At 58.9% G+C, this 56,053-nt stretch carries 59 protein-coding genes (2 of these 59 running past the window's edge); 40 read left to right on the plus strand and 19 right to left on the minus strand.

Features of this window, described 5'->3' with window-relative positions:
- The 3 genes in view from J7447_RS02330 to J7447_RS02340 are tightly spaced (at most 10 nt apart) and all read right to left on the minus strand, a layout consistent with a single transcriptional unit that may run on beyond the window.
- Positions 1-732 carry the 5' end (the start) of a glycosyltransferase family A protein gene (locus J7447_RS02330; protein WP_209168625.1) on the minus strand. The gene continues 1,800 nt to the left of window position 1, outside the view, so the window shows 732 of its 2,532 coding nt (coding positions 1-732); it begins with the start codon at positions 730-732; its stop codon lies off the left edge, out of view.
- 10 nt (positions 733-742) lie between these two features.
- Positions 743-1,795, minus strand: coding sequence for a glycosyltransferase family 2 protein (locus J7447_RS02335; RefSeq protein ID WP_209168626.1), 1,053 nt, complete (start codon positions 1,793-1,795; stop codon positions 743-745).
- Positions 1,795-2,676: a glycosyltransferase family 2 protein gene (locus J7447_RS02340; protein ID WP_286188883.1), complete on the minus strand. Its 882-nt coding sequence runs from the start codon at positions 2,674-2,676 to the stop codon at positions 1,795-1,797. Before J7447_RS02340 ends, J7447_RS02335 begins: the two co-directional genes overlap by 1 nt.
- 968 nt (positions 2,677-3,644) lie before the next feature.
- Between J7447_RS02340 and J7447_RS02345 the strand changes: the two genes are divergently transcribed.
- From J7447_RS02345 to J7447_RS02365, 5 genes are all read left to right on the plus strand, one after another.
- Entirely contained in the window at positions 3,645-5,240 is a 1,596-nt protein-coding gene (locus tag J7447_RS02345) for a hypothetical protein (protein ID WP_209168628.1), read from the plus strand.
- 32 nt (positions 5,241-5,272) lie between these two features.
- Entirely contained in the window at positions 5,273-7,240 is a 1,968-nt protein-coding gene (locus J7447_RS02350) for an ATP-binding cassette domain-containing protein (protein ID WP_209168629.1), read from the plus strand.
- The gene (locus J7447_RS02355; protein ID WP_023001593.1) at positions 7,237-8,610 is read left to right on the plus strand and encodes an HlyD family type I secretion periplasmic adaptor subunit; all 1,374 of its coding nucleotides are present in this window, start codon (positions 7,237-7,239) and stop codon (positions 8,608-8,610) included. The genes J7447_RS02350 and J7447_RS02355 overlap by 4 nt, the downstream gene beginning before the upstream one ends.
- 661 nt (positions 8,611-9,271) lie before the next feature.
- Complete coding sequence (locus J7447_RS02360; RefSeq protein ID WP_209168630.1) at positions 9,272-13,999, plus strand: VCBS domain-containing protein; 4,728 nt, start codon at positions 9,272-9,274, stop codon at positions 13,997-13,999.
- Between the two features lie 139 nt (positions 14,000-14,138).
- On the plus strand, positions 14,139-14,522 hold the full coding sequence (locus tag J7447_RS02365; RefSeq protein ID WP_168685764.1) for a hypothetical protein: 384 nt from the start codon (positions 14,139-14,141) through the stop codon (positions 14,520-14,522).
- A 145-nt stretch (positions 14,523-14,667) separates the two neighbouring features.
- Here the strand turns inward: J7447_RS02365 and J7447_RS02370 are convergent, their stop codons facing one another.
- From J7447_RS02370 to urtA, 7 genes are all read right to left on the minus strand, one after another.
- The gene (locus J7447_RS02370; RefSeq protein WP_209168631.1) at positions 14,668-15,042 is read right to left on the minus strand and encodes an FmdB family zinc ribbon protein; all 375 of its coding nucleotides are present in this window, start codon (positions 15,040-15,042) and stop codon (positions 14,668-14,670) included.
- 83 nt (positions 15,043-15,125) lie between these two features.
- The gene (gene fmdA, locus J7447_RS02375) at positions 15,126-16,355 is read right to left on the minus strand and encodes a formamidase (RefSeq protein WP_055658422.1); all 1,230 of its coding nucleotides are present in this window, start codon (positions 16,353-16,355) and stop codon (positions 15,126-15,128) included.
- A 58-nt stretch (positions 16,356-16,413) separates the two neighbouring features.
- A complete protein-coding gene (gene urtE / locus J7447_RS02380; RefSeq protein ID WP_209168632.1) occupies positions 16,414-17,103 on the minus strand; it encodes an urea ABC transporter ATP-binding subunit UrtE in 690 nt (229 codons plus the stop codon).
- 9 nt (positions 17,104-17,112) lie between these two features.
- Positions 17,113-17,868 carry an urea ABC transporter ATP-binding protein UrtD gene (gene urtD / locus J7447_RS02385; RefSeq protein ID WP_022999885.1) on the minus strand — a complete coding sequence of 252 codons (756 nt, stop codon included), beginning with the start codon at positions 17,866-17,868 and terminating at the stop codon, positions 17,113-17,115.
- A gap of 9 nt (positions 17,869-17,877) precedes the next feature.
- Entirely contained in the window at positions 17,878-19,041 is a 1,164-nt protein-coding gene (gene urtC, locus J7447_RS02390) for an urea ABC transporter permease subunit UrtC (protein WP_062489740.1), read from the minus strand.
- Positions 19,042-19,051: 10 nt separating this feature from the next.
- Positions 19,052-19,978 carry an urea ABC transporter permease subunit UrtB gene (gene urtB / locus J7447_RS02395; RefSeq protein ID WP_031268940.1) on the minus strand — a complete coding sequence of 309 codons (927 nt, stop codon included), beginning with the start codon at positions 19,976-19,978 and terminating at the stop codon, positions 19,052-19,054.
- 168 nt (positions 19,979-20,146) lie between these two features.
- Complete coding sequence (gene urtA, locus J7447_RS02400; RefSeq protein ID WP_208984573.1) at positions 20,147-21,325, minus strand: urea ABC transporter substrate-binding protein; 1,179 nt, start codon at positions 21,323-21,325, stop codon at positions 20,147-20,149.
- Positions 21,326-21,841: 516 nt separating this feature from the next.
- Between urtA and J7447_RS02405 the strand changes: the two genes are divergently transcribed.
- The 3 genes from J7447_RS02405 (at position 21,842) to J7447_RS02415 (ending at position 26,860) form a co-directional block, all read left to right on the plus strand.
- Entirely contained in the window at positions 21,842-25,255 is a 3,414-nt protein-coding gene (locus J7447_RS02405; protein WP_209168633.1) for an ATP-binding protein, read from the plus strand.
- Entirely contained in the window at positions 25,242-26,171 is a 930-nt protein-coding gene (locus J7447_RS02410) for a DNA-binding response regulator (protein WP_035908266.1), read from the plus strand. Before J7447_RS02405 ends, J7447_RS02410 begins: the two co-directional genes overlap by 14 nt.
- Positions 26,172-26,239: 68 nt before the next feature.
- Entirely contained in the window at positions 26,240-26,860 is a 621-nt protein-coding gene (locus J7447_RS02415) for a PhzF family phenazine biosynthesis isomerase (protein ID WP_286189026.1), read from the plus strand.
- 41 nt (positions 26,861-26,901) lie between these two features.
- Here J7447_RS02415 and J7447_RS02420 read toward each other — a convergent pair whose 3' ends face one another.
- The 7 genes from J7447_RS02420 to J7447_RS02450 form a co-directional block, all read right to left on the minus strand.
- Positions 26,902-27,693 (minus strand): hypothetical protein, encoded by a 792-nt coding sequence (locus tag J7447_RS02420; protein ID WP_209168635.1) that lies wholly within the window; start codon positions 27,691-27,693, stop codon positions 26,902-26,904.
- 6 nt (positions 27,694-27,699) lie between these two features.
- Complete coding sequence (locus J7447_RS02425; protein WP_055658446.1) at positions 27,700-29,004, minus strand: hypothetical protein; 1,305 nt, start codon at positions 29,002-29,004, stop codon at positions 27,700-27,702.
- A gap of 329 nt (positions 29,005-29,333) precedes the next feature.
- Entirely contained in the window at positions 29,334-30,380 is a 1,047-nt protein-coding gene (locus J7447_RS02430) for a tyrosine-type recombinase/integrase (RefSeq protein ID WP_209168636.1), read from the minus strand.
- Positions 30,323-30,796: a hypothetical protein gene (locus tag J7447_RS02435; protein ID WP_209168637.1), complete on the minus strand. Its 474-nt coding sequence runs from the start codon at positions 30,794-30,796 to the stop codon at positions 30,323-30,325. Before J7447_RS02435 ends, J7447_RS02430 begins: the two co-directional genes overlap by 58 nt.
- A 72-nt stretch (positions 30,797-30,868) precedes the next feature.
- Positions 30,869-31,312 (minus strand): hypothetical protein, encoded by a 444-nt coding sequence (locus tag J7447_RS02440; protein ID WP_209168638.1) that lies wholly within the window; start codon positions 31,310-31,312, stop codon positions 30,869-30,871.
- A 334-nt stretch (positions 31,313-31,646) separates the two neighbouring features.
- Positions 31,647-31,937: a hypothetical protein gene (locus J7447_RS02445; RefSeq protein ID WP_209168639.1), complete on the minus strand. Its 291-nt coding sequence runs from the start codon at positions 31,935-31,937 to the stop codon at positions 31,647-31,649.
- Complete coding sequence (locus J7447_RS02450) at positions 31,921-32,394, minus strand: hypothetical protein (RefSeq protein WP_209168640.1); 474 nt, start codon at positions 32,392-32,394, stop codon at positions 31,921-31,923. Before J7447_RS02450 ends, J7447_RS02445 begins: the two co-directional genes overlap by 17 nt.
- A 181-nt stretch (positions 32,395-32,575) precedes the next feature.
- Here J7447_RS02450 and J7447_RS02455 point away from each other — a divergent pair, with 181 nt between their 5' ends.
- Entirely contained in the window at positions 32,576-32,863 is a 288-nt protein-coding gene (locus J7447_RS02455) for a hypothetical protein (protein ID WP_209168641.1), read from the plus strand.
- A gap of 22 nt (positions 32,864-32,885) precedes the next feature.
- Here the strand turns inward: J7447_RS02455 and J7447_RS02460 are convergent, their stop codons facing one another.
- Complete coding sequence (locus J7447_RS02460; RefSeq protein ID WP_209168642.1) at positions 32,886-33,083, minus strand: hypothetical protein; 198 nt, start codon at positions 33,081-33,083, stop codon at positions 32,886-32,888.
- A 137-nt stretch (positions 33,084-33,220) separates the two neighbouring features.
- On the opposite strand from J7447_RS02460, the gene J7447_RS02465 reads away from it, so the two are divergent.
- A complete protein-coding gene (locus J7447_RS02465) occupies positions 33,221-33,913 on the plus strand; it encodes a GNAT family N-acetyltransferase (protein ID WP_209168643.1) in 693 nt (230 codons plus the stop codon).
- 733 nt (positions 33,914-34,646) lie between these two features.
- Here J7447_RS02465 and J7447_RS02470 read toward each other — a convergent pair.
- Positions 34,647-35,186, minus strand: a complete 540-nt coding sequence (locus J7447_RS02470) for a hypothetical protein (RefSeq protein ID WP_209168644.1) — start codon at positions 35,184-35,186, stop codon at positions 34,647-34,649.
- A gap of 15 nt (positions 35,187-35,201) precedes the next feature.
- On the opposite strand from J7447_RS02470, the gene J7447_RS02475 reads away from it, so the two are divergent.
- The 30 genes from J7447_RS02475 to J7447_RS02620 form a co-directional block, all read left to right on the plus strand.
- A complete protein-coding gene (locus tag J7447_RS02475) occupies positions 35,202-35,516 on the plus strand; it encodes a hypothetical protein (protein WP_209168645.1) in 315 nt (104 codons plus the stop codon).
- Positions 35,513-35,995: a phage regulatory CII family protein gene (locus J7447_RS02480; protein ID WP_209168646.1), complete on the plus strand. Its 483-nt coding sequence runs from the start codon at positions 35,513-35,515 to the stop codon at positions 35,993-35,995. The genes J7447_RS02475 and J7447_RS02480 overlap by 4 nt, the downstream gene beginning before the upstream one ends.
- A complete protein-coding gene (locus J7447_RS02485; protein WP_209168647.1) occupies positions 35,992-36,408 on the plus strand; it encodes a hypothetical protein in 417 nt (138 codons plus the stop codon). Before J7447_RS02480 ends, J7447_RS02485 begins: the two co-directional genes overlap by 4 nt.
- Positions 36,405-36,641 carry a hypothetical protein gene (locus tag J7447_RS02490; RefSeq protein ID WP_209168648.1) on the plus strand — a complete coding sequence of 79 codons (237 nt, stop codon included), beginning with the start codon at positions 36,405-36,407 and terminating at the stop codon, positions 36,639-36,641. The genes J7447_RS02485 and J7447_RS02490 overlap by 4 nt, the downstream gene beginning before the upstream one ends.
- Positions 36,638-37,252 carry a hypothetical protein gene (locus tag J7447_RS02495; RefSeq protein WP_209168649.1) on the plus strand — a complete coding sequence of 205 codons (615 nt, stop codon included), beginning with the start codon at positions 36,638-36,640 and terminating at the stop codon, positions 37,250-37,252. The genes J7447_RS02490 and J7447_RS02495 overlap by 4 nt, the downstream gene beginning before the upstream one ends.
- A complete protein-coding gene (locus J7447_RS02500; protein ID WP_209168650.1) occupies positions 37,243-37,629 on the plus strand; it encodes a hypothetical protein in 387 nt (128 codons plus the stop codon). Before J7447_RS02495 ends, J7447_RS02500 begins: the two co-directional genes overlap by 10 nt.
- Positions 37,629-38,231, plus strand: a complete 603-nt coding sequence (locus J7447_RS02505) for a hypothetical protein (RefSeq protein WP_209168651.1) — start codon at positions 37,629-37,631, stop codon at positions 38,229-38,231. Before J7447_RS02500 ends, J7447_RS02505 begins: the two co-directional genes overlap by 1 nt.
- Entirely contained in the window at positions 38,228-38,491 is a 264-nt protein-coding gene (locus tag J7447_RS02510; RefSeq protein ID WP_209168652.1) for a helix-turn-helix transcriptional regulator, read from the plus strand. Before J7447_RS02505 ends, J7447_RS02510 begins: the two co-directional genes overlap by 4 nt.
- A complete protein-coding gene (locus tag J7447_RS02515) occupies positions 38,491-39,123 on the plus strand; it encodes a hypothetical protein (protein WP_209168653.1) in 633 nt (210 codons plus the stop codon). The genes J7447_RS02510 and J7447_RS02515 overlap by 1 nt, the downstream gene beginning before the upstream one ends.
- A gap of 3 nt (positions 39,124-39,126) precedes the next feature.
- Entirely contained in the window at positions 39,127-39,360 is a 234-nt protein-coding gene (locus J7447_RS02520) for a hypothetical protein (RefSeq protein WP_209168654.1), read from the plus strand.
- Between the two features lie 36 nt (positions 39,361-39,396).
- On the plus strand, positions 39,397-39,768 hold the full coding sequence (locus J7447_RS02525; RefSeq protein ID WP_209168655.1) for a hypothetical protein: 372 nt from the start codon (positions 39,397-39,399) through the stop codon (positions 39,766-39,768).
- Positions 39,769-39,811: 43 nt separating this feature from the next.
- Positions 39,812-40,738, plus strand: coding sequence for a DUF2303 family protein (locus J7447_RS02530; protein WP_209168656.1), 927 nt, complete (start codon positions 39,812-39,814; stop codon positions 40,736-40,738).
- Between the two features lie 56 nt (positions 40,739-40,794).
- Positions 40,795-41,115 carry a DUF4326 domain-containing protein gene (locus tag J7447_RS02535; RefSeq protein WP_209168657.1) on the plus strand — a complete coding sequence of 107 codons (321 nt, stop codon included), beginning with the start codon at positions 40,795-40,797 and terminating at the stop codon, positions 41,113-41,115.
- Entirely contained in the window at positions 41,105-42,142 is a 1,038-nt protein-coding gene (locus tag J7447_RS02540) for a phage Gp37/Gp68 family protein (protein WP_209168658.1), read from the plus strand. Before J7447_RS02535 ends, J7447_RS02540 begins: the two co-directional genes overlap by 11 nt.
- Complete coding sequence (locus tag J7447_RS02545; RefSeq protein WP_209168659.1) at positions 42,139-42,588, plus strand: ASCH domain-containing protein; 450 nt, start codon at positions 42,139-42,141, stop codon at positions 42,586-42,588. Before J7447_RS02540 ends, J7447_RS02545 begins: the two co-directional genes overlap by 4 nt.
- Positions 42,588-42,947 (plus strand): DUF4031 domain-containing protein, encoded by a 360-nt coding sequence (locus J7447_RS02550; RefSeq protein ID WP_209168660.1) that lies wholly within the window; start codon positions 42,588-42,590, stop codon positions 42,945-42,947. Before J7447_RS02545 ends, J7447_RS02550 begins: the two co-directional genes overlap by 1 nt.
- Positions 42,947-44,818 carry a DNA cytosine methyltransferase gene (locus J7447_RS02555; RefSeq protein WP_209168661.1) on the plus strand — a complete coding sequence of 624 codons (1,872 nt, stop codon included), beginning with the start codon at positions 42,947-42,949 and terminating at the stop codon, positions 44,816-44,818. The genes J7447_RS02550 and J7447_RS02555 overlap by 1 nt, the downstream gene beginning before the upstream one ends.
- Entirely contained in the window at positions 44,815-45,144 is a 330-nt protein-coding gene (locus J7447_RS02560) for a hypothetical protein (RefSeq protein ID WP_209168662.1), read from the plus strand. Before J7447_RS02555 ends, J7447_RS02560 begins: the two co-directional genes overlap by 4 nt.
- A complete protein-coding gene (locus tag J7447_RS02565; protein WP_209168663.1) occupies positions 45,137-45,364 on the plus strand; it encodes a hypothetical protein in 228 nt (75 codons plus the stop codon). The genes J7447_RS02560 and J7447_RS02565 overlap by 8 nt, the downstream gene beginning before the upstream one ends.
- A gap of 65 nt (positions 45,365-45,429) precedes the next feature.
- Positions 45,430-45,885 (plus strand): phage tail tube protein, encoded by a 456-nt coding sequence (locus tag J7447_RS02570; RefSeq protein ID WP_152511175.1) that lies wholly within the window; start codon positions 45,430-45,432, stop codon positions 45,883-45,885.
- Positions 45,885-46,256, plus strand: coding sequence for a gene transfer agent family protein (locus J7447_RS02575; RefSeq protein WP_209168664.1), 372 nt, complete (start codon positions 45,885-45,887; stop codon positions 46,254-46,256). The genes J7447_RS02570 and J7447_RS02575 overlap by 1 nt, the downstream gene beginning before the upstream one ends.
- Positions 46,253-46,426 (plus strand): hypothetical protein, encoded by a 174-nt coding sequence (locus J7447_RS02580; protein ID WP_209168665.1) that lies wholly within the window; start codon positions 46,253-46,255, stop codon positions 46,424-46,426. The genes J7447_RS02575 and J7447_RS02580 overlap by 4 nt, the downstream gene beginning before the upstream one ends.
- Positions 46,427-48,616 (plus strand): tape measure protein, encoded by a 2,190-nt coding sequence (locus J7447_RS02585; RefSeq protein ID WP_209168666.1) that lies wholly within the window; start codon positions 46,427-46,429, stop codon positions 48,614-48,616.
- Complete coding sequence (locus J7447_RS02590) at positions 48,613-49,305, plus strand: hypothetical protein (protein WP_209168667.1); 693 nt, start codon at positions 48,613-48,615, stop codon at positions 49,303-49,305. The genes J7447_RS02585 and J7447_RS02590 overlap by 4 nt, the downstream gene beginning before the upstream one ends.
- Positions 49,289-49,945: a hypothetical protein gene (locus tag J7447_RS02595; protein ID WP_209168668.1), complete on the plus strand. Its 657-nt coding sequence runs from the start codon at positions 49,289-49,291 to the stop codon at positions 49,943-49,945. Before J7447_RS02590 ends, J7447_RS02595 begins: the two co-directional genes overlap by 17 nt.
- 22 nt (positions 49,946-49,967) lie before the next feature.
- Positions 49,968-50,375, plus strand: a complete 408-nt coding sequence (locus tag J7447_RS02600; RefSeq protein ID WP_209168669.1) for a hypothetical protein — start codon at positions 49,968-49,970, stop codon at positions 50,373-50,375.
- Positions 50,372-52,639: a hypothetical protein gene (locus tag J7447_RS02605; protein ID WP_209168670.1), complete on the plus strand. Its 2,268-nt coding sequence runs from the start codon at positions 50,372-50,374 to the stop codon at positions 52,637-52,639. Before J7447_RS02600 ends, J7447_RS02605 begins: the two co-directional genes overlap by 4 nt.
- Before the next feature lie 48 nt (positions 52,640-52,687).
- A complete protein-coding gene (locus J7447_RS02610; protein WP_209168671.1) occupies positions 52,688-54,820 on the plus strand; it encodes a hypothetical protein in 2,133 nt (710 codons plus the stop codon).
- Between the two features lie 69 nt (positions 54,821-54,889).
- Complete coding sequence (locus J7447_RS02615) at positions 54,890-55,642, plus strand: lysozyme (protein ID WP_209168672.1); 753 nt, start codon at positions 54,890-54,892, stop codon at positions 55,640-55,642.
- On the plus strand, positions 55,642-56,053 hold the 5' portion of the coding sequence (locus tag J7447_RS02620) for a hypothetical protein (RefSeq protein WP_209168673.1). 83 nt of this gene lie beyond the right edge of the window; the window shows 412 of its 495 coding nt (coding positions 1-412); it begins with the start codon at positions 55,642-55,644; its stop codon lies off the right edge, out of view. Before J7447_RS02615 ends, J7447_RS02620 begins: the two co-directional genes overlap by 1 nt.

The following is a 56,053-nucleotide window of genomic DNA, read 5'->3' on the forward strand; positions in this document are numbered from 1 at the left end:
ATCAAAGGAAGCCTGGGCCGGCAGGTCCATGTAAGATGCCTTGTTCAGCCGAATAGCAATATCCAGATGTTTCAAGGGCTGTTGGCGGATCATGCTTCTGCTTCTGCTTCGGTAGGTTACGGCGTGACGCTTAACGGCAACGAAGCGATAGCCGGCCCGTAAGGAGCGCATCCAGAATTCGTAATCCTCGGCTTGAACCATTTTCTCATTGAAGCCCCCCAACCGGCAGAGCTTGTCCGCGAAAAAGAGAGGCTGGTTCGCGTTGAACGGACAACTTGTTCCGGCGCGGAGAAAATCGACCGGCTTCAAAATACAGGAGCTGCTCCTTGGGGGCTTTTTTGTGTCTTCGCGTATTGTGATGCTGCCGCAATAGCTTCCGATCACGTGCTCGTCGTCACACCCAAGTAATGGTGCGAGGCGCAGTTCGAGACTGTCTCGCATCATCAGGTCATCTGCGTCCAGAAAGCACACGAATGGTGAGGTTGTTGCGCGCAGGCCCGTGTTGCGGGCCGCCGAAAGCCCCGAGTTGGCTCCATGATTTATAATTTGGATGCGTTTGTCGCGCCGCGCGAACTCTTCTGCGATCTCTCGGGTGTTGTCGGTTGATCCGTCATTCACGACGATACAGCGGAAGGATTTCGTCGTCTGTGCAACGATGCTATCGAGCGTCCAGCGCAAAAAACCACCAGCATTGTAAGCTGGCACAACAATTGTGCAAATCGCAGAATTCAAATCAAACTTCCTAAGGTCGATTGTGGCGAACAATGTCAACGACGGAGAAGGCAACCTGCACCAAAGCCTGCAATTTTCCGCTATATATGACTTCGTAGCATGGGCGAGAGAAGGGTGCTCTTTTTACTCCCGCTTTAAGAAACTGGACTGCAACAAATATCATTAGCTCAAAGCTTCTACGAACCAAAATCCATAACTTTAACAACAATAAATTGGATGAAGAGCTTGCGTATTGCGGGTGGGATCGCTGCAGGTTTGCGACATTTTTTGCGCGTTGAATGCAGCTTTGTAAGCTCGCCAGCAGCCTAGTTTTCTCCGGTCGAATATAGTGTATTAATTCAAGATCCGGGCTAAAGTAGATGCTGTTATTAGGGCACAGTGCAAGTATTCGCAGCTGCAATTCGGTTTCTTCGCCGTATCTTGTCTCTGATCCACTCATGCCGAAGTTGGGGTCGAATGTGCCTACTTTTTCAAGTAGATCGCGCCGAATTGCCATGTTGCCACCTGAGAGACCAGGCTTGGAAAGCCAGCGCTCTTGCCAATCGTCGCGGATGTGGTAGCTGTCTCCATACTTTTCGAGAAAACCCTTGGCGTAGTGTCGTTTGTCTATTTCGGGTAAATACTTTCCACGATAGGGCCCCCCCACCATGACGGGCGACTTGTGACCAATCACACAATAGAGACGATCTAACCAGTCGGCATCAACGTCACACTCGTCATCTAAAAAGACCAGCCAATTGCCTCTACTCTCAGAAACACCTCTGTTCCGAGCGTTGGACAAACCCTGAAGTCTCTCGAGATGGTAGCTCCACTTGTTTCGCTGAATAGAAGGGAGCGTTAAAAAAAAATCTTGCACTGCCTTCTGCGTTGCATCTTTAGAATTGTTGTCAACAATAAGTATTTCGTAGTCAAAATTCTTATTTTTATTTAGTTTTGCAATGCTATTTATGCAAATGCTCAGAATGTCGCTTCGGTTGTAAGTGCAAATGATAATAGAGAACATTGTCGTCATTTGGTCTTTGCCGTTATGGGTATTTGAACCTGATTTATCAGATATTTTCATTAGGATGAGCTTCGTCCAAACAGCAGCTTGTCCAACGTGGGGGTTCTAGCAAGTTCCAACATAATTGGACGCAAAACGGCGTGGATTAAGCGCTTAAGCGGTGCGCTGTTTAGCTGTCTTTTTACGTCAAAGTCCAAATTAAGATAAAAATTTACTAAAACCCGTTTTCTTTCAACTTTGCACATGAGTTTCGTTGCGCCATCGAAACCTGCTCGTTTCCGGTCGGTCGATGAAGAAATTCTATTGAGTCCTGTTCGATTGTAGACAAGCCAAATTCTTGGCTCATAAACTAACACACTATCTTTTTGCAAAGCCTCCCAATACATATGCCAATCTTGGCAAGATGCCAGCGAAGGAAAACTCATTTTTGCTACGGCGCGTCTCGAAAATGTAACCGCACCTAATGGGCCGACACAATTTTCGTAGGACAAATAGTTCTTTAACGAGAGCGGCAGTGACAACAGTGACTGAAGAGCTTTGGGTTCTTCGAGTTTGCCAATTGCATCGTTTGCCGTTCTAGCCACGCGTGGAGTGAACAGGAAGTCGAATTGTGTTGTTGAGATGCTGTTGAGTACGCCTTCTAACCAATTGTCGGAAATGTCGTCGTCGGAATCGTGAAAGTGAACGTAGTTTCCCGTAGAGTGCTGAAATCCAATTTCTCTAGATGCCGGGGCGCCTAAACAGGTCGCGTTCCGCAATAGAATTACCTCGTCGAAGGTTTCATTGAAGAAACGTTCGGTACTACCGTCATCGACTACGACCAGCTCTACCTTGTTGATCGCGTCCAGTTCCGACATCATTTTTCGAAAACGACCTACGAGAAAACGTAGTTGCTCGATCCTATTGTGGGTAGGGATTACGATGCTCAATGTCGGTTGCATATATTGAACTTTGAAATTTTGTATTGGCTTTCGAAAGTGCCACAGACCAATATCAAACTGTCACTCGAAGTAAAGGCGTTCCGTTCTGCGTTTTCGATTTAAGCTGACTTGCACATCACAGGCAGTATTGCCGCCTAAAAAATTATGACTTTCCGATTTTTCCAATTGGTCATGATATGCGGTCAGCGTCCATCTAGTAACCAAAGGGTGGATTTTAGCTAATGCCCATCCATTGGACATATTTGCGCGTAATTTAAGCTACTCCCTGCAACTGTTGCCCGGGTAGGTTTGTTGAATTCGATGTTACCAGACTACGCCATAGACGAAGTACGAAGGCTTGCGTTCAAAGAAGTCCATCCAATTTCGGATACCGACCCTTGCCGTCCATCGAGTTGCGTACGTCCCTCTGCCTCAGTCAGCCTTGCCATGCAAACGAGGTGGCCGGACGCGAACTTTGGGGACGGGCGACCGTTGGTGGTGGCTGCTAGGATATGCGAGCGTCGGTGCCTGAACTTCGTCTCAGTTCATATTGCTAATACCGCTGAAGACTGCCGAATAAAAATTGGTCCCTAATCTATGGCAAGCTTTCCGCTCGTATTGCGGATCTTTTGAATGTTAGAGCTGAATGGCACACGGCGTCCGAAGAGCGGTTGGAATGTAATATTCAGAGTCGAATGGCTTGTTGAGGCGCGAGAGCGGAGCATTTGATTAAATAGATCTCTGCATTGTAAGAGTCGGTTCCTAGCATATATTATTTAATTCGTAATTTTTGCAATGAGAAGCTCCGAAAGATGGATAGTTTTTGCAATTACATGACGTTTTTCGGTTGTTTATCAGCTAAATTTCATTAGTTCCCTTAAGTAAGAATTCACGAAAAACGAAATAGGCTTTGGCAATGTTGGCTGGCTCAATGCGTGGGGGCCGGATTGCGGGTGCGATGATGTCTGTCGCCAAAGAGAGCCGAACTTATGACCATACGTCTCTGGTTGATCGTTCTTTCGTTGATTTCAAACGTTCTTGCCCTTGCCTTGCCACTCGCGCTTATTCAGGTTTACGACCGAATTCTCGCAAATCAGGCGGTTGGAACGGCATTCGTCATTTTTTCCGCCGTTGCACTGGCCATCTTGCTGGATGGTTTGGTGAAATATGCGCGGGCTTCAATCCTGGGGCGGCTTGCGGCGCAGGCGGAATATGAGCTGTCGTTCAAGACGGCCGAGAAGCTGCTCTCCATTGACGCAAACAGGCTCGGGCAGTTCAGCCCCGGGCGCATTCGCGAGCTTTTTACAGCCATCAACAGGTCCAACGATGTCCTGATAGGGCAATCGACGCTTGCCGTCTTCGATGCGCCCTTTGCGATTACCTTTCTCGTCCTGGTTTGGTTCCTGGGCGGGCCCACCGTGTTCGGGCCGTTGGCGGTGGTCGTTGTCTTTGGGGCTCTGGCACTGTTTTCCGCCTACAGGCAGGCAAAGGCAGGCAAGGCCTTGTTCGAGGCCTCGGCCGATGAAGCTTCACTTATCTTGAATTGCCGCGAACACATTGACCGGCTTATCGCACGCGGGAAGCTGGGTGAATTTGCCGGCAAGTTGCGCCTGCACGAGAAACGCAAGGCGGCAGCCCAGGAGACCTCGGAAAGCAGCCTTGCAGCCTCGCTCAACCTCAGTCAGACCGGAGGTCTGGCGACAACGGTTCTGGTGCTGGGTGTCGGTGCAATGGTCGTGCTTGCCGGTGACATGACGACCGGGGGGCTGGCAGCCTGTCTGATCCTCGGGCAAAGGGGTGTTGCCGGTCTTCTTGGTCTTGTGAATGCCTTTGCCCGGCACCGGGTTTCCGCATCCGCGTTCAAGACCATCCAGGACCTTCTTGCGTTGCCTTCTGCCCACTCTCTTCAGGGCACAGCAGTGGAAAGTGAAGGGAATATTGGTCTGCGATTTGACGTCGAGGGTTGCCGGGTTGTCTGCGAACCCGGACAGTGCCTTGTCGTTCGTCCTTCGAATGGGCAGCAGGCTGCGGCAGTCTTTGGCCAACTGGTACATGCGTTGTCGGAAAATGACGCAGAGGGCACCGGCCCGCTAAAGAAGGCCGAGATTTTCGCGGCAGACGGAAAGTCTGTCTCTGCACTTAAGTGCCGCGTGTCCGTTTGCGATGAAGGGCTCACCGTCTTCAACGGAACGCTGCTGGAAAACATGACGGCCTTTGACAGCGAGGCGACCGGGCGAGCCGTGTGGTTGTCCGAGCAGCTCGGTCTGGCCGACGCGATCGGACGACTGCGCGACGGGCTGGAAACGCGTTTGTCTCCCGGTCTTGGTGTACCGCTGTCAGATGGGCACCTGAAGCGTCTCATGCTGGTTCGAGCTCTGGCAGGTCAACCTCAAGTCCTGTTGCTGAAATCTCCCTCCCTTTTTCTCGACGCGCGCGGCATTGATCAGCTGACCGGTCTTTTGAGGGCCCTTGATGGCAAGGTCACGACCATTGTGTTCGACAACGCCGCAGGGCTGGTCGAGCAGTTCGAAAACTGCGTGGATCTTCCCGTCCCACAAGTGCCGATGACGGAAGCCGCCGCATGAATGTTCAGTCCAAAGTGTCGGGAAGTTCCACAATGACTGCCGGATGGTCGAGCGATGATCCGGTTCAACGCACGGATCTTGAGAACGTCCTGCTGGCCGTTCTGACCGAGCTGGGCTGGCGCCGTTCCAGCGAAGTTCTGGGCGCGGCGATGTCACATGAAACCGGGCTGCAGTCGCTCGATGACGCGGCGATGGTGCTTGATCTTATCGATATCGGCGCGAGCGTTGAAGCGAAGCTGCCCGCCGCATGGCTGAGCGGACTGGACGGTGCCCTGGTCGTAAAGGACAGGGAAGGAGTACATGCGCTCGTCCGGGAGGACACACGCGAATTCTCGACATCTTCCGCAGGCCTCGACCGCGATCAGGTTCGCCGCCGCATGAGGAACGCCGGCAAGCTGCTATTTGTTCATAACCCGGAACACTCCGTCGCGACGGTCCATGCCATTTCGGTGCGCGCGCGGATGCGCAGGGTCGCCATGACGGCGCTGTTTCTGTCGCTCGTGCTCAATGCGCTTGCGCTGTTCATCCCATTCTTTTCGATGGCGATTTTCGACCGGGTTCTGGGGGCACAAGCCTCGGAGAGCCTGATCCCGCTGCTTTCTGGCGCAAGTGTCGTACTTCTTGCCATCGTGATTTTGCGGAGTATGCGGGCGAGAATCCTTGCGGCCGAATATGCGCGTCTGGTCGCGGTAATCCGCCTGATGTCGTTGTCGCGTATTTTGCGCCTGCCTCACGCAATCCGGCACAAGTTGGGTTTCGATCGGCTGCAAGGCAGGTTGCAAACGACGTCGATGGGAGCAGAGGCCTTTGCATCTCAGAACACACCCGCCATCTTTGATGCCCCGTTTGTGCCGCTGTCGATTTTTGCGATTGCTTTTGTCGGCGGCTGGATGGCCATTGTGCCGGCAATTTATCTGACGCTGTTTTTCGCCTTGAGCTGGATCCTGAGCGAAACCAGGCAGAGCCTGGACCCGCAGCTTGAAAATGCAAATCAGAAGCGCGTTGAGGCCCTGACAGAGCTGAGTGCGAAGGCCGCGGTAATCCGGAACATCGATCATGGAAGGTCCTGGTTCACCAAGTTTGTATCCCTTGCCCGGCAGGCGGCTTTCGTGAAGCACCGACAGGCGCAGCGCTCTGCTGCCCTGCAGTCTCTTGCCTATGTTCTTGGAACGGGCGCAGCCCTGACAACGCTTTGCGTCGGTATAGCCCTTGCCATGAACGGCACCATCACGGCAGGCGCACTCATTGGAACAATGTTGCTGACATGGCGCGTCACAGGGCCTTCCCAGGCTTTTTTCCTGGCTATTCCGAGGTTGAAGGCGATCCGTCAGGCAATTATGGGGCTCGAGCAGTCATTTTCCTGGGGAACGCCGCAGGCACAGCCTGCATCGCTCGAAAGGCTGGAGCAAGGCCCGCCGGAAGTCAGCGGGAAGGGCCTTTACCTGAAGTTCGACCAGAGTTCGGAGCCTGCCCTGACAGGCGTTTCGTTCAATTGTGCTCCTGGAACTCTCACGATTGTCATGGGGCCGAACGGCGCTGGAAAGTCGACACTTCTGAAAGTGATCTCCGGCCTTGTTCCTGCCCAGTCAGGGCGCCTGTCAATCAATGGTCGCTCGGTAAGCCAGTATGATCCAGACGACCTGGCGCGATCCACATGCCTTCTTCGGATCGGCGATTATCACGGCGAAACAGATGAAAAGGCCTTTGCGCAGCTGAGGGAAGAATGGCACTCGACTGCAGACAATGATGCAGCGGCAAATTGCCGGTTCATGCTGCTGGACGACAGCACCGGCGCAGCAACGGCGGGAAGCCGGAAGCAACTTCAAGAATTCCTGAAAGCAGCCAGGGGCAAGGCAACGATCTTCCTTGCGACGCACGACACAACCCTGGCCGAACTCGCGGACAACGCACTTATTCTGGACGATGGCGGCATGGCCTATTTCGGTCCTGTGAAGCCCACAAGTCAACCAATCGATCCGCCGGAGGACGCCAGCCGATGAAAGCGACCCATCTGGATAGTCAGTTTGAACTGAATGACGGCAAGGCGGTCAGGCTGACCAACATGGCTGCAGCCGTGATCGGCATCTGCCTGGTGCTGTTCATTGCGTGGGCCGTTGCGACGCCTGTTGATGAAGTTGCCAAGGCACGGGGCGTAATCGAACCGGTCAGCGAAGTGCAGCGCCTGCAGAGCGAACATGGTGGGGCGTTGGCAACACTGGTTGTGCGCAAGGGCGGGACGGTCGCAAAAGGTGACGTCATCGCGATATTCGACAATAGCGAGTTGAAGTCGGAGCTCCGTGAAGCGCAGACAAAATCACTTGCGCTGACGCTTGAGCGTGAGCGGCTGCTGGCGATCGTGGAAACAAGAACCCCTGAGTTCCAGAAAGCTGCCGCTCCTTTCACGGCACCGCCGGATCTTATTGCGGTCAAGAACGGGACGGCCACGGCACCTTCAACAAACCAGCGAACTGTTGAGGAACTCATCAACCGGGAAATGGCCGCTTTTGAGGCGAGGGTCGCCTTCCTGTCCAATGAAAGAGACGTCATCAATCGCCAGATAGCCGAAAAGGCGGCAGATGTCTGGGCAATTGATTCCGAACAACCTGCGATCGAGCGGCAACTCACCGTCGCCCGGGAGGAAACAGAAAGCCTGCGAGACCTGGTGGACCGAGGGCTTGCCGCGCGTCCTCAGCTGGTTGCGGCCGTGCAGGAAGAGGCGAGATATGAGTATGAGCTTTCGACCCTTTCAGGACGGCGCGCCGTTGCTGAAGCGCAGATTTCGGAGCTGCAGGAAAACCTCGAACGCGTCGGATTGAACGAGGCCTCCGAAGCACGCCAGCGGATTGCTGAAATCCACACGGAACACAGTGCGCTGGACGAACAAATGCAGCGGATCCAGAGGCGCTTGTGGTCAACAGAACTGCGCAGCCCGGTGGACGGATTTGTGCAATCGGTTCCCGAGACAATTGTCGGCCGGGTGATCGAACCTGGTGGGCTTGTGGCTGAAATCGTTCCACGGGACGTGGACTTGCGCTTCACGGCACAGTTGCCCCCTCGGGATGTCGGCTTTGTTTCCATAGGTCAGCCTGCCAAACTCAAGGTCGATTCCTTCGATTTCAGTCGCTACGGCTCTCTGACCGGGAAGGTGATCGAGGTTTCGCCAACAACGATCGTTGATGAGCGCGGAACCGCCTACTACGAAGTTCTGGTGTCCGTCCCCGTTACTCATTTTGGTGATGATCCGGGTCGCTATTCGCTTTTGCCGGGCATGACCGGTGAGGCGGATATCCTGACAGGCAAGAAGACAGTCTTCGAATACATCTGGAAGCCGATCTATACGAACCTGGATCTGGCGCTGAGCGAGCGGTAGGAGCACCGTGATGGCCGATCAACCGGACAAGAAAGCCACTTCGCAGGATCAGGGTAGCACGCCGGAGGAGATCAAGGATTCCAGGAAGATCCAGCCAGAAGAAGTTTTTGGATGGACGCCAATCTCGGAAGGAGAGGATACGCCCCCCGCCGAAACACAGTTGCTGGAGAATGAGGAGGAAGGGCGTCCAACGTTAAACGATGAAGCGATAAACAGGCCGTCGCTGCGTCATGCTCCGGCCGATGCGTCAGGTCAGGCTCACAGCGTTGCGCCTGCCACGCCAGCTGCCGGGCAACAGGCTGCACCGAGGAGTACCTACCAGGGTGAACATGCGGCGCCTGCATCAGGTCATCAAACCGATCTCCATCAGTCGCCGGGCGTGTCCCAACCTGGCTTTTCGGTGGGTGCGCCAGACGCCCCTCAAACGCTGCCACACTCTCATCCTTCGGTGGATGTGTCAGCTCTGCCGGACGCTCCTCCAAGGCCTCTTCCGCCGGTCGGTTCGCATACGTCGGTCGGAACACAACCTCCTTCCGGCAGTCAACCTCCTGCGGGAACACTGCCACCTGGCGGAACACAACCACCTGGCGGAACACAACCACCTAGTGGAACACAGCCACCGGCAGGAACTCAACCTCCCGGCGGAACGCAGCAGCCCTCCGTGTTGCTCACTGGGGTGCAGACCTTCACTGGCGGCGCACATCCGCCGGCGACTACCCAGCAAACTCCTGCCCAGATTGCGACCCAGACACCATCTCAGACTTCTGCACAGATCAGCGGCGTCGACACGAGCGTTGCGACGGAAGATCGGAACGTCGTTTCAGGATCATTGGTTGCCGGCGGCAAATTGCAGATCGTCGACCCTGATCCAGGACAGGATCACTTCACCGAGGTCACCGGTCCTGCTGGCGCAGGTGCCTATGGACATTTCGAAATTCACGCCGACGGCCAGTGGATTTACCACGCCGACAACGCCCAGGCGGCCGTCCAGGGGCTGAAGCCAGGTGACACACTGACCGACAGAATTACGGTTCAGAGCGCGGACGGAACGTCTCATCAATTGCGGGTCGTTATCACCGGCACCAACGATGCCCCTGTGTTGAAGGCTGCGACGGCCTCGGCGACGGAGGACGGGAAGTCCGTTACCGGCCAGATGGTGGCAACCGACGTCGATCACGGCGACACTAAGACCTTCGCGGCCGGTCAGGCGGTCGACGGCTTTACCATGAACCAGGATGGTTCCTGGAGCTTCGACCCAAGCCACGCCGCCTATCAGCATCTTGCCGCCGGCCAGACCCAGCAGGTCACAATCCCGGTCACTGTCACCGACCAGGCCGGGGCGACGGATACCCAGAACCTCGTCATCACGGTCACCGGCAGCAATGACGGTCCCGTTGTGTCCGGCCCGGTCGATCTGGGCAGGGGAACGGAAGATCATTCAGTCCAGATCTCTGCGGCACAGCTGCTGGCCCATGCCACAGACATTGATACGGGCGACACCTTGTCGGTGACAGGGCTGAGTGCGGACCACGGAACAATCACCGGCGATGCCGCACACGGCTTCACCTTCACGCCGGACCCGGATTACAACGGCCCGGTCACGCTCAGCTACCAAGTCACCGACGGTCATGGTGGAAGCACCGCCCAGACCGCCTCTCTGACGCTGGCTGCGACTGATGATGCCGCCATCATCACCGGGACTGATACGGGTGATCTCACCGAGGACAAGAATGTCGGACGATCTTCCGTGCATCCGCTCGGCGTAAGCGGCATCCTGACCGTCCACGATCCGGATGGCACAGCCTTCGACCACTTCCAGTCCAACAGCCTGGGCGAACACGCGGTCTCGGATCCCTTCGGTGGTAGCTTGCACATCCTTCGCAGCGGCTGGTGGGGATACGAGGTCGACAATACCCATCCCGCCATCCAGGCCCTCGCGGCGGGTGAGGAAGGCCACGCAATCTACGAAGTGCACTCGGCCGACGGCACCGCGCACCGGATCAATATCACCATCCATGGCACCAATGACGGGCCGGTCCTGAGAGCTGCGACAGCCTCTGCCACGGAGGACGGCAAGTCCGTTACCGGCCAGATGGTGGCAACCGACGTCGATCACGGCGACACAAAGACCTTCTCGGCCGGTCAGGCGGTCGACGGCTTCACCCTGAACCAGGACGGCTCGTGGAGCTTCGACCCAAGCCATGCCGCCTATCAGCACCTTGCCACCGGCCAGACCCAGCAGGTCACGATCCCGGTGACGGTGACCGACCACGCCGGGGCAACGGATACCCAGAACCTCGTCATCACGGTCACCGGCAGCAACGACGGGCCCGTTGTGTCCGGCCCGGTTGATCTCGGCAGAGGAACGGAAGATCATTCCGTCCAGATCTCGGCGGCGCAGCTGCTGGCCCATGCCACCGATATCGACACCGGAGATACGCTCTCCGTGACTGGTCTGTCTGCAAGCCACGGGACCATCACCGGTGATGCCGCGCACGGCTTCACCTTCACGCCGGACCCGGATTACAACGGTCCGGTCACGCTCAGCTACCAGGTCACCGACGGCCACGGCGGCACGGTTCAACAGAGCGCGTCGCTGCAACTCGCGGCAACCGCTGACGCCGCCATCATCACCGGGACTGACACGGGTGATCTCACCGAGGACAAGAATGTCGGACGATCGTCCGTGCATGAGCTCGGTGTAAGCGGCATCCTGACCGTCCACGATCCGGATGGCACGGCCTTCGACCACTTCCAGTCCAACAGCCTGGGCGAACACGCGGTCTCGGACCCCTTCGGCGGCAACTTGCACATTCTCCCCAGCGGATGGTGGGGATACGAGGTCGACAACACCCATCCGGCCGTGCAGGCGCTTGCCGCGGGCGAGGAAGGCCATGCGATCTATGAAGTGCACTCGGCCGACGGCACCGCGCACCGGATCGATATAACCGTCCATGGCACCAATGATGCTCCTGTTCTGAGCGCGGCGACGGCCTCGGCGACGGAGGACGGCAAGTCCGTCACCGGCCAGATGGTGGCAACCGACGTCGATCACGGCGACACAAAGACCTTCTCGGCCGGCCAGCCGGTGGACGGCTTTACCATGAACCAGGACGGGTCCTGGAGCTTCGACCCCAGCCATGCCGCCTATCAGCATCTTGCCGCCGGCCAGACCCAGCAGTTGACGATCCCGGTGACGGTGACCGACCACGCCGGGGCGACCGACACCCAGAACCTCGTCATCACGGTCACCGGCAGCAATGACGGTCCCGTTGTGTCCAGCCCGGTCGATCTCGGCAGAGGGACGGAGGACAAGGCTGTTCTGATCTCTGCGGCGCAGCTTCTCGCCCATGCCACGGACATTGACACGGGAGATGTCCTCTCCGTCTCGAACCTGACCGCGAGCCACGGTACCATCACGGGAGACGTGGCCCACGGCTTCACTTTCATTCCGGATGCCAACTACAACGGTCCGGTGAGCCTTAGCTACCAGGTCACCGATGGTCACGGCGGAAGTGTCTCGCAAACCGCAAGCCTGGTTCTGGGGGCGACACCGGACGCAGCAGTCATCACGGGAACCGACACGGGCTTGGTGACGGAAGACAAGCACGTCACTGGTGGCTTGCTGACGGTGGACGGCACCCTGATGATTGTTGACCCGGATGCGGGCGAGTCGGCGTTTACGCCGGTCGCGGGTGTGGCAGGTGCGGGGACTTATGGCACATTCACGTTGGATGCCCAGGGCCACTGGACGTATACGGCCGACAACAGTCAGGCCGCCGTTCAGGCGCTCCAGGTAGGTGGCACGCCGCTCACGGACACGCTCACAGTCGCCAGTCTTGACGGGACCACCCATGACATCACCGTCACCATTACGGGGACCAACGATGCCCCGGTCCTGATGGCAGCGACAGCCTCGGCTACCGAAGACGGCAGTTCTGTCACAGGACAGATGGTGGCAACGGATATCGACGCCGGAGATACCAAGACCTTCTCCATCGGTCAGCCCATCGACGGCTTCACGATGAACACGGACGGTTCTTGGAATTTCGACCCAAGCCATGCGGCTTACCAGCATCTGGCAGCCGGTCAGACCCAGCAGGTCACCATCCCGGTCGCTGTCACCGACAGCGCCGGGGCAACTGACGCGCAAAGCCTTGTTATCACCGTAACCGGCAGCAACGATGGTCCGGTCCTGACTGCTGCCACCGCATCGGCAGTGGAAGACGGCAAGGTCGTCACGGGACAGATGATCGCCACGGACGTGGATACAGGCGACACGAAGAGCTTCTCGATCAGTCATCCCGTCGATGGTTTCGCGATGAACACCGACGGCTCCTGGACTTTTGATCCGTCTCACGCCGCCTACCAGCATCTGGCGCAAGGCCAGGTCGAACAGCTCACTATCCCGGTGACCGTGACCGACAGAGCTGGTGCCACCGATACGGAAAACCTCGTCATTACCGTGACCGGTACCTACGACGCACCCGCCGTGACGCCATCCGTTGCAGCAGTGCACGGCGTGGGCTCACAACATCTTACCGGAACGTTCAGCGGCGGTGGCCAAGGTGGATGGGGCATCGACAACGGGCATGGCGGTGTCGTCGTTTCGCTTCAAGGCCTCTACGGGACTTTGGTCATTGATCAGCAAACCGGGCACTTCGAGTATCACTATCAACAGAACTCGGGTGTCATAAAGCAGGGTGGAACTTCCACAGCGTCTGGTCAGCACATCGACACCTTCCACATCGTTCAGCAGGGCGCCTCTGCCGGGACTGCGGATGTTCAGGTCCAGATCGATGTTCAAAGCGTTCACGGCAGCAGTGGCCACCATGTCGATCACACGGTGCTGCAAGGCATTACCTTCTCTCCTGTGCCAACCGTTCAGCATGATGCGCCCGATGAGCCAGATATTGACGACATCACCATCGATCTGATGAGTGCCGATCCAGCTCCACCGCCAGACCACGACACGTCTTCCCAAGACGTTGCGGATGCTACAACCGGGCTTGGTCACGTCGAGAGCCAGACCGGTGACACCAATCCGGATGCGCCGCAGCAGCCGCCAATTGAACCTGCTGACGCCGGAGCCGGAAGACTGGCTTCCTATTTCGAGGCAATCGGACAGGATCCGGAGGCGCCTCAGGCTCCACCGGTACACGCAGACCAATTGGGTGCCTATCTTGATGCAGTCGGTGTCGATCCTGCTAGCGCCACGACTTTGAGCGATCTGCCAGACCCAGCGACGCTGCCGGGCGATGATGTGTCAGACCTGGATGATGACGGACAACAGGGTGCGAGTACCGCCGCCCCGGATGACGTTTCTGTTGCCGATTTGCCAGATCCTCTCTTGCCCAATCCAAATGACGATACGAACCAGCACGGGTAGGCGTGTCAGGCCGCCTAAATTCCAATCGGGACTAAAAGATATGTTCAAATTCGGAATTTGCTTCACTGTCGCACTCACCTTTGCAGCGGTTCCCGCTACCGCCGGACAGTGGCGCGCTGTTTTTCCTGCCGGCGAAAGGATGCACAGCAGCTCATGGGCACTCGAAAGGGGATGCGGCCCGAACCAGTTGGCAGGTGCCTCGTGTTCCATCTTCAACGGGCGGTTCGTCCGGGTGTCGGCGCAGCCGTCCAAAGGTGTCGCCTATTGTGGCGAGGCGGCAGGAAAACAGAGAATTGAATACCACACACCGGAACAACCCGACGGGGAATGGGATGCTGTCGTGACGGTGAACGGGACCGATATAAGAGCTATGACAGCCTATAGCTACTTCGGCAAAACACAACCGCCGCGCGGCTTTGTGGTTGCCCTCTTGGGGGAAGACCACTCCGAATACCTGGTGTTCGAAGACGACGGTCAGCGTTGGCTGGAATTCGGCGACAGCCGCTACGACGCGTGCGACTGACCAACAGCCACGTTGAAGACGTTTCGGCCAACGTGAGCAAGGCCACGCAAACTATATCCCTGACCGAGTGGCCGCCTCCTCCTCACGCAGCTTTTTACGAAGTGGAACAAGTCGACCTGCCACGTATCCCTGAATACGCGACCTGTCAGTGGCTGATCATCCAGGGGCGTTTTGAGGGGAACGTCTTGCTGCCGTCGGCCTTGTAGACCGCACTTGAGCGAAAATTGCCTTTCGCGCCGGAGCAGCACGAGCAGCCCGACGGGTGACGTTTTCGGTTTTCCCTCGCACTGTCGGCACGATCCGACTTGGTCGAGAATTTTGGGTTGTGCCGGGAAGTTTCATTGCGCTGATGGGCAGCCCGGTCGCTGGGAGACAGGCCCGACATATGCGGTGCCTGAAGGATCGCGCGTGGGGCTTCCGCCTTGCAGATCGGACATTCGATCGGATCCGCATGGGCGGACATCGGCCGGTTGGCGGAGATGGGACCGCAGGAAGCGCACAGATAATCGTAGGTCGGCATGATTGATCCTGAAAGACGGAAAGCCGGCTCGCCGGCGGAAGGGGTTTGAGACGGGCAGGGCCCGTCTCGTCGTCGCGTCCGGATCAAAGATCCGGGGCAAGCGGAACGTCGACCGATCCGTCAATGAAGGTCTTCGGTCCGTCCGCACCCGGCATCATGTCGAAGTCGAAGATGTCGGTGGGCAACCACAAGGTGGCACAGGCATTCGGAATATCGACCACGCCCGAAATATGTCCCTGCACAGGCGCCGTTCCCAGGATGGCGTAGGCCTGCGCGCCGGAATAGCCGAACTTCTTCATGTACTCGATGGCGTTGAGGCAGGCCATGCGATAGGCAATGTGCACGTCAAGGTAATGCTGTGTGCCGGCCTCATCGACCGAGATGCCTTCGAAGATCAGGTAGTCGTCATATTTCGGCGTGATCGGTGAGGGTTTGAAGATCGGGTTCTTGATCCCGTATTTCGCGACCCCGCCCTTGATCAGGTTGACCCGGATGTGCAGCCAGCCGGCCATTTCGATCGCGCCGCAGAAGGTGATTTCACCGTCGCCCTGGCTGAAATGCAGGTCACCCATGGAGAGACCGGCACCGTCCACATAGACCGGGAAATAGATCTTCGAACCGCGCGACAGATCCTTGATATCGCAGTTGCCGCCATGTTCGCGCGGGGGAACCGTCCGTGCGCCTTCGGCAGCGGCCTTGTCGCGCGCTTCACCCTTGAGCTGTCCCATATGCGCAGACTGGGTGTTCGGCAGGGCGGCAAGTGCCGGAACGCGGTCAGGATCCGTATCGAACAACGATTTTTCGCGAGTGTTCCACATGTCCAGCATCTTGCGGTCCGGCAGGCAGCCGATCAGACCCGGGTGGATCAGGCCGGCATAGCTGACGCCCGGCACATGGCGCGAGCGCGTGAACATGCCTTCGAAATCCCAGATGGATTTCTGGGCTTCCGGGAAATGCTCCGTCAGGAACCCGCCGCCATTCTGCTTGGAGAAGAAGCCGTTGAAGCCCCAGAGCATTTCTTCCTTGGCGCCGATGTCGAGAATGTCGACAACCAGTAGATCGCCCGGCTCGGCTCCTTTGACGCCGATCGGACCGGAGAGGTAGTGCACCTGTTCCAGTTCGACATCGCGCACATCCGCCGCGTCGTCGTTGTTCTTGATCTGCCCGCCGGTCCAGTCATAGGTCTCGATCTTGAAGTCGTCGCCAGGCTCCACCCAGACCGCCATCGGAATATCCGGATGCCAGCGGTTATGGACCTTTTCATTGGTATGCGGGGACTCGCTCAAATCTACCGAAATCAGTGTATCTGCCATGGGGTTCTCCTCTGGATTTGCGCCTGAAAAGCGTGCGCTGTTGAACTGGATGAGCTGGTTAGACGGACAGGAACGCGGAGACTTTTTCCTCGTCGACGTTTGCCCGCGGTTCGTCGTGGACAAGGCGTCCGTTTTCCAGGACGAGCACACGGTCGGCGACGTCGAGGGCGAAGGACAGAACCTGTTCCGACACAACGATGGAAAGTCCGCGCTCGTCGCGGATACGTTTCAGGACGCGGCCCATCTCGCGGATGATCGACGGCTGGATGCCTTCGGTCGGTTCGTCCAGCAGCAGGACCTTCGGGTTGGTCGCCAGCGCGCGGGCAATCGCCAGCTGCTGTTGCTGGCCGCCCGAGAGATTGCCGCCGCGACGGCCCTTCATGTCGAGCAGCACCGGAAACAGCTCGTAGATGTCGCCGGGAACCTTGCTCTGGCCGCTGATGGTCAGGCCGGTTTCGATGTTTTCCTGGACCGTCATGGTCGGAAAGATCATCCGCCCCTGAGGCACGTAAGCGATGCCCCTGGCGACGCGCTCGTAGCTCTTCATGGTGGTGATGTCGACGCCGTCGACCGCGGCAGCGCCGTTGCTGGTGGGCACGATCCCCATCAGGGATTTCATCAGCGTGGTCTTGCCCATGCCGTTGCGGCCCATGATGGCGATGATTTCTCCCGGCGCGACCGTGAAGTCGAGGCCGTGCAGGACTTCGCTCTGGCCGTAGGCAACGTGATACTGTGCAACATTGAGCATGGTCGCCTCCTAGTGGCCGAGATAGACGTCAATGACCTTGGGATCGGCCTGCACCTTTGCCATGGAGCCCTCGGAGAGGATCTTGCCCTGGTGCAGGACGGTGACGCGGTGGGCGATGTCCTCGACAAATTTCATGTCGTGTTCGACAACCATCACCGAACGTCCCTTGGTGATTTCGTTGAGAAGCTTCGCGGTCTGCTTGCGCTCCGAGACGCTCATGCCGGCAACAGGTTCGTCGAGCATCAGGAGTTCCGGGTCCTGGATCAGCAACATGCCGATCTCCAGCCATTGTTTCTGGCCGTGGCTGAGCAGGGCTGCCTGCATGTCCAGAAGCGTGTCGAGGAACACCATTTCGGCAATCTCGCGCACGCGGGTCGTCACCTCCGCATCGCGCTTGAAGGTGAGGGCACCGAAGACACTTCGGCCACGGGGAAAGGAAAGCTCCAGGTTCTCGAAGACCGTCAGGTCCTCATAGATGGACGGGTTCTGGAACTTGCGTCCGACCCCCTCAAGCACGATCTCGTGTTCGCGCAGCTGGGTCAGTTCTTTTTGGCGGAATTTGATCGAGCCGGCGGTCGCCTTGGTGCGGCCGCAGATCAGATCGAGAACCGTTGTCTTGCCCGCGCCGTTCGGTCCGATGATGACGTGGATCTCATTTTCGTCGACGTAAAGGTTCAGGTCGTTCACCGCCTTGAAGCCATCAAAGGAAACAGACAGGTTTTCGATGGACAGCAGGAAGTCGGTGTTGTTGCTGATGGTGTTCATGTGTCTCTCCTACTCGGCTGGCTTTGCGGTTGCGTCGCCGTCAAGGTCGGGGGGAGGGCTGACTGGTTCTAACCTGTTGCCGCTATTGCCCCGTGAAATCAGCCGGTCGACATGCGGTGCCAGGTAGGTGCGATAGAGGCCGGACAATCCGTTCGGGAACACCAGGACAACGGCGATGAAGAGCCCGCCCAGGCCAAAGAGCCACAACTCGGGGAAGGTTTCGGAAAAGGTGGTCTTGGCCCAGTTCACCAGCAGCGTTCCGTAGACCGCGCCGAAGATGGAAAGCCTGCCGCCGACCGCGCAGAAGATGACCATCTCGATGGAAGGAACGATGCCCACGAACGAGGGCGACATGAAGCCGACCTGCAAGGTGAACATGGCGCCGCCGATGGCTGACAGGACCGCGGCAAAACAGAAGACGAAGATCTTGATGTTGGAGACGTCGTAACCGGAAAACCGGACCCGGTCCTCCTTGTCCCTGACGGCGACCAAGAGACGGCCGAGCTTGCTTTTGAGAACGAACTGGCTCAGCAGCAGCACGGCGATCAGAAGACCTCCGTTGACGTAGTAGAGAACGTATTTGGCTTCGTCGGTGCGAATGTCCCATCCCTTCAGGGTCCTGAGATCCGTGATGCCGTTGACGCCGCCGGTGTAGCCCTGCTGTCCGATGATCAGGATCGTCAGGATGGCTGCGATTGCCTGGGTAATGATGGCGAAATAGACACCGCCAACCCTTCGCTTGAACATCGCCGCACCGATAACAAAGGCGAACAGCGCGGGAAGGACGATGATGGCCAGCAGTGTGAAGGTCAGGCTGTTGAAGGGTTCCCAGAACCAGGGCAGGGACGTGATCTGGTTCCAGTCCATGAAGTCGGGAATGCCTGGGGTGGACTGGATCGCGGTCGCTTCCGGCGTGGAGGCCTCCAGCTTCAGGTACATGGCCATGCAATAGCCGCCCAGGCCGAAGAAGACGCCTTGCCCAAGGCTCAGGATACCGCCCTTGCCCCAGCACAGCACCAGCCCGATAGCGACGAAGGCATAGGTCAGGTATTTGCCGAACAGGTTGAGACGGAAGATGTCCATCGACAGGGGCATCAAGACGAAGATCAGCGCGGCCACGACCAGCAGTCCGATCAGTTCCTGTCGAGACAGCAGGGATTTCACATGTGTCATCGGAACCTCCTCAGCGACGGATTTTCAGGGAGAAGAGACCTTCGGGGCGCAGCATCAGGATCCCGACGACGGTCAGCAGGGTGAGGACCTTCGCCATGGAGCCGGAAAGGAAGAACTCCATGGTGGACTGGGCCTGACTGATGGCGAAGGAAGAGGCGATCGTGCCGAGCAGGCTTGCTGCCCCGCCGAAAACGACGATCAGGAAGGTGTCGACGATATAAAGCTGCCCCGCGGTAGGCCCGGTCGAGCCGATCATGGTGAAGGCGCTGCCGGCGATGCCCGCAATGCCGCAGCCGAGCGCGAAAGTGTGCCGGTCGACCTTTTCGGTGTTGATGCCGACGGCGCCGGCCATGACGCGGTTCTGGACCACAGCGCGGGTCTGCATGCCCATGCGGGAGCGGAACAGGATGAAATAGACGCCGATGGCGATGACCAGGGTCAGAACCATAACGAAGATGCCGTTTATCGGGATTTCGATGATGTCTGTCAGCGGTACGGACCCAAGCAGCCAGTTCGGCAGGCTGACGCCGACCTCACGCGCTCCGAAGATCGACCGGTAGGCCTGCTGCAGGATGAGGCTCAGGCCCCAGGTAGCCAGCAGGGTATCCAGCGGACGCTTGTAGAGATGCCTTATGAGCGACCATTCGACGAGTGCCCCGAGTGCACCCGCAGCGACGAAGGCCAATGCCATGGCGAAGAAGAAGTAGATGCCGAACAGGGACGGGACATAGGTCTCTACGAAATTGGAGCAAAGATAGGTGACATAGGCGCCCAGGATCATGAACTCGCCATGAGCCATGTTGATGACGCCCATCTGGCCGAAAATGATTGCAAGACCCAGGGCCATGAGGACGAAAACGGAAAACAGGATCAGTCCGGCAAAACCCTGCATGGCGAATATGGACCCGAGTTCCGTCCATGAATAATCGGCGAACATTGCGCGCGTCTCCATGCTGCGGGGTCAAGGCGGAACGCCTGTTCCCCTGCTGCGAATAAGGGTTTGAAACGAAGGGGACGGGCGCTGCGCAGGCTGCCTCCACGCAGCGCCCCGGTTATGCCCGCTTTCTGGAAGGGCGTTTCCATCCCTGGGGGAACTGTCGGAGGCTTATTGGTAGCCTTCCGGGAACGGATCCGGCTCCATCAGATCGGCCGTCTCGTAAACCAGCTCGTACTGGCCGTCCGGCTTGGCAAGGCCGATGCGGGTCTTGGACCACAGGTGGTGGTTTTCATGGACGCGGACATAGCCTTCCGGCGCGGTGGTGAGTTCGATGCCTGGGGAGGCAAGACGCACCTTGTCGATGTCGAAGCTGCCGGCTTTTTCAACCGCGGCCTTCCAGAGCCAGGGGCCGAGATAGGCGGCCTGGGTTACGTCGCCGATAACGATGTCGTCCCCCCACATTTCCTTGAAGGACTTGACGAATTCGGCGTTGTTCTCATTGTCGAGAGACTGGAAGTACTTCATCGCGGCATAAGCGCCTTCGATGTTCTCGCCGCCGATGCCGCGGATTTCATCCTCGGTCACGGAGATGGTCAGAAGAACCGGCTTCTCCTTGGTCATGTCGATGCCGGCAGCCTTCAGCTGCTTGTAGAAGGCAACGTTGGAACCACCCACGACGATGGCGTAGATCACGTCCGGCTTCTTCAGCTTGATCTTGTTGATCACTGAGTTGAACTGGGTGTGGCCGAGCGGATAGTACTCTTCGCCGACGACCTCCAGGCCAAGCTTTTCGATGTGCTTGCGGGCGATCTTGTTGGACGTCCGCGGCCAGATATAGTCTGAACCAAGCAGGTAGAAGCTCTTGGCGCCTTTTTCCTTGGCGACCCAGTCGATGCCGGCGATGATTTGCTGGGTGGCTTCCTGGCCGGTGTAGATCACGTTGGGGGACTGCTCCAGGCCTTCATAGAAGGTCGGATAGTAGAGCATGCCATTATACTGCTCGAAGACGGGCAGAACGGCCTTGCGCGACGCGGATGTCCAGCATCCGAAAACAGCCGCGACCTTGTCGTTGACCAGCAACTTTTTCGCCTTTTCGGCAAAGGTCGGCCAGTCGGATGCGCCATCTTCCTGGATGTATTCGATCTTGCGTCCAAGCACGCCGCCCATGGCGTTGATCTGGTCGATGGCGAGCTTTTCCGCCTGCACCGACCCGGTCTCGGAAATCGCCATGGTTCCGGTGACGGAGTGCAGGATGCCGACCTTCACGGTGTCTTCGGTTACCGCAAGGCCAGTCGTGTTGGCGTCGTCGGCGATGGCAGGTGCAAATGTGCTGGCGGTGGCCAGCATTGCCGCGGCTGCCGTGCCTGACAGCACGGACCGGCGAGACAGCCGGTGGTCAATCAAGTCTTTCAGACGTTTCATTCTCTGGACCCCTCTGAGGTTGAGGTTGAAGCAGAGCGCCGTGAAGCTCCTCCGCATGCATCCAAGGCTCGTCTGGAATTGTGCACTGCCGCAATGCGTCAGTTGCTGTGGGTTATTTGACTTATTTCTCCGCACCGCCGCATGTGAAAGACTTCCATGTTTGGAATAAATTCATAGTCCAAAAATCTGAAATTCGATCTTAAGGTAAGTTGTCATTCGTATTTTTTGAATTCGAATGACTTGTATTGATGGGAATATTGAAATTTTTTAATATTTTTTGAATGAGGCATAGAAATTGCTAGGAAGTTCGTCGATCGGCGGTTGTTGATCAATTCGAGGGGGAGGTCGCAAATCTTGAACAAAAATGTGCATGAAAAATAGATGCGATGCACAATGAGTGGGCTGGCGCGCCGGTTCCGGCGGGCGGGATGGTGATGGGCAATGGGTAGTCATCAGCGGGTTGTACGCCTGCGGAGAACATACAATCAGTGGGTCGCAAATCAGACCCTGGAGGACTTTGCGCTCCGTTTCACCGCCAAAAGCGCCCGCCGCTGGTCTCCGGTCTGGGTTGCCAACACCGCACTGGGCGCAATTTCCTTCCTGGCCCTTGAGGCGATCGGGGCTGCCGTCACCTACAACTACGGTTTCACGAATGCCGTCTCGTCGATTGGCGTCGTCTGCCTGCTCATCTTCATTACCGGCCTTCCGATTGCCTACCATGCCGTGAAATACGGCGTGGATATCGACCTGCTCACCCGCGGAGCCGGGTTCGGTTATATCGGCTCGACAGTGACCTCGCTGATCTACGCAAGTTTCACCTTCATCTTCTTCGCCCTCGAGGCGGCCATCATGGCAACGGCGCTGGAGCTGTTCCTCGGTGTGCCGCTCAACATCGGCTACCTTCTGTGCACGCTTGTGGTCATTCCGCTGGTGATCTACGGCATCACCCTGATCAGCCGGCTGCAGATCTACACCCAGCCGCTCTGGATCGTGTTGCAGATCCTGCCGTTTGCTTTCCTGGCCTGGCAGGGCGTTGCCCCACTGGACGATTGGCAGAACTTCTCCGGCCGGCTGGGCGACGAGGGCGGCCAGTTCAGCCTCCTGCTATTCGGTGCTTCAAGCGCCGTTCTGTTCTCGCTGATCGCACAGATCGGCGAACAGGTCGATTTCCTGCGCTTTTTGCCGCGTCAACGGCGCGGGCACAGGCTGAAATGGTGGTTCGCCCTTCTGGCGGCAGGTCCTGGCTGGATCCTTATCGGCGCGGTGAAACTGCTGCTGGGGTCGTTCCTGGTGGTTCTGGCCCTGCAGAGCGGCCTCAGCCCGGACAAGGCAATCGAACCGACGCACATGTATCTGGTCGCCTTCACCAAGGCCACGACGCCGGAAGTGGCAGTCGCCCTGACAGGGCTCTTCGTGATTGTCTGCCAGGTCAAGATCAACGTGACCAACTCCTACGCCGGCTCCATTGCCTGGTCGAACTTCTTCTCCCGTCTCACCCACAGCCACCCGGGCCGGGTGGTGTGGCTGGTCTTCAATGTGTCGATTGCACTCGCGCTCATGGAGCTTGGTGTCTACAAGGCGCTGGAACGCACGCTCGGTCTTTATTCCGTGGTTGCCGTTGCCTGGATCGGCGCGATCTTTGCCGATCTTGTCATCAACAAGCCGCTTGGGCTCAGCCCGAAACATATCGAGTTCAAGCGTGCCCATCTGTACGACATCAATCCGGTTGGCCTTGGCTCTATGGGCGCGGCGAGCCTGATCGCCCTCATTGCCTATTCCGGGGTGTTCGGCCAGACCGCTCATGCGCTGGCAAGCTACATTGCTCTGTTTACCGCCATTCTCCTTGCCCCGCTGATCGCCTATGCGACCGGCGGCAAATATTATATCGCCCGTGAACCGGTACGGGCTGTAACCCCCGACGGCGAACGTCCCCCCGACATTCAATGCTGTATTTGCGAGCATACGTTCGAGCATGAGGACATGGCGCATTGCCCGGTCTATTCGGGGCCGATCTGCTCGCTATGCTGCTCACTCGATGCGCGCTGCGAGGATGACTGCAAACAGGAAGCACGCATCGGCGACCAGGTCACTGTTCTGCTTCATTCGATCCTTCCGGACCGGATCGCCGGCTGGATGAGCTCCCGGATCGGGCTTTATTTCAGTGTCATGATCCTGATTACCGCTTCGCTCGGAGCGATCCTGTCGCTTGTCTATGTCGAGGCGGAAACCATTTCGCCGGGGGCAGGCAGCGAAGGGGTCGGCAGGGCGCTGACCCAGGTCTTCTTCATTCTGCTGGTCACCTCGGGTGTCATGGCCTGGCTGTTCGTTCTTGTCCACGAAAGCCGGAAGTTCGCCAATGAGGAAACAAGGCGCCAGACCAGCCTTTTGATGAAGGAAATCCGCGCCCACAAACGCACCGACGCCAAGCTGCAGAAAGCCAAGGAAGCCGCGGAGGCCGCCAACGAAGCAAAGAGCCGTTATGTGGTCGGCATCAGCCACGAACTGCGCTCGCCGCTAAATGCGATCTCCGGCTACGCTCAGCTGATGCGCAAGGACCCGGCAATCCCCGCCCACAGACGAGACGCCGTGAAGGTGATCCAGCATTCGGCCGATCACCTGGCCGGGCTGATCGAGGGCCTGCTGGACATCTCCAAGATCGAGGCCGGGCATCTCACCATCTACCGGGAACGGTTCAACCTGCATGAATTCCTGGCGCAGACCGTCGACATGTTCCGCCTTCAGACCGACGCCAAGGAATTGCGCTTTCTGTTCGAGCATGCGGAAAACCTTCCGGTGTTCGTGTTCGGTGACGAGAAGCGCTTGCGGCAGGTGCTGATCAACCTGTTGTCGAACGCCATCAAATGGACAGACACAGGCAGCGTCAAACTGAAGGTGTCCTATCACAGCCAGGTTGCCGAATTTGCAGTGGTCGATACCGGCATCGGCATCGCTCCGGAAAATCTCGAGCGGATCTTCAATCCGTTCGAACGCATAGAGGAAGACGGCAAGGAGGCCGTTCCGGGGACGGGGCTCGGTCTGACGATCACCAAACTCCTGAGTGAGGTGATGGGCGGCGACATCCAGGTTTCAAGCACGGTTGGTGCCGGCAGCACGTTCAAGGTCCGCATGCTTTTGAGCGCCGCGGAAGCGCCGATCCAGGCGGGGCGGGCGGAAAAACGCATTCGCGGGTATCACGGTCCGATCCAGACGATCATGGTGGTGGATGACGATCCCGCCCAAAGAGCGCTGGTCAGGGATTTCCTGTCGCCGCTCGGTTTCAAGGTTCTTGCAGCTGCAAGCGGCCGCTCGTGTCTGGCGATGGTACAGGACGAACGTCCCGATGCCTTTCTGCTCGACATAAGCATGCCGGGCATGAGTGGCTGGGACCTTGCCCGCAAGCTGCGGGAAAGCGGATTTGGCGATGCGGTCATCATCATGATTTCGGCCAATGCGGATGACAGCGGCCGGGACCCGGTGCACCGGATCTATCATGACGATTACCTGGTGAAGCCCGTGAGGCTGCAGGAATTGCAGGACAAGCTTCAGCTGGCATTGAAACTCGTCTGGCGCACGGACGACCCTGCGGCAGCGCCGCCGGCAGAGGGACTGCGATCGTCGGGCAGGGCGATATTCGAGAAGGCCTGTCTGCCGTCGGAAGAGAGCCTCGGGATTTTGAAACAGCTGAGCGACATCGGCTATGTGCGTGGAATCAAGGCAAAACTCGACGACATCGAGGCGCATGAGCCGCATGCGGCGGACTTTGTCCATCACATGCGGCGTCTCATCAAGGAATTCGATCTCACCCAATACGACAAGCTTCTGGAAAGGCTCGGACATGATCATGAGTGCTCCTAGTCAGGCCGAGACGGTGCTGCTGGTCGATGACACGCCTTCTTCCCTGGGCATGCTTTCGGACGCCCTGGAGGAAGCCGGTTTCACAGTTCTGGTGGCCCAAAGCGGTCGAAAGGCGATAGAAATCGCAGCCCGCGTGATCCCCAATGCGATCCTCATGGACGCGATCATGCCGGAGCTCGACGGTTTCGAAACCAGCAAGCGCCTGAAGGCGCTGGAAGACCTTCGGGATGTGCCGGTTCTCTTCATGACCGGACTGAGCGAGACGGAACATATTGTCAGGGGCCTGGAATCAGGTGGCGTCGACTATGTCACCAAGCCGGTCAACCCGGACGAACTGATCGCCCGTCTGCGCGTGCATATTTCCAACGCCCGAAATTCGCGCAGCGCCCATGTCGCACTTGATGCATCCGGTCGTTACTTGATGTCGGTCGACCTCTCGGGCGCCGTATGCTGGGCGACACCGCAGGCTTCTGCACTGCTTGGTACGGGCACGGCCGAGGACGCAGCCGCTGCCGGGCAGTTGCCGGAAGCCGCCGTCGACTGGCTGCGCCACTACCTGCTGCCACAGGGAAAGGCTGCCCAGAAGGAAGAGGACATTGTTGCCCGCATCAAGGGACGGGAGTTGCGGTTCACTTATGCCGGCAACATCAGTGCGGGTGAGCATCTGCTGCGCGTGTCGGATGTCTCGGACAGCGTGCCTTCCGAAATCCTGAAGGATGCCTTCGACCTGACGGAACGCGAAGCCGAAGTCCTGATCTGGATTGCCAACGGCAAGTCCAACAAGGAAATCGCCTCCATTCTGGACATGAGCCCGCGCACGGTGAACAAGCATCTGGACCGGATCTTCGGCAAGCTGGGAGTTGAAAACCGGACCTCGGCCGCGGTTGTTTCACTGAGACGAATCCTGGAAGGCTGAACTCGGCTCGCAAGAAAGTCTTGCTGGAGGATGCATCGCGTCGCTTTTCACCTGGTGTCTGGCGGTGGTTGGCAGAAACGGGTCAACTAGGTGAAGGCGCCTCATTTGTTCAGCAACTGGGGGAAGAGCTTCTTCCAGTTTCGATCGGACGGGAAAATGGGCGGGCCACTGTCTCCCTGGCTCAGGCCATGCCGCGCTGTATTGGCGACGTCGGGGACTTGGAGGCGCTTGCCGAAGCACTGGGGCTCGACAAGACTGAGCCGGCCCTTGGGCCGCAGGAAGCGGTTGTGGTCTCCACGGGTGCGGCGCATATGCTCGTCAGGCTCGTTTCGCGCGACGAAGTTGATCGTGCGGAGCCTGACGCCTCCATGCTTCTTCCGTTGTTGGAGCGTGCCGGTGCGCAAGGATGTTATGTTTTCACGACATCCGGTGAACAGAGAGGGGAAGCCTATGCCCGCTTCTTCAATCCAACGGTAGGCATTCGGGAAGACCCGGCAACAGGAAGTGCCGCAGGCCCACTGGGGTGGCTATTGGCCAACCGCAGCGGTGCTGGAGGACAAGAAACGTTCACGGTCGTACAGGGAGTTTCTATGGGTAGGGAAAGCCATATTCGGCTTCTCGTGCGCCCCGACGCTGTTGAGCTGACCGGTTCCGCTGTGCTCACTGCAACGGGCCAATTGCATCTCTAGCTTTTGGAGCGGGCTCAGACCCGACCTCTGCTGATCGGTGCTCAGTCCAGGATTTCCGTCGCGAGCCGGGTGCCGAGAAGCTCATCTTCAACCAGGATGTAGATTTCCTTGGGGGGCGTATTGAGAGAATGGACCATCAGGCCTGGATCGATACCCATCTCGATCAGGTATTCCATCGTTTCCCCCTGGCCGTACTGAATCTCTTCCACCGCCAGGAAAACAGGCATGTAGCCGGGGGTGTCATAGTAGTGCTGATGCATGCCTACGGCAGCATCCTTGGAGGCTGAACGATTGACACCGGCTGCAAAGATGTAAGGACACGACGAAAGGCACACCAGACCAGGCAGCATGGCGGTATCCAGCTCAGCTGCACGCAGGCTACGACCAATTTCAAATGCCTCACTCACATTGCCACCGGGGCTATGGAGTGAAACCACTTTGGGGGCTTCTTCCAGGCTGGCCAGGAAGCTCGTAAAGCGTTCGGCGTCTCCAGACGAGATCCGGCCCTTCAGGAAAATCGCTTCCCCCAATTCGCCCCTGTCGATCACTTCAAACTGAAGCCTGGGAGGCATGTCACCCGGAATTTTGACAGTCGACGGGGCGGGTGTCCGCATGAAGTCGGGAAAGCTTCGAGATGGATCGTAGTGTCTCACCTGATCGCCGGGTGTCGTGGGTCCGGAAGGCAGTGCGTCGTTGCCGCCAGCCCCCGGGGTCCATCGAGCCTGCAGATGCGAGAGCACCAACAAGGCTGCCAGGATCGCCTGGGCGACCAAAACCCACTTCAGGCTGCGCTGGATGGTTATCCGCGACGTATCAAGGCGCTCGGAAAACACGTCGTGCTACTCCGCAGCATTCAGGTTTGCGGGTTCGGAAGTTTCTGCATTAGCGACACGGCGCAAGACTTCCTTGTCTGCCGCCCCCATCGAAGCCTCGACATCCTTCATTGCATTGATTGCTGCCTTGAGGTCTGCGAGCGTCAGGGTTTCCTCGATGCTTAGCCCATCCCGGCCACTACGGATCGATGCCTGGGTGATTGCGACCACAAAGACCAGAACGGCGGGCAGGAGGTCGATCGCGATAGCACCAGCCCATGAGGGGACAAAGTTGCCTGCGTACCTGATCACAGCGTCGGCGCTTGAGATCGGATTATAGGCCGTCTCCTGTGGTGGCTCCAACGCCAGCACTTCATCGGCTGCGCGCCGCAGGGTCTGGCTGCGTTGGTCGAGGGCGTTCAATACGGATGCGATGGTGCTTGATTGAGCGTCCCGAACGCTGCTGTTTCGACCATCAAGTTCGGGAAGTACAACAGATGCAGGCAAGTCCTCGGCTGCTCGAGCAACGAGCGGTGCAACGGAGTACTGGTTCAGGTTTGCAATAACGCCGGCAAGACGCACACTTTCCTCCGAAAACGCGACCGACCTTTGTTCAACCGGGCCGGGGGCAACCGTCAGAGCTCGCATGCGCCCAAGGATTTCGTTGCCCCGGGCAAAGGCAGAGTCAATCAGTGGCTTTTGTTCTGAAATCTGCTCCTCAAGGTTCTGGAGCTCTTCTGTTTTTTGCGTCAGAACTCGAAAGACTGCGCCTTCACCTGCTGTGCCTGAGAGCTCGCCGGAGCGTTCCTGTTGGGCGAGTGCTTCGAATGCTTCCTTGGCACGTTGAACCTCGCGACCGAGAGCCTGGCCCGAAAGGGCGATCTCATGTGCCTGCTCCAAAGCCGCCTGGTAATCACGGACTGTCGTATCCAGGTGTTGTTCGACAGCCGCCGATCCCGCAAGCGCGGCAGCGTTGAGCCAGCTCGACATGGCAATGATTGCAGCCGACCCCACAAGCATTGAAACAGAAAGCCCGATAAAACCCGCCGCACTGCGCATCGCGGGCATGAGCCGAAGCATGTAGCTCCAGAATACGAAAATTCCGACTGATACGGCGACGGAATAGGCCACCGCCGCGAAGAAACTCATCGCGCCCGTATCCTCCAGCAGAGAGGACACACCCAGGTAGGTGTAGATACCGGAAGCGATTGCCAGAACGCCGAGCGCCGCAGGTGTGAAGGTTTCAAGCCAAGCAAGATGAGCTTCAAGCTCCTTGGCAGTGCGAAGGCCTTTTGCTTCCGCAGCAGTCAATTTCGTCTGGCTCTCATTCATCGCATTTCCTCACAAGCTCGCAAGCAGCTTAGCTAGGGCTTTACCCCATAAAACCAAGCATTGCGGCGTTATTCCGGCAATGGAGCGCGAGGAAAAGCCTTGAAGGCCCATGCGCCATCGCGTTGCAGAAAACAGTCTTCAGATTGGCTTTTGATGAGCGCTTGGAATACACCCGAAACGAGGACTGTAGAGCGCCAGAAATGGCCTTACTATTCAAGGTGTTAGCGTCTTTTGCGGGAAGAAATGTGAAATGGTGCTGCCGGAGAGATTTGAACTCTCGACCTCTCCCTTACCAAGGGGAAGGTTTAGTTTTGAATTAGTCATATACTTCAAGTACTTGCCTCCTTGTCGTCCTCTTCACGTGTCAAAGACTTGCCGAAATCGTCGAAGTTTGACACGACGCGGCGGCGGAACTCCGGGACGTCGTGCGTGTACCCGATGACGGATCGCGGGTCGAGCCAGCCGCCCTGTTCCATGGCCGCGCGGATGTCGCCATCGCGCAGCATGCGGCTTGCCAGCATGTGGCGGAACCAATGCTGCGTTACCGATCGCAACAGGGCCGCGTCGGCCTCGGCTTCCTGAAGGAACTGTTCGCGGCGTTTCTTGTCGCGGATTTCGGCGGCCTGCTCTTCTGCGTCCTTCAGGAGGGTTTCGGCCGCGCGGCGCTTGGCGGCGTTGAAGCCCGTCTTGTTCTGGCCGCCCCAGGCGCCGCCGGTGTCGGTGTAGGGCTTGCGGCGGAAGGTCAGGAACAGGGGCGCCTCGCGTTCGTGCAGCTTGCCGCGCCATTCCACATATTCCCGCAGGATCTGCGCTGCGCTGGGGTGCAGGGCCGCGTCAACGGTTTCGCCGTTCTTGGTGTAGTGGAACGTGATCTGCTCGCGTCCCTCGGCCAGGATCAAATCGCAGACCCGGCAGCCATGCAGAACGGACGACACGCGCGCGCCGGCCGACCATTCCACGGCCATCTGTGCGCGGATGGTGATATGCGCTGCCATCATGAGGCGGGCAATCAGATCCGGCCGCAGTTCCTGGATGCGGCGCCTAGTGCGCCTGTTAGGGTTGCGGGCTTTCCTGTCGCGGTCAAACTCGGGAAGGGTTTCCAGCCGGTAGCGCTTTCCCTGGCAGAACTTCAGGAACGACAGGAGGGCATTCAGATAGCGTTCGCGCGTTGCGGCGCTGTTGCCCTTCTGGCGTGCGTCGACGTAGCGATGCCATTCTTCCTCGGCAATCTCATTCAGGCGCTTCAGTCCGAAGGCCTGGACGATTTCTTTGACGATGTCGACGGTGGTTTTGCCAAGCGGCTTTTCGCGTGGGCGTGTCAGGAAGTCTGCTGCGGCGACACTAACGTAAGCCCCCGGCGTCCTGTCTCCCGACACTTCAGCGATGATTTCGCTTTCGATGCGCCGGCACTCTTCGATTGCGGCGTCCTCGGAGACAAGGGCGACTTGAAGCCCAAGACTTTTTCTAATGCGGATTGAGCGTCCGCGAGTCCGGACGGTTCCGTGAACGTGCCAGACGCCATCACGGTCGACCGGGGCGAGCCCGCGAGCGCGCCGCCCGGCTCGCTTTCCCTGGCGACTGCGGCCTGCAGTTTTGTCAATGCTTCCGGCGTCCAAACTTTCGTTCTCCCATGGCGAAGATGAAACTGAAACAGTTGTTCGGAGGGGCGCCGCCGCTTGTCTTCGGCGAGAACGCCTTCCAACCAGCGCTTTGACTTGCGCAAGCGTTCTGCCACTTCCTGAACATTGAAGTAAATCGGCAGACTCTGGTCAAGCTTTTGATGGCTGGGCATGGTCCTGGTTTCCGTTTCAGGTGCCCGGCGCCGCTTTGCGGTTCGCCGGGCCGGTGCCGATGGGGCGGCGTGTTAATTTTCGATGTCGCGAATGAGAAATGGCATCGCAATTTCTTTGGTGTGATAATGGTCCTGGTAATTGCACCACGTCGCACACGTAGCGATGTGGCCGCCGGGACCATCGGCGGCGATGACAACCGTGCCAACGCAAATTCCGTTGGGGTTGAATTCTTCGTCAAACAGCTGCTCTGACTTCACCAGATATTCGGCTCCTTGATCGGTATCGGTGGGTTCTCGCCAATCGCTCGCCGGTATCCGCTGTTCTTGCTTGGGCCGCTCTTTGAGGCGAATGTCATAGGCATTCTTGAGCGCGTTCATGGCGGCTTCGACGTGGGCTGCCACGTCGGCCTGCTTGTCCGCCTTCAGGCGGATGACTTCCCGTTGCAGCGCATCGATCGCGTTTGTTGCGATCGCGCGGCTTCGGGTGAGCGGGTCGGGCTGGGGAAGAAAAGACATTCTGCTGCCTTCTACAAAAACGTTGGAGCAACTGGGCGCGGAGGAAGGCGGGTCCAGTGGGTGTGATACCCAGGCCACCCGCCAACCATAAATCGCGCTGCCGGGGTTTTTCCGGTGGCTTCATGCGTATGGCATTCAACCGTGTGACCAAGGTCGAGCGGGCTGCCTACATACGGCGCCTCGCCAAGCCACTGTCCATCGCGCCAGCACCACCAAAGAACGTCGCCTTCGTCCTCATTCCACCAATTAAGCGGGAAGGGGCCTTGGCATGCCTGGTCATGTTCGAGACGGTCAGTAAATGATTGGCCGCAAGCGCCACACTCGATCGTAATCATCAAAGCAGCCCCTCTATGGTCGCGGCAAAAAGGGCCTCGCCCACAAGGATACTCAGGGCGAGGCCGTAGATGGCCCGTTCCGTGACCGATTGGACAACCTCTGAAACGGGCAGGGGAGCTTTGGAAATTGCGTCGCTGTCTTCTGGCCAGTCGCCGAATTCACTCTGATGCTCGGAATGGGCATTGCGACATGCGAGTACGGCAAGAACCCAGAACAGCAACGATAGGGCAATGACCGAAAACAGAAGATAGGGCGCGGCGGCGCACAGGGTATCAATCAGGCTTTCCATCGGGGCTTTCTCCTGTGGGTGGGGCCTTGGCGCTGTGGAAGGCGCTTTCGCCGCGCACGGCTGCGATGTCGTGAAGGTTGGCGGGGCCGTGGGTGTTGTGTCCGGCCACGGCAAGCGCCGCGGCGACGGCGGCAAGGGCGTCCGGCTTGCCGTGAATGACGGCGTCCAGGTCTGCGCCCGGAAGCTCAAGCACAAGCGTCTGCAGCTGCTGGCCGCTGACGTGCTCTTCCGTGCCGTCCGGCTGCACAATCCAGTAGGCCCGGCCGACCCCCTTGGCCGACCGATAAAAGCGGATCTGCGCTTCCAGGCTGGCGAGGCACTTCTGAACGCTGTCGACCAGCGTTTCCAGCATCCAGACCCGGTGTTCCGGGGTTTCGTGCGTTGCCTCGCGAAACCACTTCAGGCCGTTCTTGAGAACCTTGAAGGCCGACCAGCTGTTCTGGATGCTTGCAGTCATGATTGCGTCTCCTGATTGAATCACGGTTGGAAACGCTACCCGAGGCCTTGCAGAAATGCGCGCCCGGACAGATTGTGTTTTGGATGCCGGTTCAACCGGCGGAAAATGGTGGCACGCCGGGAAACCACTCCCGGCGCACCGCTTCGCAACCACATGACCAACCCATGCGGAAGGAACTGGAATGAACGAAATGCAGGCGGAAAAGCTGCAGCGGGACGTCGAAACGCTGAGCAAACTCATGGCTGACCTGACGGTGAAGCAGCACGTCCAAACGGCAATGCTCAAACGCCTTCTGAAGGACTTCATGAGCAGGTCGGAAGACCGGGCAGAAGACGAACGCATCATGCGGGAAATCGTCAGCCATGATGCGCAGGTCGCCAGCAAACGCGACTTGCAGCCGAACAAGCTGCAAGAGAAGGCCATTGCCAGCCTGGTTGACGGCACAATCACGAAACTGCTGGAAGGCTGAGCGAAAGCCATCGGAGCGCCGCCTAAAGTCCGAAGGGGAACCGCAGGCGGCGCGGCCGGTAGGCCGAAACGTCGCCGCGCTTAGGTACGTGCTTTCCGGCCAGCTTACGGCCATACACATGGTTACCCGGCACCCGCCAGGTGCTGCGCAGGGCAAAAGCACCCGGCGGGCCGTAAAACGGCTGGTCCGGAATGATCGGTTTGCGAGGTGTGTTGGACATGGCAAAGTTTCCATAATCGACATTTCGATTTTGGAAATAAGTGCAGAAATCGCACTATCTGTCAATACAAATGACAAAGCCCTGTATCGCTGTTAGAAATTTTCCTGACAAAACGGGATTTCAATTTTGGGCGGCAAATGGGAAAGATCGACGCATATTTGCTGCGTGAGGCTTGGGGTGTCCTCAAAAGCCAGTTGCATGAAAATGGCTTCTGCCTGCGGCGCGGGGATAGTTTTGAGTGCCTGGAAAGCCTTATTCGCGGAAGTCAAAAACCTACACTAACTGAGCACTTTCGGACCGACGCCAACACGTATTTTCCTGATCAGGCATTTTGGATCGCTGTTGAAACGTTCTCTGGTGAGTTGGTGGCGCGCGTTGCTACTCGGGTCGACGATCTGGGGTCGCAAAGTCTATTGGAATATTGGCGGCGGTATTGGAAGCGGTGCTATCCTGGGGCTACCGGCGGCCGCGCCGAGATCGCTGAAAATCAGCCGAGGTTTGCTGCAGAGATACACGGGAGAATTGCTTACCTCGGCGATTTATACGTCGAGACAAAATTCAGAAATAAGGGTGTGGCGACTGCGTTGGTTAAGGTCGCTCAAATTGATGCGGCCGACGAATGGGATCCTGATTACGTGTATGGCTGGATGACGCCAGCAGACGTAGGAAGCAACTTGTTTCCCGCCTATGGGTTTACGTCGGTTCATTCGGCCGGAATTCGTTGGTCTGTTCCGCCTGGTACGATAAGTGATAACTTGGTTTTTGTTGGGAACAGCCGATCAAGTTTGATCGATTTGATCGAGGATATAACCATTTCTCGTCCCGTTTGATCGTGTAGCTAATCAGGTAGCTGCCAACCTTTTTACGAAACCTGAGTATCACCCGATCATAGATTATTTCTGGCTTTCTTGGTCCAAGTAGACCGCCGGTACCCACTGTTTCAAAGACGGGTTCGCCTCCAAGTGCGTCTTGGTAGCCAGCGCAAACGAGGTGTCGATAGTCCTCATTGAGAAGTTGTTTTGGGTTCGCTTCGTCACATTCTTCGGCTTCTGGGTATCTGTCCGAGAAAAGCGTTTGCGAACCATAAAATAGAATATCTGGGCTGTCGCTTGAGCTGCAGTAATCATCAAAAATGACAAGGAATGGCGACACCTTCATAAGCTCACTGCTTGGCGGCATCATTCCTTTGTTTTCCAGCCATATCCGATAAAGGAATTGCGCTGTATCGTCGGCGCCGCCGCGTTCGATGAGGCTGACATTGCCTCTTTCTACAAACGCACTCATTGTTCCCGATCCCAGTCCTTCGGCATATACCCCAACTTTCTTGCCCTTCTGGCAACACGCGCACGGCATGTTAATACGATGTACGTTTCCTGATCTGGGCTGAGTTGTGTAAGTCTGTCATGACCGAATTTTTTGAAGCACTCAAATTCCAAAAGATCCAGGCAGTCAAACTGGCAGGCTCTAAATATTAGGTCTACTAGGCTGTCTTCGTTGTTCGCGCTGGGGACGGCGCTCAAGTGCGGTCTGTACGAGTCCATAAGAAAATCCAATGTCTTAAAGCTAACTTCCTTTGCGTCGGGAAAGAGTGTTGTACAACTTTATGATGCGGTCAATGTATTCTTCGTTGGAAAGTCGTGTTCCGCGTTTTGCTTCTTCCGCGTCAACTTTTTTCTCGGCGAGTTGCCATAGTTCGTCATCGTCTTCATCCGCAAATGATGCGCCGTTGACGTCGTTGTCATTTGATCGTTTGGCAATACGCGCTTGGCCGTGGCCGGGAATGACTGGCAATTCGGCATCGAAATAGGCGGCGACGATTAGCATTTCGTCAGCGCGAAGGTTCCTACCGCCTTTAATTGTCTTGTTCATTTGAGGCGTGGAAAGGCCTAGCAGTTTCGCAATCGCGGCCTGCGTTTCTTCTTTCTCGTCAATGACTTTGGCAAGCCATTTCTGAATGATTTCTTGTCTGTCTGAAGCCATAGCATGCGAATAATGCACGCCTTCTGCTCGTAAGTCAGTTGCTAAATCGGTCGCCAAGTTTCCAATATGAACATTGCCATTTTGGAAACTTCGTGCAATATGTGCCTGACCTAATCCCGTCATGAGCAGAGATCTCCAATGCATCTTGAGCCTGCAGCAAGTGTCATCAAGGAACTCGGCGGAGCGCCTGTTGTCGCAAAACATCTTGGGGTGAACCCGACAACAGTTCGGCGATTCCAGTATCCGAAAGATAGGTCTGGGACCGGCGGCTTTTTCCCAAACGAGTACATTTTCCCGCTCCTGATGCTTTCTGTGCAGATCGGCAAGCCGATTGACCTGGCGCGCATGGTTTTGACCCCTGAGCAGCGCAGTTCGCTGTGTTCCGTGTTGCCGTCATCTTCCTCCCAAACTGAAAACGCGTCACCGCGTAAATCCAGCGAGGTTACGCAATGACCTTTCGACCGACGACGGACCATGATCGGGCGGCCTTGAAATCTGCCTTTCGGCGCCTGGTGCGCAGCAGTGGTGGACAGCTGGAAGCCGCGCAGGCAACGCGCGTCGGCCAGCAGCAGCTTTCGCGGTACGGGTCGCCGAACCATCCCGGTGAACACGTGCCGGTGGACGTGCTGATGGACCTGACCATCGACACGGACGATGCCGACGTTATCCGCGCCATGTGCCGCCTTGCCAATGGCGTGTTCGTGCCGCTGCCGAAGACGCAAGGGGCAATCACCAACTGGCCGGCGGCGGTTGGAACGGCAGTCAAGCGCGGGGCGGATGCTGCCGAGGCGATCTGCACCGCACTGAATGACGATGGTGAGATAACGCCGGAAGAAATCGCCGATCTTGAAATTCTGAACAAGCTGTCATCGGCGATCGAAGCGCTTGTCGTTCTGCAGACCTATGCCCGGTCGGTTGGGGGTGAGGGATGAGTTTGTCAACCCCTGATTTGGCTATTCAGCCATTCTTCCGCGTCGATGCTTTCGAGAACATCAAAGTTCTGCGGATGCTCAAGCCACTCAACCCGGTCAGACCGGAAGGTGCGTTCGTTGCCTGTCGCAGTGCATGTGCCGACAAAGTAGTGGCCGCTGCCTTTAACGTAAGTCCTGTTAACCGTGATGGTCCAGTCGTTCTCATGGCCGCGCGGATTGATGTAACCGAACGCAATCGTCCGGCCTTCAAGCGGACTTCTTTTCGTCCTTTCTGGCGCTGGTTGCCGCTTTCGCATCTGCCGAAACGCACGGACAACATCGTCGAAAAACATGCGCTTTCCCCTTCGTGCAGCTTGCCGTGCTGCATGACAGCAAACTTTCGCGCGCAAGTCGAGCGGGGTGTTGCGTCATGAGCCATTTCGAAAAGGCAACCGCCGACAATCTGACCGCACTTGCGCAGCGCGTGCGCGGCTATGCGGGTGAACGGCATTCGATGACAGGGTTCGCCGCCCTGGGTGCCGAGAATGAGCAGGCGGAGCGTGTGCGCCCCGGCGTGCGCGCCCTGATCAAAGAGGCCAATGACCTGATTTTCGTTTCCGATCTTCTGCTGGAATTGGCCGCCGAGAAGAAAGGAAAAACTCCATGAGCCTTGCAGAAGACATTCGCCCGGATGCCAGCGCAGCCGGGGACGACGGTGCTTTGACCTGGGCGGGTCTTTCGGCCGACGAAAGGGGCGAGGCCGTCTACTGGCAACTTGCCGCGGGGCGGACGGCTGAAGAGGCGACGGCAGCCCTGGCGCTGACCTATGGCCCTATCGGCGTCAACCAGGTGCGGCACGTTGCTGAGCGCGAGGGATTCGACACGGACCCGGCCTTGGTCGGCGCGAGGGTGTATCGCGACCGGCTGGCAAAAATCGAGCGCCGCACGCGTGCACGCGCGTTGCAGCCCGTGCCTGTGAAGGTCGAGCCGTTGCCGCAGGTTCCGCTGCCGCACCTGGCACAGCCGGACGCGGGCCATGGCGGCGTAACCATTTTCGAGTTGAAACCCTGGCATTGCCGCCGACCGCTCTGGGACAAGAGCGAAACCCGGCTTGACCGGCAATTCTACTGCGGCGGCAAGCGCGCCGAGGGCGGTGCCTGGTGCGCCGACTGCCGGAAGATTGTCTATCAGTCGCCGGAAGAGCGCCGCCGCAACCGGCAGACCGCAGACGCCCGGAACACCTTTCCGAAACAGGGGAGGTATCGCCGGTGGAAATGAAATTCGAGCCCAAGATTGGCGACGTGCGCCAGACGCTGAAAACCTATTGCTGGGCACGGGCGCAGCACCGGCTGCGGCTGAAAGATTACAGCGCCGGATTTTCGAGCGCCGTGTTGCTGATCGCCGTTGAAACGGATGTCGAGCCGGGCCGGGTGGCTGCGGTTCTGGCCGGTGGCTTTTCCAGTCCTGATACGCAGAAACGCCTTGCCGCCTGGTGCGGTTTGAAGCTGGCGCAGAAGCACGGCAAGCCCGTGCTGGTGGCGGACCCTGATGCCAGCTTTGACCGTGGACCGGGCGGCGGGGTGGCGCCGTTGTCGTTCGAGGATGTGATGCGGCGTGTCGACGCGCGGCCGCAACTGGTGAGGGGGGCTGCGTGATGGCAACGTCTCACCTCGATCGTGTTTTTGAAGTTGCCGTCAAGACTCCAGATGGCGCGCAATCCGGCACCTATGCGACCGCGACCTGCGGCTGCGGCTACTCCGAAGACATCCTTGTCCAGCGCAGTGCGGGCGGGCGTGTGCCTTCGGCTGAGCCCTATGAGCGCCGGTTCCGCAACAGGGGTTGGCAGGTGGGCAAGGCACCGGGCAAGCACACATGCCCCGGATGCCAGAAGAAAACAGAAAAACCGAAGGCCGAACAGCCACGCCAGCCGACACCGGAACAGCGACGCGCGCTGCTGGAAGCGCTGGAAATCGTTTTCTGCCCTGAAGCCGGATTTGATGAGGGCTATGACGATGCCCGCGTCGCCACCGAACAGAACATGCCGCGCCGCTGGGTGGAAGACATCCGCGAACAGTTCCTGGGGCCGGTGCCAGCCCCCAAGGTCGACCATATCGCCGAAGCGCGCAAAGCCCTGAGTGACCTTGCCCTGGCAGCAGCTGCCATGGCCGACGCCGTCGACGCGGCAAACAAGGCGCGACTGCGCGTTGCCGAGCTGCAGGCCGTTGTTTCCAAGCATCTTGAAGAGGTGGGGCAATGATGCGCCTGGACCGGGAAGGGCTGGGGAAGGCCTTGCGTGCCGAGCGCGAAGCGCAGGGCCTGACCGCGCGCGACCTTGAACGGAAAACCGGGGTCAGCGACAGCACGATCCTGCGGGCCGAACGGGCGCACCCGGATGTTTTCGCGCGGGCCGACACGGTCTGCATTCTCTGTCATGTGCTGGACGTCGATCCGCTGGCTTTCGTGGAATCTGTTTCACGGGAACACACCCATGAAGCAAGCGAAGCGGGGGCGGGTTGATGGGTAAGCGTTCCAACTTCCCCCGGATTCCGAAGGATCTTTACCTGACGATCGATCCGCGTGCGGTGCCGCCTGTCATCCCGTTTCTGACCTTCGAAGGCATCCGCACCTTTGTCGACCCGTGCTGGGGCTGGGGGCACCTTGTGGGGCCGCTGACCCGCGCCGGGCTGACCTGCCTTGGACGGTATGACGTTGCGCCGAAGATGGCGCGCAAAGTCGACCCGGATCTGCCAGGCCTGCAGGGGCATGTCATTCAGCGCGACGGGCGCGAACTTTCCTTTGCAGATCTGAACGGCGCCGACGCCATCGTTACCAATCCGCCTTGGTCGCGGCAGCTTCTGCACGCGCTGATTATCCGCTGGTCGGTCATGGTGCCGACCTGGCTGCTTTTTGATGCCGGGTGGAAACACACGGCGCAGGCGGCGCAGCTGATGCGGGCCTATTGCACCGACTATGTGCCGTTGCCGCGCCTGCAATGGATGCCCGGCACTGCCGACACGGCGACCGACGATTGCGGCTGGTATCGCTTCCATGCCGCAGAAGCCGCCCAAGGGCGCGGCACGCGGTTCTGGCCGCTGGGGGCTGTTCCCGGCAACGACAATTCCCGTTCTCAACTGGCGATAGGAGCTTGAGCCGTGACCGAAGCGGAAGACAGGCATGCCGAGGAAGTCGCGACGCTGCTGCAGGTGGCCCGCGAAATGTTCGGCGACGACGACGAGGCCCTGACGATCGCATTGATCGACGCGGCGGCCTTTGCAGCGCAGGTCGGGCCGATGACGGCCGACGCCGCGGCTGAGCGCTTCCGGGACACCGTGCAGGCGACCAGGGACGCGGAAATTCTCGAAGAAAGCGGCGGCCGGTTGCAGTGACCGCACCCCGCAAAACCCCAGCCATAGGAGCATGACATGGCACGGACTATCCGGAATCTCGGCGAGCTTATCGGCCTTCTGAACAGGGGCCGTTTCGTCGAAAAGTGCAATGAAGAGCTTGAGCGCGTCATGATGGCGCTTGAGGACCTGCCCGAACAGAAGGGCAAGGCAAAGATCACGCTCGAAATCACCATCGCCCGCCAGCAGGAGCTGGTGAACATCACCCCGGTGGTGAAAGCCAAGCTGCCGGAAAGCGGCACGTTCTCGGCAACGCCCTTCTGGGAAAGCGACGGGGCGCTTTCGGTCGAGCATCCGAACCAGCGCGACATGTTTGCCGGGCCGCGCAAGGCCGACCCGGCGGCCACGCACGACCGCGAAGAGCGCGAGCGTGCGGACCTGAACGGCTGAGCGATCCGCGCAGCATCACTTCCCTCTAGATGGACGTTTTGACATGGAAAATCACAACACGCCGGACATGGGCCGGCCGACCGCCGAACTGATTGAAAGGCTGGCCGTTGAAGGCGGCAAGGTGCAGATGGGCGAGGTCAAGACAAAAGGCCTCGGCAAAGGTCTGCCCGACACCGTGCCGTTTCTCTTCGACAGCAAGGCGCAGGTTGCCCTTTCGCTGAAAACGCTGATCGAAGGCCACCGCCAGATGCCTGCCAGGCGTACGGGTGTGGCGCATGTAACCACGCTGCAGAGCTTTATCGATCTGACCAACCGGCACAAGGATGTCGACAGCGTTCTTTTCGGCAAGACCGACTGGCCGGGGCCGAGCCTGACGGCTGTCCTGGACTATCACCAGAAGGACGGCAACGCCCGCCACAACGGGCACCGCGCTGTCTATGACTTCCCGGTCACGGAAGAGCTGAAAGCGTGGGTGGAAAACAACGCCAAGGCGATGACGCAGGGCGATTTCGCGACCTTCCTGGAAGACCACGTGCCGGAACTGGCAAGCCCGACCAGTGAAGAGCGGAAGGACTTTGAGCCGAAGTTCAATGTTCGTTTCGCCGAGCCGATGGAACTGATGCAGCTGTCGCGGCAGCTGGAAATCCACGTCAATTCCGGATTCAAGCAGCGCGAAATCCTGCAGACCGGCGAACGTGTCGTCGAGTTCAAGGCAGAGCATCACGACGGCCACGGCGAGAAAGTGGATGTGCCGGGCCTCTTCATGGTCGCGGTGCCTGCCTTCCTGGACGGCGAGCCGGTGCGCATGCCGGTGCGCCTTCGCTACCGCGCCAAGGGCGGCGGTGGGGTCGTCTGGTTTTACGAGCTGTTCCGCTGGGAAAACTACCTGCGCGAGCGCGTGAAAGCCGACCTGGACATCGCCGCCAAAGCAACGGACCTGCCCGCCTTCGAAGGCGCGCCGGAAGCCTGACGCACAAGCGCGGGCGTCCGGTGCCGGGCGCCCGCCTGACTTTTGAGGGTAGTGGCATGCCGAAACGTATCCAGATGACCAGAACAAAGCCTTGGCGCTGCGACGCGCCGGACGCCGTGATCGTCGACCGCACGTCGAAATGGGGAAACCCGTTCAAGGTGGGGGCTGACCTGCCGGGCATGCCGGGCCAGCCGATGGATGCTGCAGACGCATGCCAGTGTTTCGAGTTTTTGACGATTCCAGAACTGCCGGTGCATGAGCTGGCCGGAAAGGATCTGGCGTGCTGGTGCGCGCTGGATGCACCGTGCCACGCCGACGTGCTGCTGAAATATGCCGCGCGCTGCACCGCCGACAAGGGGGTGACACATGGCCGATAAAACCAAGATCGAATGGACCGACGCGACCTGGAACCCGGTGACGGGCTGTTCGCTGGTGTCCGAAGGCTGCCGGTATTGCTACGCGGCCGACCTTGCCGCCAGCCGGCTCAAAAATCATCATTCGCGCAAGGGCCTTGCCAAGCGCAACGCTGCCGGTGTGGCGCAGTTCACCGGCGAGGTGCGGTTCAACGAAAAATGGATCGACCAGCCGCTGCACTGGCGCAAACCGCGCCGGATCTTCGTCTGCGCACATGCGGACCTGTTTCATGAAAGCGTGCCGGATGAATGGATCGACAAGGTGTTCGCCGTCATGGCGCTGTGCCCGCAGCACACGTTCCAGGTGCTGACAAAGCGTCCGGAGCGGATGCGCAGATACCTCAGCGATGTTCAAGCGGCCCGCTGGATGGTCATTGAAGGTGAAGCGCGGGCGATGGGGTTTGACCCGAACGCGATGAATGCCGCTGGATTTGAACGACTGGCGAACAAGGGCTTTTTGCCGAATGTCTGGCTTGGCGTTTCGATCGAAGATCAGCCGACCGCCGACACCCGCATTCCTTACCTGATGAAAATTCCTGCTGCGGTTCGATTTGTATCCGCCGAGCCCCTGCTAGGGCCGGTGGACCTGACACGGCATCTCGATCCTTGTCTGGAACATTGCACCCATGGGTGCTGCGCCGAACATGAATGGGAATGTTATTCCATGTTCGACACGCTCGATTGGGTCATCGTCGGCGGCGAAAGCGGCGACCATGCACGGGCGATGGACCCGCAATGGGCGCGAGCACTGCGCGACCAGTGTTCGGCCGCAGGGGTGTCGTTTCTATTCAAACAGTGGGGTGTTTGGGCACCTCGGAACGCCGTTCCTGATCTGCCGGAATGGAATGCACCCGGCATTCAGTTCGATGTCCATGCCTATCCGTCAAAGGAAGGTGACGCCCGCAATTTTGTCTGGCGCATCGGCAAAGGCCGCACTGGCCGTCTTCTCGATGGCGTGACGCATGACGGGTTTCCGGAGGTGCGGACATGACTGACCTTCCTGTTTATGCCTTGTCCGTCCGTCAGCCGTGGGCCTGGGCGATCATCCATGCCCGTAAGGACATTGAAAACCGCTCCTGGAAACACGGCAATCCCGGTCTGAAGTTCCGGGGACGTGTTGCCATCCATGCCGCAAAGGGCATGACGCGCGATGAATACGAAGATGGCGCGGACTGGATTCGCCGCTGCGGCGCGCGTTGCCCTCATGCGGCGGACCTGTGGCGCGGCGGGATCATTGGCACGGTCGAGATTGCCGACGTTGTCCGCTCTTCCATGAGCCCTTGGTTTTTCGGCCCGGTGGGTCTGCAGCTGCGCGATCCGCAGCCGATCGATTTTATCCCGTCATCCGGTGCACTTGGTTTCTTCCGCTGGTCTGCCGGCGACGTTTCCATGGTTCCCGATCCTGCCCGCTGGATGCTTCAGGAGGGGCGGGGCTGATGGCGGTCTATGTCGACGATATGCAGGCGCCGTTCGGGCGCATGGTGATGTGCCACATGTGGGCCGACACGCTGCCTGAGCTGCTGGACATGGCCGACCGCATCGGCGTGGCGCGCAAGTGGCTGCAACAGCCGCCGAAAGCCTCCTGGGTGCACTTCGATATCGCGAAATCCAAACGCGCCCTGGCGGTGCGCTTCGGTGCCATTGAAACCGACAAGTTCGGCCCGGCGGAGCACTGCGCCCGACTTCTTCTGACATCTGACAATCCGGACACCGTCGCCCGTGGTGAACGGCAGCTTAAGGCTGTCGCCAACTGCCGGGCACGGCGTGCCGGTGAAGTGCAAGGGAGCCTGATTTGATGCGTGACCTTCTGACAGATCTGCCGGCCGTTGCCGGGCGTCCTGGCGGGCGCGAGCTGATCATCGATTGCTTTGCCGGTGGCGGTGGGGCGTCGACCGGCATCTTTCAGGCCCTTGGCCGCCATCCGGATATCGCGGTGAACCACGACGCCGAGGCGCTGGCCATGCACCGGGCGAACCATCCGTCGACGCTGCATGTTTCCAAGAACATCTACCAGGTCGACCCGATGGACCTTTGCCACAATCGGCCGGTTGGGCTGCTTTGGGCCTCGCCCGACTGCAAGCACTTTTCCAAGGCGAAGGGTGCGCGGCCGGTCAAGCGCAATATTCGCGACCTTGCCTGGACGGTCGTCACCTGGGCAAAGCGTGCCCGGCCGCGCGTGATCATTCTTGAGAACGTCGAGGAATTCTTGACGTGGGGGCCGGTCGTGCCGGATGGCGAGGGCGGATACAAGCCCTGCAAGGACCGTGCGGGCGAAACCTTCGACAAGTGGGTGAAAGACCTGAAGCGGCACGGATACCGCGTCGAGTGGCGCGAGCTGCGCGCCTGCGACTATGGCGCGCCGACAATCCGCAAGCGTCTGTTCGTGATCGCGCGGCGCGACGGAAAGCCGATTGTCTGGCCGGAACCGACGCACGGCGCGCCGGATGATCCGGCGGTGATCGCGGGCAAAAAGAAGCCCTGGCGCACGGCGGCGGAAATCATCGACTGGTCGCTGCCGTGCCCGTCCATTTTCGACACGTCGGAAGAGATTTTGCAAAAGCACGGTGTGCGCGCCAAGCGGCCGCTTGCCGAGGCGACCTTGCGGCGGATCGCGCGCGGCGTCATGCGCTACGTGATCGATGCAAAGAAGCCGTTCCTGGTCGTCTGCAATCATGGCGGTGACTGGTTCCGGGGGCAGGGGCTGGATGAACCCATGCCGACGCTCACCGCCTCGCGCGATGCCTTCGGACTGGTAATGCCTGCCGTGGCACCCGTCGTTTCCTATGCACAGCAGGGCGGGGGCAATCGATCGGCAGAAACCCCGCTGCATACGCTGACGGCCAGTGCGAAAGACCAGAATTGTGTGGTGGCACCCTGCTTGGTGCCTCGATATCAGGAAAAGGTCGGTCAAAAGCCGCGCACCAGAAGTGTAAATGAGCCTGCAGCCACTATCGTTGCTGGTGGGAATGTACCTGGCTCTTTGGTTTCGGCTTTTCTGGCAAAGCACAACACGGGCGCGACGGGTGCGTCGCTATCCGATCCTGCGCCGACGATAACGGCGAACGGCTTTTCGAAGCGTCCCGGCGGTGCAGCGCCTGTCGGGCTTGTGTCCGCTCACATGCTGTCGATGCGTGGAAGCGACCGGCGGGATTATCCGGCGGATGCCCCTGCGCGAACGGATTCGGCGGGCGGCAATCATGAGGCAGTCGCGGCTGCGTTCCTGTCGCGGCAGTTCGGCAATTCTGTCGGGTCTGATGCGGGCGACCCTGTCGGCACGATCACTGCGGGCGGTGCGGGCAAAGCGGCTGTCGTCGCGGCGTTCCTTGATACGTACTATGGCACTGAGCAGGCGCTTTCGCTTTCGAAGCCAATGGGCGCGGATACCACGCGCGACCGCCGGTCGCTGGTGACGGTGGAAATCGACGGCCAGACGTACGCAATCGTCGATATCGGCATGCGCATGCTGACACCGCGCGAGCGGTTTCGGGCGCAGGGCTTTCCAGATAGCTACCGGATCGAAACCGGTATCGGCGAGGATGATCAGGAAGTCGCTTTGAGCCAGTCGGCGCAGGGGCGCATGTGCGGCAATTCCGTCTGCCCTGATATCGCCGAGGCCCTTGCCGGCGCCAACGTGCCCGACCTGGTAGTGCGCGAGGTGGCGGCATGAGCGAACAGGCAGAACGCTTTGTCATCACGCGTGGCGCGGAAAGGGCGTTGCCGGACCCGTGCCATCGCCGCCGGGTGCTGATGGCTCTTGCCGAGGCGCACACGGCGGGGCCGCTGCGGATTGAAACGCAGGAGCTGGGCGAGCGCACCGGCCTGGGCGCGTTCGTGCTCTGGCAGGTGCTTATGGATCTGCACCGCGCCAAGTACCTGCAGGCCTTCAACATCGGCGGGCTGATGACGGTTCGCTTTCCCTTCGATTTTCCAACTGATCACCCGGCTTATGTGCATGTGTCGCCGGACAGCACAAAGGAGGCTGCCAATGGATAGGTTCTGGATCAATTTCCGGGCTTACCGGCGGATGTGTGCCGACAGGCCTGCGGACGAAAGGAAGCGCCTGCGGGCAGCCCTGCGCGCCGGGCCTATCTGCGCGCCCTTGCCGTTCCTGGAAGAGTTCGTGAAGCGCCTGAACGCGCACGACAAGGCCCGCGATGGGATCACACATCAAAGCGTCATGACACTAAGCGGCCAGATCGAAGAAGTCGTCTGAAATCCCCAAAACCCTGAATTCCAAGTGGCCGCAATCGTGCGGCCTTTTTTACATGGAGAAATGCGATGGCTGCGCCAGTCACTGAAAAATTCGAAGAACTTGTCCTGGAAGTGGAATTTGATCCGGACGGTTCGCCGGGTACCTATTCCAAGATCTGCGGCATGGTCGACGCGACCGTAACGCGCACCGCAAATATCGACACCGCCGAAGTTCCGGCGGACTGCGATGACGAAAGCCTGCCGTTGCAGACTGAGCGTGCGGTGCGGAACCTCGACGTTTCCATTTCGGCTAGCGGTGTCTGGGCACGCGGCAGCAACGGCAAGCTGCTGGATTGGCTTTATTCGGGGCAGCCGCTGAACGTTCGTGTAACCAACGCACAAGCTGCCAGCGGCGATACTGAAATCGAAAGCGGCCCGGCGTTGCTGTCCCAGCTGAACAATTCACGCACCAAGGGTCAGAAGGTCAGCGCCGAAATCGAAATTCAGTTTGACGGCACGCCCGCGCGGACTGCGGCCGCCTGATGCGTGGCGTTTCTCTCACCTGGGCGGGCGGGCATCACCGGTTTGTCCTGGACATCGACCAGTTGCGGGCGTTGCAGCAGTATTGCGACGCCGGCCCGAATTGGGTGCTGCACAGGCTGACCAATGGGCAATGGCTTGTTGACGACGTGGTGCAGCCGATCCGGCTTGGACTTGAGGGCGGCGGCCTGGCGGCGGAAGAAGCTGAAAAGCTGGTTCGGCTGCACGTCAAAACGCCGCTTGCGCCCTTTGTGCTGCCGGCGCGTGTCATCGTCGCCGCGGCTGTCTATGGCGGGGACGATGAAACGGACGACGCGCCGGGGGAGCAGACGGCCCCGAAAGCGGACGGGGCGGACTTCCAAGAGGGAAAGTGAAGTGGACTGACGTCTACCAATGGGCCGGTATTCTCGGTCAGCCGGTGGGCTCCATGACGCTTTTTGAATTCCGCTGCGCCGTCGACGGATACCGGCGCGCCAACGGCGTCGCAGACAGCGTGCCAATCAGTGACAAGCGACTTTCCGAAATGGGCATTGAGGGATTTTAGGTGGCTGACGACCTTCAGAGACTGATTGTCTCCCTGGAAGCGCGGATCAATCAGTACGAGCGGAATATGGCTCGTGCTGAACGAAACTCTGACCGGCGCCTCGGTAATATCGAGCGCCGGTTCCAGCGCGCGAACAAGGCTATTTCCACTAGCCTGTCACGCTTTGTCGGCCCGGCCGCTGCTGGACTGGTGAGCGCTGCAACGCTGCGCAGCCTGACAGAACTGGCTGACGCCAATACGCGGGTGCAGAACGCCCTGAAGGTGACCGGCGCTGAGGGGGAGAAGCTTCGCCAGGTCTATGACGGGCTTTTCGCGAGTGCACAGCGCAACGCGGCGCCGCTCGAATCCCTGGTAGAGCTTTATTCCCGTGCATCGTTGGTGCAGGGCGAATTGAAAGTCAGCACCGAAGAGCTGCTGAAGTTCACTGACAACGTTGCCCTGGCTCTGAGGGCTCAAGGTGGATCGGCCGAGTCCGCGCGCGGTGCCTTGCTGCAGCTTAGCCAGGCATTGGGGTCCGGGATCGTTCGCGCCGAGGAATTCAATTCCTTGCTGGAAGGGGCGCCGGCAATCACCCAGGCCGCCGCGGCGGGGTTGGAAGAGGCGGGCGGGTCAGTTGCCAAGCTTCGCAGTCTGGTCGTCGATGGCAAGGTTTCCTCGCAGGCCTTTTTCCGGGCCTTCGAAGCGGGTGCGCAGATCCTGGAAGATCGGGTTGCCAGTGCCGAATTGACGGTCAGTCAGGGTTTTGTGCGTCTGCAGAACGTCCTGATTGATACGGTCGGAAAACTCGACGATTCGACGGGAGCTTCCAACAAGGCGGGGGCCGCGCTCGGGCGTATGGCGACGGCTGTGGAAGGGCTCGGCGACTTCCTGGCGCGTGCGGCAGATGGCCCGTTGGGTGACTTCATTGCCGGCATTGCCGAGGCTGATCGGCTCGCAAAGTCCTTTCTTGAAAAGCTGGCCAAAATCTCCCTGAATGATGAGGCCTTCAGTGCCATCGGCAATTTCCTTGCCCCTGCGGAGCTTTCCGAAACCGACAAACTGCTGCAAGAGCGGATCGACCTGATCGAAAAGCTTGAAACGATGCAGCTGACGCCCAATGCCAAAAAGCTCGGGTTTGCAGACACGTTGGCTGCAGAGCGGGATGAAGTTCAAAGGCGCATTGAGGAAATCAATAGTCTTGTCTCTTCAGGTCCCAAGACACGGCCTGTCGTCGGTCCCCGTAACAGTTCTTCCGCTGCGCCAGCGCCTGCCGCCAAGCCGTCGACGGCAGTTTCACCCGTGTCGCTTGATGACTACAAAGTCGATCCAACAGGCGGCGCAAAAGGGTCCCGTGCTCGGGCCGATGCCTACGCGCGCGAGGTCGAGCAGCTGAAGGCGCGGACTGACGCGCTTAATTCAGAAACGCAGATCCTTGGACGTATGGGGCCGCTGCAGACCGACTATGGTTTTGCCATCGAGAAGGCCCGTGCAGCGCGCGAGCTGCTAACGGCAGCCGAACAGCAGGGTTTGGAGGTGACGCCGCAGCTTCAGACGCAAATTGACCAGCTGGCAACCGGCTATGCGAATGCGCATGTTGAGGCGCAGCGATTGGCCGAAGGGCAGCAGAGTGCGCAGCAGATGGTGCAGGAGTTTGCCAGTTCCGGTCAGTCAGCATTGAAAGGCTTTATCAGCGATCTTCGAAGCGGCACCGATGGCGCAGACGCGCTCGCAAATGCACTGTCACGCGTTGGGGATCGGTTGCTTGATCTGGCCTTGAACCAAGGCTTTTCGCTACTCGGCGGTGGCCTTGGTGGCGGGGTGGGGCGCGGCGGTTTGCTTGGCGGTGCAATCATCCCCGGCATTCTCCATTCCGGCGGCATGGCTGGCCGTGACGGGTACGGCCATGGTCGGGCCTTCTCGTCATCCCTCTGGAAGAATGCGCCGCGCTACCACGGGGGAACGGATGGTGCCGGGCTCAAACCTGATGAGGTGCCGGCAGTTCTGCTGCGAGGTGAGAGGGTTATTCCGCGCGGTGGCCAGGCTTCCGGCGCAAGTGTCAGCGTCCAGCAGTATTTCACGATCAGTGGAACGATTTCGGATCGTGATGTTCAGCGAATGATGCAGCAAAACAAGGGTGAGACAATCGCAGCGGTCAAGTCTGCGCTTCCATCCTGGCAATCGCGCCGCCAGGCGGATGGGGCTCTAGCATGACAACTTTTTACGAATGGCCCTGCGCGATCCTTCCGGTCGACGTCATTCTCTGGTCGGGCGGTGCCTTCGAGCAAGGCCGGATCTCATTTGCTGAGCTGGATAACACTTACCGCGTTCCTGGTGGGCGCCTGATGGCAAAGGCCAGTTTTGCGGGCGTTCCTAAGTCAAAAGTCAACTGGTACCAGTGGCTTTGCGGTGTGTTGAAAGGCAATATCTTTCGGCTGCCACTGGACACCAGTGGTCAGGTATCAACGTCTGCGGCAATGAAGGCGGCGGCAGCTAGTTATCCGACTGGTATTCCGTTCTCTAACGGTCTGCCGTTCTCGACAGGGTACGGGTTTCGTTTTCAGCCGACTGCTGATGTCGTCTCTACGGTCCTGGAAGGTGAAACAACTGTCACGTTAGATCTGGTTCGCTGGCCTGGTGTTCTGACACACGGAAAGCTGTTTGGCCTTGGTTATGGTGTCTATCAGGTTCATGAAATTGAATACGACGGCACGGTAGCGACCATAACGTTTGATCCGCCAGCGCGCCGTGACATCTCTGCCGGCGAACTGGCGGAACTGCGGCCGACGTTGTTTTGTAAGGCGGTAAACCCTGACGCGTTCATTGCCGAAGTGAGGCGAGGGCAACTGGCGTCTCCTGGTTCGTTGACATTCCGCGAGGTCGTCGATGCAAACCTATTATGATGCGATCGACGCACAGCTGGATGCGACGGCCGGTGGGGACAGGCAGATACAGACGGCGGATGCAGTCTATTTCGATATTCTGGATACGCCGGTCAGGCTGTGGGCTGGTATCGGGTCGATGATCACGCCTGACGGCCAGCGCTGGCACGGTTTCATGGGGGCCGATGAAAACGGCGGGGTGCAGAGCCTTTTCCACATCGAGCCGCTGGGGGACGTGCGCGACGGTGCGGCGCCGCTTTACGAAATGTCGCTGCACTTCCTGGATGAGGTGACGTTTCTGGAACTGCGCGACATGGCGGCGGCAAAGGTGAAGGGTCGGGACGTGCTCTTTTATTCCGTCCTGCTGCCGAAGAACGGCACCCGCGCCTTGACGCCGCCGGGGGATGCGCACCGTCTGCGCATGCTGGACACACGCTTTTCCGTCAGCCGGCCGATGGGGCAGGGCGGTGAAACCCAGATCCATCGCACGATTACCGTCCTGGCCAAGAACCTGAACCAGGGCCGGTCGCTGACGCACTTCGGCGTGATGTCCGACACCGTCCAGCGGGCACGATCCAAGCAGCTGTTCGACATCGACGGCGACGATTACTGCCAGTTCACCGGCAAGTACGCCAACGGCTACACCATTCAGATATTCTGACCGGCCAACCGGATCTCATCACATGAACCAACTGGAAATAGCGATTTCCGCCACGCTGCAAAGCTGGCGGCAAGACCCTTTTACGTGGGAAGACGCCAATTGCGGCAAGCGGCTTGGCGACTATGCCCGGCGTCTGACGGGCTTTGATCCGGCCGCCCATTGGCGCGGCTTTCGCTGTGGTGCCGAGAAGACGCTTGAAGAGGTACACGCGCAGGGCGGTATGCTCGCCGTGCTCGATACCGCATTGACGCGTGCAGGTTGGAAGCGCGTCCAGGCGCCGGCACGTGGCGACATCATCCTGGCCGACGTTCGGGGCCATGAGGCAAGCGGGCTCTACCTTGGCGATGGCAAGGCAGCCTACAGCCTGGAAAGCGGCGTTCTGACCACGGGCGGCGGTACCGTACTTGCGTCCTGGCGGTGGCCGCTATGAAGCGTCTTCGCATTCTGCTGCTGGCATCCACGTTTTTCGTGACTGCGCCGATCGAAGCGCACGCGATGCCGCCGGTGGTGGCGTTTGTTGCGGGCGCCGGCGCCGCGCTGTTTGGTGGTGCGCCGCTTGTGCTTGGCGGTATTGCCGCGACGACTTCGGCCTATGCGGCCGGGGCTTTTGTCGTACAGGCAGCGCTTGGCGTGCTCGGTTCCACTTTTGGTGCCGTTCTGTTGAATGCTGCAGTCGGGTTGGCGCTGAATTCTTTCGTCAAGCAGCCCGGACTGCCCGATATTCCGCGCCCGAAGCCGCAGGAGCTTCAGTCCAATTTCACGCTGTCCGACCAGCCGCGGTTTGTCCTGTGGGGGCCGAACCGCGTTGGCGGTGGTATCAGCTTTGGCGAGGCGAAGGGCGGGAAACTCTATAAACAGCCGGCACATGGCGACAGCGAAGCGACCAGCGAAATCGGCCTTTGGCTCAACGACATTCCGGTTTCTCTGGACGGAAACAATTACGTCGAGCAGGAGGAATTTGTCTTCCACGGTACGAAGTACATTCGCATTTTCAGACGGCCGGGAACAGTCACGCAGGCCGCGCAGTCTGAACTGACCAGCGTCTTTCCGGAATGGACGTCCGGCCATGTCGGGGCCGGTGTCGCTGATAGCCTGATGATTATCGGCGAGGTTAGCCTGGAGGCTCGGCAATACATCTACAAACACAGAGGTGTGTTCGGTTTAGGTGAACCGGATATCACGCGGGCGGCCTACTGGGGGCGCGCGCACGACCCGCGTGTGCCGTCGTCAGATCCAGAAGACCCGTCGACCTGGCCTGCATCCAACGGCAATCCCGCGCTGATCTGGGCGGCGCACCGAATGGACATCGAGCGCTTTGCGAATTCTGCTTCCGAAATCAATTGGGACAGTGTCGCAACCGCTGCGGATGTCTGCGACGTTGCTATTCTCGACCGTTACGGCGTGTCGGCGCCGCAATATCGTTGTGGCATTGCGATCAACAAGCGCGAAGAAAAGAACATCGACGCCGAAAACCGCATTCTTTCCAGTTTCGACGGCATGCGGTTTGAAGATAGTGAGGGGCGTATCGGCATCATCGCCGGGACCTATTACGAACCTGATGTCACGCTGACTGACGATGATCTAATAGAGGTTGCCAGCGCCGAGGCCGACGACGGCGAAAGCACCTTCACGCATTTCTATGCCGAGTACACCGAACCCGGTTACGGCTGGAAAGGCCAGACGTCGGCCGAATACGTACATCCGGACTGGCAGGAAGGTGACCGGGTCAAGTCGACATCCGTGTCGCTCTTTCCCGTCTACCTGCACAGGCAAGCCGTGCAACTGGTCAAGGTTGCCGCGAACAGACAAAACGAAAAGCGGCGCCTGGCCGTCATCGCAGGGCTGCGTGCCCGGCGTCTGAAAGAACGGCGCACGGTGCGCATTGTTTCGGCGATCGATCCTGGCATCAACGGTGTTTATGAAGTTGCCGGCTTCAAGCGCGAGCAAGGCCAGCTGTTTTCGTCCCTTGCCTTGATCAAGATCGGGTCGGACTGGTGGACACTTGGCGCCGGCGAAGAGGGGGCGCGCCCGAACCTGAATGTTGCCGTCGAGAATGACAATTCGCTGACGAATATCAGTTCCGGCAACATGTCCATTCAGGCGGCCAGCATCGCGGTGAGTGGCGGGAATGCTGCCGCCCGTTTCGTTGCGGCCTTCCCGGCGCCGAGTCGCGCAGATCGTCTGGTGCAGATCCAGTACCGGAAAAAGACAACTAGCACCTGGGAAGAGATGTCAGTGCGTGCTCAAGACGGCGCAGCGGCGTCTGACGTTGTCTCTGATGGCGATGTTTACGAATTCCGCTGGCGCGTTTGGTCAATCGGAGGCGACGTTTCCAGTTGGTCGAGCATCGTCGAGGTGGCGGCGGTTGCTGACCAAACTTCGCCAGGAACGTTGCAGGCCTTCGCCGTCAGTTCACCTTCTGCGGGGAAGGTCGATGTCGACTTTACATCGCCCGACAGCAGCAACTATTTCGCAACCAGGATCTTCCGCGCCGGCTATGCGCCTGGATACAGCGGGCCTTATGACTTCGGCGACGCATCACAGGTGCGCGAAGAGCCTGGTTTCAAAGACACGGCCGACACGTGGCAAGACACAGGGCTTGCAACGGGGCATTACGCCTATTGGGCCGAACCGCTGAACGGTTCTGGCGGCGCGGGAACCCGGTCGGGTCCGCAAACCGTCGACGTCTCCTGACGTCACCAGATCTTTCCCAAAACTACCGACAAGCTAGGAGCGCCGTAAATGGTTGCCACTCCCAAGGAAACCTATAAGGGCAGTCCGGCCAGCGACACTTATCAGCCGCGGCCGAACGATATCATTGCGCTGTTGACCTTTATCCAGGCAATGGCAGGTGCTGGCGGTATTGCGGTCAATTCTGCCGCTGCGCTCGATGCGATCGCACCAACGCAGGACGGTGCGGGAGCGATCATTTACGGATCTGGCGACCCGGCTGTCGACGGCATTTATTCTTGGGACCTGTCGTCAACGGACTGGATACGGATCGGGCCGCTTCCGATCACGTTCGCCGAACTGGAAAACGTCGCAGGCACGGCAAACGCAATAACGGCAGACGTCGTCGGGCATGCTTCGCCTGGCGAGCTGAAATGGATCGTCTGGACGCCGCTTTATACGAACACGGCTGGCGGCGGCGAGGTGTTAGACCTTGGCAATGGTGATGAACCAATCACCAGTGGCTCTGGCGGCGATCTCGCACCAGGCGACCTGGTCAGTGGCGTCACGACCATGGCGTTCAAGGATTCGGCCGGCAATTGGCGCCAGTTGGTTTCGTCTCGGTCTGGCGCAATCTTCGACCATAAAGGCGATTATGAAGCTGGAACCACTTATACAGAAGGGCAGGCGGTGACCGGCTCTGATGAAGCCTGGTATCAGCTGAAGGTCGCATCTGCGACGGGGGACGATCCTGTTTCCGGTGGTTCCGGCGATTGGCTGAAGATTCTAGAGCCGCCCGTCGCGACTGTCGCGGACGGGTCGCTCACAACTGCAAAATATGCTGACGAAAGTGTCACTTTTGCAAAGTTGGGTTCTGATGTCGGCGTCCATTTGACCGTTAGCAGCGTGGCGGCCGTGAAGGCAATCGCTGTTGCCAGCGTTTCACCCGGTGACCTTGTTTATTGGCGTGGTTTCGACAATGCGACCGACAATTGTGGCGGCATGGGGATTGTCGTTGGCAGCGTTGCCTCCACGACACTTGACGGTGTGGTGATGAACCTGGCCGCCGGCAGCTACCACGTCCGCCGCGTGGATCTGGGCGAAGGACCCATTCACACTAGGTGGTGTGGGATCAAGCCGAATGTTTCGTCTTCTGCGACCTTCAACCCGGACAGCTTTGCTGCCAATAATTCGTCCCGATGGGAGACATTGAACGATTTCTGTGAAACGCAGCTCTATGCTTGGATTTCCGGTTCGACGGCCGCTTACGTCGTCACCAATGGAATATATGTCGATCCTGGCATCCATGATTTTGCAGACGCGGCCTCGCACACGCTTTCTCCGGGCGTGACCGTGGACGGTGCTGGAATGCTGATTTCCATACTGCGAACGAACTACAGTTCAGCCAACGATTTCATCGTCTGTGACGGCAGCTTGAGCGCGTCCTACGGTGCTGGCAATGTCATCCAGAACATCGGCATACGGCACTTTTCGACCATCACCACAACGACCAAGTACGGGCTTCGCTTTGACAGCATCGTGCGCGGTCTACATCTGGTGAATGTCGCCATTTACGGATTTGGCATTAATCTGCGCACCGTTGATTGCTGGGATATTGAGCTTACCAACGTTTGGCTGGAAAGTGCCTATTACATCAACTACTCGACGTACGGAAACATCAACTCATTCTCGGCTCGCGGGTGCCGCTTTGATGGCACGCGCTACGCATCGTCATATGCAAACGTGAGCATCAACGACAACAACCACGCAGCCCGCCTGGTGAAGTTTGATGATTGCGCCATCCAGCGATCTGAGACTGTCGGTATCAAGTTTGAGGGCGTGTTCAACCTGGAAGTCAGCTCCTGCCAATTCGAAGGCAATAATCGGCAGGACACTTCCTCTCCGGACATCTGGGTAGAGGCGACCGGCACATACTCAACCGCGAGCAAGGTTTCCGTCGATATCAATAACAACTATTTCACGACGACCGGCAGGAATGGCGCGACCACGAGTAGGGCGATAAATATTCGAAACGATGTCGGTATTGGGTCAGTGCTACGTGTTCACGGAAACTGCGTTGCAGACAATACGTTCGGCACTTTCATCGATATTGATGGCAACTACGCCTACCAGTTGTTCTGGCAGAACCGAAACATAATCGGGTCTAACTCAAACAGTATTCCGGCAAACGTCAACCAATACTGATGCCAGGCGCTAATTCTTCCGCTCTTTACCCTCCCAGATAACCGGCGCGAATGCCGGAATAGGTGATCCATGTTCCGTTTGATTTCGGACTGGCGCAGCGTCGTTGCGTCTTCTCTCAGCTTCTGGATGCAGATTGCTGGCCTGCTGGTGCTGATCCTGCCTGAGCTTTGGTATGCCGCGACCGGGCAAGACTATAATCCGGTTCTCGCGTGGTGGCTTGGGGTGTTGTTGCTGGTGGCGGGTGTCCTTGGCCGGATCTGGCGCCAGGGGCTGCCCTGGTGGCGAGAATGGCTGCGCCTGATCGGCGTTGTGGTGCTTGTGGTTCTGCTGGCGCTGCTGGCCACCCGTGGCGCATCGGCTGAACCGGTCAGCGAAATTGAAACGCTGCGCGTCGCGGTGCCGTTCATTGCAAAGGAAGAGGGGAAAAGAAACGAAGCTTATCTTGATGTCGTGAGGGTTCCAACGATCTGCTACGGCTCGACTCGTGGCGTTTCCCTTGGCATGAAGATGACGGACGCAGAGTGCCTGCAGCTGCTGCGCGAAGAGGTGGCGGAATACCGGCGCGGGCTTCATGCCTATTTCAACCTGACGACCAAGTATCAGCGACTGACGCCTGAACGGGATGCGGCCTATACCTCAACCGCTTTCAACTGTGGCATTCGTGCGATCGGGCGCAGCACCGCAACACGCAGGCTCAACGCGGGTGACATACGCGGCGGCTGCAAGGCTTTAACCTGGTGGAACAAGGCTGGCGGTAGGGTGCTTCGCGGTCTGGTCAACCGTCGCGAACGCGAGCGCGCACTTTGCCTTCAGGGGCTGTAATGCTCGGCTTTCTGTCAGACATCTGGGGCGCCGTCACGGGCTTCGCGCAGGTGGCGGTTGCCGGCGGCGTGCTGGGGCTCGCCTTCGTGGTCTACGGAGCGCGGTTTCACCCGGCGGTGCCGGCGCCGGCGCGCGAGCTGCTGGTGCTGGTGTTCGGTGCTTGCCTCGCCGTCGCCGGGTTTCTCGGTTCCGGCATTTATCACGATCGATCGGCGGAACTTGAACAAGCGCAGCGTGACCTTGAACGCTGGCAAAAAGTGGCGGCCGAACAGGCAGCGCAGCGCGAGCGCTATCAGGGCGTCGCTCGGCGCCAGATGCAATTGGCGCAGGATCGCGCCTTCGCTCTTCAGAATATGCAGGAGATTGTCGATGATTATGAAGACGCCCTGGCATCGGGCGGCGCTGGCAGTT

It is taken from the genome of Labrenzia sp. R5_0 (assembly GCF_017743835.1).
GTDB classification, from domain to species: Bacteria; Pseudomonadota; Alphaproteobacteria; order Rhizobiales; family Stappiaceae; genus Roseibium; species Roseibium algicola.

What these genes read in the sequence shown, in the direction of transcription:
- J7447_RS02335 (WP_209168626.1), bottom strand. Translation starts at nt 1,795, where the DNA reads ATGAAAATATCTGATAAATCAGGTTCAAATACCCATAACGGCAAAGAC.
- J7447_RS02340 (WP_286188883.1), bottom strand. Translation starts at nt 2,676, where the DNA reads ATGCAACCGACATTGAGCATCGTAATCCCTACCCACAATAGGATCGAG.
- J7447_RS02345 (WP_209168628.1), top strand. Translation starts at nt 3,645, where the DNA reads ATGACCATACGTCTCTGGTTGATCGTTCTTTCGTTGATTTCAAACGTT.
- J7447_RS02350 (WP_209168629.1), top strand. Translation starts at nt 5,273, where the DNA reads ATGACTGCCGGATGGTCGAGCGATGATCCGGTTCAACGCACGGATCTT.
- J7447_RS02355 (WP_023001593.1), top strand. Translation starts at nt 7,237, where the DNA reads ATGAAAGCGACCCATCTGGATAGTCAGTTTGAACTGAATGACGGCAAG.
- J7447_RS02365 (WP_168685764.1), top strand. Translation starts at nt 14,139, where the DNA reads ATGCACAGCAGCTCATGGGCACTCGAAAGGGGATGCGGCCCGAACCAG.
- J7447_RS02370 (WP_209168631.1), bottom strand. Translation starts at nt 15,042, where the DNA reads ATGCCGACCTACGATTATCTGTGCGCTTCCTGCGGTCCCATCTCCGCC.
- fmdA (WP_055658422.1), bottom strand. Translation starts at nt 16,355, where the DNA reads ATGGCAGATACACTGATTTCGGTAGATTTGAGCGAGTCCCCGCATACC.
- urtE (WP_209168632.1), bottom strand. Translation starts at nt 17,103, where the DNA reads ATGCTCAATGTTGCACAGTATCACGTTGCCTACGGCCAGAGCGAAGTC.
- urtD (WP_022999885.1), bottom strand. Translation starts at nt 17,868, where the DNA reads ATGAACACCATCAGCAACAACACCGACTTCCTGCTGTCCATCGAAAAC.
- urtC (WP_062489740.1), bottom strand. Translation starts at nt 19,041, where the DNA reads ATGACACATGTGAAATCCCTGCTGTCTCGACAGGAACTGATCGGACTG.
- urtB (WP_031268940.1), bottom strand. Translation starts at nt 19,978, where the DNA reads ATGTTCGCCGATTATTCATGGACGGAACTCGGGTCCATATTCGCCATG.
- urtA (WP_208984573.1), bottom strand. Translation starts at nt 21,325, where the DNA reads ATGCTGGCCACCGCCAGCACATTTGCACCTGCCATCGCCGACGACGCC.
- J7447_RS02405 (WP_209168633.1), top strand. Translation starts at nt 21,842, where the DNA reads ATGGGTAGTCATCAGCGGGTTGTACGCCTGCGGAGAACATACAATCAG.
- J7447_RS02410 (WP_035908266.1), top strand. Translation starts at nt 25,242, where the DNA reads ATGAGTGCTCCTAGTCAGGCCGAGACGGTGCTGCTGGTCGATGACACG.
- J7447_RS02425 (WP_055658446.1), bottom strand. Translation starts at nt 29,004, where the DNA reads ATGAATGAGAGCCAGACGAAATTGACTGCTGCGGAAGCAAAAGGCCTT.
- J7447_RS02435 (WP_209168637.1), bottom strand. Translation starts at nt 30,796, where the DNA reads ATGCCCAGCCATCAAAAGCTTGACCAGAGTCTGCCGATTTACTTCAAT.
- J7447_RS02440 (WP_209168638.1), bottom strand. Translation starts at nt 31,312, where the DNA reads ATGTCTTTTCTTCCCCAGCCCGACCCGCTCACCCGAAGCCGCGCGATC.
- J7447_RS02445 (WP_209168639.1), bottom strand. Translation starts at nt 31,937, where the DNA reads ATGGAAAGCCTGATTGATACCCTGTGCGCCGCCGCGCCCTATCTTCTG.
- J7447_RS02450 (WP_209168640.1), bottom strand. Translation starts at nt 32,394, where the DNA reads ATGACTGCAAGCATCCAGAACAGCTGGTCGGCCTTCAAGGTTCTCAAG.
- J7447_RS02455 (WP_209168641.1), top strand. Translation starts at nt 32,576, where the DNA reads ATGAACGAAATGCAGGCGGAAAAGCTGCAGCGGGACGTCGAAACGCTG.
- J7447_RS02460 (WP_209168642.1), bottom strand. Translation starts at nt 33,083, where the DNA reads ATGTCCAACACACCTCGCAAACCGATCATTCCGGACCAGCCGTTTTAC.
- J7447_RS02465 (WP_209168643.1), top strand. Translation starts at nt 33,221, where the DNA reads ATGGGAAAGATCGACGCATATTTGCTGCGTGAGGCTTGGGGTGTCCTC.
- J7447_RS02470 (WP_209168644.1), bottom strand. Translation starts at nt 35,186, where the DNA reads ATGACGGGATTAGGTCAGGCACATATTGCACGAAGTTTCCAAAATGGC.
- J7447_RS02475 (WP_209168645.1), top strand. Translation starts at nt 35,202, where the DNA reads ATGCATCTTGAGCCTGCAGCAAGTGTCATCAAGGAACTCGGCGGAGCG.
- J7447_RS02480 (WP_209168646.1), top strand. Translation starts at nt 35,513, where the DNA reads ATGACCTTTCGACCGACGACGGACCATGATCGGGCGGCCTTGAAATCT.
- J7447_RS02485 (WP_209168647.1), top strand. Translation starts at nt 35,992, where the DNA reads ATGAGTTTGTCAACCCCTGATTTGGCTATTCAGCCATTCTTCCGCGTC.
- J7447_RS02490 (WP_209168648.1), top strand. Translation starts at nt 36,405, where the DNA reads ATGAGCCATTTCGAAAAGGCAACCGCCGACAATCTGACCGCACTTGCG.
- J7447_RS02495 (WP_209168649.1), top strand. Translation starts at nt 36,638, where the DNA reads ATGAGCCTTGCAGAAGACATTCGCCCGGATGCCAGCGCAGCCGGGGAC.
- J7447_RS02505 (WP_209168651.1), top strand. Translation starts at nt 37,629, where the DNA reads ATGGCAACGTCTCACCTCGATCGTGTTTTTGAAGTTGCCGTCAAGACT.
- J7447_RS02510 (WP_209168652.1), top strand. Translation starts at nt 38,228, where the DNA reads ATGATGCGCCTGGACCGGGAAGGGCTGGGGAAGGCCTTGCGTGCCGAG.
- J7447_RS02515 (WP_209168653.1), top strand. Translation starts at nt 38,491, where the DNA reads ATGGGTAAGCGTTCCAACTTCCCCCGGATTCCGAAGGATCTTTACCTG.
- J7447_RS02525 (WP_209168655.1), top strand. Translation starts at nt 39,397, where the DNA reads ATGGCACGGACTATCCGGAATCTCGGCGAGCTTATCGGCCTTCTGAAC.
- J7447_RS02530 (WP_209168656.1), top strand. Translation starts at nt 39,812, where the DNA reads ATGGAAAATCACAACACGCCGGACATGGGCCGGCCGACCGCCGAACTG.
- J7447_RS02535 (WP_209168657.1), top strand. Translation starts at nt 40,795, where the DNA reads ATGCCGAAACGTATCCAGATGACCAGAACAAAGCCTTGGCGCTGCGAC.
- J7447_RS02540 (WP_209168658.1), top strand. Translation starts at nt 41,105, where the DNA reads ATGGCCGATAAAACCAAGATCGAATGGACCGACGCGACCTGGAACCCG.
- J7447_RS02545 (WP_209168659.1), top strand. Translation starts at nt 42,139, where the DNA reads ATGACTGACCTTCCTGTTTATGCCTTGTCCGTCCGTCAGCCGTGGGCC.
- J7447_RS02550 (WP_209168660.1), top strand. Translation starts at nt 42,588, where the DNA reads ATGGCGGTCTATGTCGACGATATGCAGGCGCCGTTCGGGCGCATGGTG.
- J7447_RS02555 (WP_209168661.1), top strand. Translation starts at nt 42,947, where the DNA reads ATGCGTGACCTTCTGACAGATCTGCCGGCCGTTGCCGGGCGTCCTGGC.
- J7447_RS02560 (WP_209168662.1), top strand. Translation starts at nt 44,815, where the DNA reads ATGAGCGAACAGGCAGAACGCTTTGTCATCACGCGTGGCGCGGAAAGG.
- J7447_RS02565 (WP_209168663.1), top strand. Translation starts at nt 45,137, where the DNA reads ATGGATAGGTTCTGGATCAATTTCCGGGCTTACCGGCGGATGTGTGCC.
- J7447_RS02570 (WP_152511175.1), top strand. Translation starts at nt 45,430, where the DNA reads ATGGCTGCGCCAGTCACTGAAAAATTCGAAGAACTTGTCCTGGAAGTG.
- J7447_RS02575 (WP_209168664.1), top strand. Translation starts at nt 45,885, where the DNA reads ATGCGTGGCGTTTCTCTCACCTGGGCGGGCGGGCATCACCGGTTTGTC.
- J7447_RS02590 (WP_209168667.1), top strand. Translation starts at nt 48,613, where the DNA reads ATGACAACTTTTTACGAATGGCCCTGCGCGATCCTTCCGGTCGACGTC.
- J7447_RS02595 (WP_209168668.1), top strand. Translation starts at nt 49,289, where the DNA reads ATGCAAACCTATTATGATGCGATCGACGCACAGCTGGATGCGACGGCC.
- J7447_RS02600 (WP_209168669.1), top strand. Translation starts at nt 49,968, where the DNA reads ATGAACCAACTGGAAATAGCGATTTCCGCCACGCTGCAAAGCTGGCGG.
- J7447_RS02605 (WP_209168670.1), top strand. Translation starts at nt 50,372, where the DNA reads ATGAAGCGTCTTCGCATTCTGCTGCTGGCATCCACGTTTTTCGTGACT.
- J7447_RS02610 (WP_209168671.1), top strand. Translation starts at nt 52,688, where the DNA reads ATGGTTGCCACTCCCAAGGAAACCTATAAGGGCAGTCCGGCCAGCGAC.
- J7447_RS02615 (WP_209168672.1), top strand. Translation starts at nt 54,890, where the DNA reads ATGTTCCGTTTGATTTCGGACTGGCGCAGCGTCGTTGCGTCTTCTCTC.